The 55,173-nt window shown below is 72.5% G+C and carries 55 protein-coding genes, 1 tRNA gene and 2 pseudogenes (1 of these 58 only partly in view); 21 read left to right on the top strand and 37 right to left on the bottom strand.

The window, feature by feature from the left end:
* Positions 1-350, top strand: partial view of a putative glycolipid-binding domain-containing protein gene (locus ACIBR0_RS21305; protein WP_357038568.1) — the 3' portion only. 271 nt of this gene lie to the left of the window's left edge; the window shows 350 of its 621 coding nt (coding positions 272-621); its start codon lies off the left edge, out of view; it ends in the stop codon at positions 348-350.
* A gap of 13 nt (positions 351-363) precedes the next feature.
* Here the strand turns inward: ACIBR0_RS21305 and ACIBR0_RS21300 are convergent, their stop codons facing one another.
* From ACIBR0_RS21300 to ACIBR0_RS21290, 3 genes are all read right to left on the bottom strand, one after another.
* Positions 364-1,455, bottom strand: a complete 1,092-nt coding sequence (locus ACIBR0_RS21300) for a PLP-dependent cysteine synthase family protein (RefSeq protein WP_396718182.1) — start codon at positions 1,453-1,455, stop codon at positions 364-366.
* Positions 1,456-1,477: 22 nt separating this feature from the next.
* Complete coding sequence (locus ACIBR0_RS21295; RefSeq protein WP_396718179.1) at positions 1,478-2,371, bottom strand: SDR family NAD(P)-dependent oxidoreductase; 894 nt, start codon at positions 2,369-2,371, stop codon at positions 1,478-1,480.
* Between the two features lie 124 nt (positions 2,372-2,495).
* A complete protein-coding gene (locus ACIBR0_RS21290) occupies positions 2,496-2,954 on the bottom strand; it encodes an Lrp/AsnC family transcriptional regulator (protein ID WP_357034501.1) in 459 nt (152 codons plus the stop codon).
* A 268-nt stretch (positions 2,955-3,222) separates the two neighbouring features.
* Here ACIBR0_RS21290 and ACIBR0_RS21285 point away from each other — a divergent pair, with 268 nt between their 5' ends.
* On the top strand, positions 3,223-3,489 hold the full coding sequence (locus tag ACIBR0_RS21285; protein WP_357034504.1) for a BldC family transcriptional regulator: 267 nt from the start codon (positions 3,223-3,225) through the stop codon (positions 3,487-3,489).
* 30 nt (positions 3,490-3,519) lie between these two features.
* Here ACIBR0_RS21285 and ACIBR0_RS21280 read toward each other — a convergent pair whose 3' ends face one another.
* Complete coding sequence (locus tag ACIBR0_RS21280; protein ID WP_396718175.1) at positions 3,520-4,182, bottom strand: UbiX family flavin prenyltransferase; 663 nt, start codon at positions 4,180-4,182, stop codon at positions 3,520-3,522.
* Between the two features lie 190 nt (positions 4,183-4,372).
* On the opposite strand from ACIBR0_RS21280, the gene ACIBR0_RS21275 reads away from it, so the two are divergent.
* The gene (locus ACIBR0_RS21275; RefSeq protein ID WP_396718173.1) at positions 4,373-5,356 is read left to right on the top strand and encodes a terpene synthase; all 984 of its coding nucleotides are present in this window, start codon (positions 4,373-4,375) and stop codon (positions 5,354-5,356) included.
* Here ACIBR0_RS21275 and mqnP read toward each other — a convergent pair.
* The 3 genes from mqnP to ACIBR0_RS21260 all read right to left on the bottom strand — a co-directional run bounded on the left by mqnP (position 5,340) and on the right by ACIBR0_RS21260 (position 8,412).
* Entirely contained in the window at positions 5,340-6,242 is a 903-nt protein-coding gene (mqnP, locus tag ACIBR0_RS21270) for a menaquinone biosynthesis prenyltransferase MqnP (protein ID WP_396718171.1), read from the bottom strand. The two genes, ACIBR0_RS21275 and mqnP, sit on opposite strands and share 17 nt — an antisense overlap.
* Complete coding sequence (locus ACIBR0_RS21265; protein ID WP_396718169.1) at positions 6,242-7,702, bottom strand: menaquinone biosynthesis decarboxylase; 1,461 nt, start codon at positions 7,700-7,702, stop codon at positions 6,242-6,244. The genes mqnP and ACIBR0_RS21265 overlap by 1 nt, the downstream gene beginning before the upstream one ends.
* 155 nt (positions 7,703-7,857) lie before the next feature.
* The gene (locus tag ACIBR0_RS21260; RefSeq protein WP_396718166.1) at positions 7,858-8,412 is read right to left on the bottom strand and encodes a carboxymuconolactone decarboxylase family protein; all 555 of its coding nucleotides are present in this window, start codon (positions 8,410-8,412) and stop codon (positions 7,858-7,860) included.
* A gap of 85 nt (positions 8,413-8,497) precedes the next feature.
* Between ACIBR0_RS21260 and ACIBR0_RS21255 the strand changes: the two genes are divergently transcribed.
* Positions 8,498-8,974 (top strand): MarR family winged helix-turn-helix transcriptional regulator, encoded by a 477-nt coding sequence (locus tag ACIBR0_RS21255; protein ID WP_396718163.1) that lies wholly within the window; start codon positions 8,498-8,500, stop codon positions 8,972-8,974.
* Between the two features lie 23 nt (positions 8,975-8,997).
* On the opposite strand, the gene ccsB is transcribed toward ACIBR0_RS21255, so the two are convergent.
* From ccsB to hemL, 6 genes are read right to left on the bottom strand one after another with little or no spacing between them, the layout of a single operon-like run.
* On the bottom strand, positions 8,998-9,975 hold the full coding sequence (gene ccsB, locus ACIBR0_RS21250) for a c-type cytochrome biogenesis protein CcsB (RefSeq protein WP_396718161.1): 978 nt from the start codon (positions 9,973-9,975) through the stop codon (positions 8,998-9,000).
* A complete protein-coding gene (locus ACIBR0_RS21245; protein ID WP_396718159.1) occupies positions 9,975-11,633 on the bottom strand; it encodes a cytochrome c biogenesis protein ResB in 1,659 nt (552 codons plus the stop codon). The genes ccsB and ACIBR0_RS21245 overlap by 1 nt, the downstream gene beginning before the upstream one ends.
* A complete protein-coding gene (locus ACIBR0_RS21240) occupies positions 11,633-12,502 on the bottom strand; it encodes a cytochrome c biogenesis CcdA family protein (protein ID WP_396718156.1) in 870 nt (289 codons plus the stop codon). The genes ACIBR0_RS21245 and ACIBR0_RS21240 overlap by 1 nt, the downstream gene beginning before the upstream one ends.
* Positions 12,502-13,074 carry a TlpA family protein disulfide reductase gene (locus ACIBR0_RS21235; protein WP_396718154.1) on the bottom strand — a complete coding sequence of 191 codons (573 nt, stop codon included), beginning with the start codon at positions 13,072-13,074 and terminating at the stop codon, positions 12,502-12,504. Before ACIBR0_RS21235 ends, ACIBR0_RS21240 begins: the two co-directional genes overlap by 1 nt.
* Before the next feature lies 1 nt (position 13,075).
* The gene (locus ACIBR0_RS21230; protein ID WP_396718151.1) at positions 13,076-13,723 is read right to left on the bottom strand and encodes a histidine phosphatase family protein; all 648 of its coding nucleotides are present in this window, start codon (positions 13,721-13,723) and stop codon (positions 13,076-13,078) included.
* Between the two features lie 6 nt (positions 13,724-13,729).
* Positions 13,730-15,067, bottom strand: coding sequence for a glutamate-1-semialdehyde 2,1-aminomutase (gene hemL, locus ACIBR0_RS21225; protein ID WP_396718148.1), 1,338 nt, complete (start codon positions 15,065-15,067; stop codon positions 13,730-13,732).
* 155 nt (positions 15,068-15,222) lie between these two features.
* On the opposite strand from hemL, the gene ACIBR0_RS21220 reads away from it, so the two are divergent.
* Positions 15,223-15,558: an STAS domain-containing protein gene (locus tag ACIBR0_RS21220; RefSeq protein WP_396718145.1), complete on the top strand. Its 336-nt coding sequence runs from the start codon at positions 15,223-15,225 to the stop codon at positions 15,556-15,558.
* A 7-nt stretch (positions 15,559-15,565) separates the two neighbouring features.
* Here the strand turns inward: ACIBR0_RS21220 and ACIBR0_RS21215 are convergent, their stop codons facing one another.
* Positions 15,566-16,123: a two-component system response regulator gene (locus ACIBR0_RS21215; protein WP_396718142.1), complete on the bottom strand. Its 558-nt coding sequence runs from the start codon at positions 16,121-16,123 to the stop codon at positions 15,566-15,568.
* Positions 16,120-20,490, bottom strand: a complete 4,371-nt coding sequence (locus ACIBR0_RS21210; protein WP_396718140.1) for a HAMP domain-containing protein — start codon at positions 20,488-20,490, stop codon at positions 16,120-16,122. Before ACIBR0_RS21210 ends, ACIBR0_RS21215 begins: the two co-directional genes overlap by 4 nt.
* A gap of 174 nt (positions 20,491-20,664) precedes the next feature.
* On the opposite strand from ACIBR0_RS21210, the gene ACIBR0_RS21205 reads away from it, so the two are divergent.
* Complete coding sequence (locus ACIBR0_RS21205) at positions 20,665-22,734, top strand: SpoIIE family protein phosphatase (protein WP_396718137.1); 2,070 nt, start codon at positions 20,665-20,667, stop codon at positions 22,732-22,734.
* Between the two features lie 43 nt (positions 22,735-22,777).
* Here ACIBR0_RS21205 and ACIBR0_RS21200 read toward each other — a convergent pair whose 3' ends face one another.
* A complete protein-coding gene (locus ACIBR0_RS21200) occupies positions 22,778-24,127 on the bottom strand; it encodes an FAD-binding oxidoreductase (protein ID WP_396718135.1) in 1,350 nt (449 codons plus the stop codon).
* Between the two features lie 91 nt (positions 24,128-24,218).
* Between ACIBR0_RS21200 and ACIBR0_RS21195 the strand changes: the two genes are divergently transcribed.
* Positions 24,219-26,312, top strand: coding sequence for a S9 family peptidase (locus ACIBR0_RS21195; protein WP_396718133.1), 2,094 nt, complete (start codon positions 24,219-24,221; stop codon positions 26,310-26,312).
* An 88-nt stretch (positions 26,313-26,400) separates the two neighbouring features.
* On the opposite strand, the gene ACIBR0_RS21190 is transcribed toward ACIBR0_RS21195, so the two are convergent.
* From ACIBR0_RS21190 to ACIBR0_RS21175, 4 genes are all read right to left on the bottom strand, one after another.
* Positions 26,401-27,927: an FtsX-like permease family protein gene (locus tag ACIBR0_RS21190; RefSeq protein WP_396718131.1), complete on the bottom strand. Its 1,527-nt coding sequence runs from the start codon at positions 27,925-27,927 to the stop codon at positions 26,401-26,403.
* A complete protein-coding gene (locus ACIBR0_RS21185; RefSeq protein ID WP_357030854.1) occupies positions 27,924-28,625 on the bottom strand; it encodes an ABC transporter ATP-binding protein in 702 nt (233 codons plus the stop codon). Before ACIBR0_RS21185 ends, ACIBR0_RS21190 begins: the two co-directional genes overlap by 4 nt.
* Positions 28,622-29,158 carry a PadR family transcriptional regulator gene (locus ACIBR0_RS21180; protein WP_396718128.1) on the bottom strand — a complete coding sequence of 179 codons (537 nt, stop codon included), beginning with the start codon at positions 29,156-29,158 and terminating at the stop codon, positions 28,622-28,624. The genes ACIBR0_RS21185 and ACIBR0_RS21180 overlap by 4 nt, the downstream gene beginning before the upstream one ends.
* 87 nt (positions 29,159-29,245) lie before the next feature.
* The gene (locus ACIBR0_RS21175) at positions 29,246-30,190 is read right to left on the bottom strand and encodes a threonine/serine dehydratase (RefSeq protein ID WP_396718126.1); all 945 of its coding nucleotides are present in this window, start codon (positions 30,188-30,190) and stop codon (positions 29,246-29,248) included.
* A 163-nt stretch (positions 30,191-30,353) separates the two neighbouring features.
* Between ACIBR0_RS21175 and ACIBR0_RS21170 the strand changes: the two genes are divergently transcribed.
* The gene (locus ACIBR0_RS21170) at positions 30,354-30,536 is read left to right on the top strand and encodes a hypothetical protein (protein ID WP_396718123.1); all 183 of its coding nucleotides are present in this window, start codon (positions 30,354-30,356) and stop codon (positions 30,534-30,536) included.
* A 57-nt stretch (positions 30,537-30,593) separates the two neighbouring features.
* On the opposite strand, the gene ACIBR0_RS21165 is transcribed toward ACIBR0_RS21170, so the two are convergent.
* The 3 genes and pseudogenes from ACIBR0_RS21165 to ACIBR0_RS21155 form a co-directional block, all read right to left on the bottom strand.
* Positions 30,594-32,726 (bottom strand): bifunctional polysaccharide deacetylase/glycosyltransferase family 2 protein, encoded by a 2,133-nt coding sequence (locus tag ACIBR0_RS21165; protein WP_396718122.1) that lies wholly within the window; start codon positions 32,724-32,726, stop codon positions 30,594-30,596.
* Between the two features lie 2 nt (positions 32,727-32,728).
* A complete protein-coding gene (locus ACIBR0_RS21160) occupies positions 32,729-33,160 on the bottom strand; it encodes a hypothetical protein (RefSeq protein ID WP_396718338.1) in 432 nt (143 codons plus the stop codon).
* Positions 33,161-33,227: 67 nt separating this feature from the next.
* A pseudogene (locus tag ACIBR0_RS21155) lies at positions 33,228-33,581 on the bottom strand (maleylpyruvate isomerase N-terminal domain-containing protein); the annotation flags it as partial.
* A gap of 55 nt (positions 33,582-33,636) precedes the next feature.
* Here ACIBR0_RS21155 and ACIBR0_RS21150 point away from each other — a divergent pair.
* Together ACIBR0_RS21150 and ACIBR0_RS21145 are read left to right on the top strand one after the other, a co-directional pair.
* Complete coding sequence (locus tag ACIBR0_RS21150; protein ID WP_396718119.1) at positions 33,637-34,149, top strand: DUF6597 domain-containing transcriptional factor; 513 nt, start codon at positions 33,637-33,639, stop codon at positions 34,147-34,149.
* Positions 34,089-34,493 carry a helix-turn-helix domain-containing protein gene (locus ACIBR0_RS21145; protein WP_396718117.1) on the top strand — a complete coding sequence of 135 codons (405 nt, stop codon included), beginning with the start codon at positions 34,089-34,091 and terminating at the stop codon, positions 34,491-34,493. Before ACIBR0_RS21150 ends, ACIBR0_RS21145 begins: the two co-directional genes overlap by 61 nt.
* A gap of 60 nt (positions 34,494-34,553) precedes the next feature.
* Here ACIBR0_RS21145 and ACIBR0_RS21140 read toward each other — a convergent pair whose 3' ends face one another.
* From ACIBR0_RS21140 to ACIBR0_RS21115, 6 genes are read right to left on the bottom strand one after another with little or no spacing between them, the layout of a single operon-like run.
* A complete protein-coding gene (locus ACIBR0_RS21140) occupies positions 34,554-36,092 on the bottom strand; it encodes a SpoIIE family protein phosphatase (protein ID WP_396718115.1) in 1,539 nt (512 codons plus the stop codon).
* A gap of 2 nt (positions 36,093-36,094) precedes the next feature.
* Positions 36,095-37,453, bottom strand: coding sequence for an ATP-binding protein (locus ACIBR0_RS21135; protein ID WP_396718113.1), 1,359 nt, complete (start codon positions 37,451-37,453; stop codon positions 36,095-36,097).
* On the bottom strand, positions 37,450-38,463 hold the full coding sequence (locus ACIBR0_RS21130; protein ID WP_396718110.1) for a SpoIIE family protein phosphatase: 1,014 nt from the start codon (positions 38,461-38,463) through the stop codon (positions 37,450-37,452). The genes ACIBR0_RS21135 and ACIBR0_RS21130 overlap by 4 nt, the downstream gene beginning before the upstream one ends.
* Positions 38,460-38,879 carry an ATP-binding protein gene (locus tag ACIBR0_RS21125; RefSeq protein ID WP_357030880.1) on the bottom strand — a complete coding sequence of 140 codons (420 nt, stop codon included), beginning with the start codon at positions 38,877-38,879 and terminating at the stop codon, positions 38,460-38,462. The genes ACIBR0_RS21130 and ACIBR0_RS21125 overlap by 4 nt, the downstream gene beginning before the upstream one ends.
* The gene (locus ACIBR0_RS21120) at positions 38,876-39,283 is read right to left on the bottom strand and encodes an STAS domain-containing protein (RefSeq protein WP_357030883.1); all 408 of its coding nucleotides are present in this window, start codon (positions 39,281-39,283) and stop codon (positions 38,876-38,878) included. Before ACIBR0_RS21120 ends, ACIBR0_RS21125 begins: the two co-directional genes overlap by 4 nt.
* Positions 39,283-40,143 (bottom strand): STAS domain-containing protein, encoded by an 861-nt coding sequence (locus ACIBR0_RS21115; protein ID WP_396718107.1) that lies wholly within the window; start codon positions 40,141-40,143, stop codon positions 39,283-39,285. The genes ACIBR0_RS21120 and ACIBR0_RS21115 overlap by 1 nt, the downstream gene beginning before the upstream one ends.
* 165 nt (positions 40,144-40,308) lie before the next feature.
* Between ACIBR0_RS21115 and ACIBR0_RS21110 the strand changes: the two genes are divergently transcribed.
* Positions 40,309-40,665: an STAS domain-containing protein gene (locus ACIBR0_RS21110; protein WP_357030889.1), complete on the top strand. Its 357-nt coding sequence runs from the start codon at positions 40,309-40,311 to the stop codon at positions 40,663-40,665.
* A gap of 9 nt (positions 40,666-40,674) precedes the next feature.
* On the opposite strand, the gene ACIBR0_RS21105 is transcribed toward ACIBR0_RS21110, so the two are convergent.
* On the bottom strand, positions 40,675-41,976 hold the full coding sequence (locus ACIBR0_RS21105) for a CynX/NimT family MFS transporter (protein ID WP_396718330.1): 1,302 nt from the start codon (positions 41,974-41,976) through the stop codon (positions 40,675-40,677).
* A 104-nt stretch (positions 41,977-42,080) separates the two neighbouring features.
* Between ACIBR0_RS21105 and ACIBR0_RS21100 the strand changes: the two genes are divergently transcribed.
* The 4 genes from ACIBR0_RS21100 (at position 42,081) to ACIBR0_RS21085 (ending at position 44,003) form a co-directional block, all read left to right on the top strand.
* The gene (locus ACIBR0_RS21100; RefSeq protein ID WP_396718104.1) at positions 42,081-42,764 is read left to right on the top strand and encodes a FadR/GntR family transcriptional regulator; all 684 of its coding nucleotides are present in this window, start codon (positions 42,081-42,083) and stop codon (positions 42,762-42,764) included.
* Positions 42,765-42,803: 39 nt separating this feature from the next.
* Complete coding sequence (mscL, locus tag ACIBR0_RS21095) at positions 42,804-43,274, top strand: large conductance mechanosensitive channel protein MscL (protein WP_396718101.1); 471 nt, start codon at positions 42,804-42,806, stop codon at positions 43,272-43,274.
* Positions 43,275-43,356: 82 nt separating this feature from the next.
* Positions 43,357-43,611, top strand: a complete 255-nt coding sequence (locus ACIBR0_RS21090) for a hypothetical protein (protein ID WP_396718098.1) — start codon at positions 43,357-43,359, stop codon at positions 43,609-43,611.
* A 29-nt stretch (positions 43,612-43,640) separates the two neighbouring features.
* A complete protein-coding gene (locus ACIBR0_RS21085; RefSeq protein ID WP_396718096.1) occupies positions 43,641-44,003 on the top strand; it encodes a hypothetical protein in 363 nt (120 codons plus the stop codon).
* Between the two features lie 58 nt (positions 44,004-44,061).
* On the opposite strand, the gene ACIBR0_RS21080 is transcribed toward ACIBR0_RS21085, so the two are convergent.
* Positions 44,062-45,330 carry a benzoate/H(+) symporter BenE family transporter gene (locus ACIBR0_RS21080; RefSeq protein ID WP_396718093.1) on the bottom strand — a complete coding sequence of 423 codons (1,269 nt, stop codon included), beginning with the start codon at positions 45,328-45,330 and terminating at the stop codon, positions 44,062-44,064.
* Between the two features lie 66 nt (positions 45,331-45,396).
* Between ACIBR0_RS21080 and ACIBR0_RS21075 the strand changes: the two genes are divergently transcribed.
* The 4 genes from ACIBR0_RS21075 (at position 45,397) to ACIBR0_RS21060 (ending at position 49,300) form a co-directional block, all read left to right on the top strand.
* Positions 45,397-45,966: a helix-turn-helix domain-containing protein gene (locus tag ACIBR0_RS21075; protein ID WP_396718091.1), complete on the top strand. Its 570-nt coding sequence runs from the start codon at positions 45,397-45,399 to the stop codon at positions 45,964-45,966.
* Positions 45,967-46,065: 99 nt separating this feature from the next.
* Entirely contained in the window at positions 46,066-46,785 is a 720-nt protein-coding gene (locus ACIBR0_RS21070) for a PP2C family protein-serine/threonine phosphatase (protein WP_396718088.1), read from the top strand.
* Between the two features lie 91 nt (positions 46,786-46,876).
* Positions 46,877-48,076 carry an enhanced intracellular survival protein Eis gene (gene eis, locus ACIBR0_RS21065; protein ID WP_396718085.1) on the top strand — a complete coding sequence of 400 codons (1,200 nt, stop codon included), beginning with the start codon at positions 46,877-46,879 and terminating at the stop codon, positions 48,074-48,076.
* A gap of 30 nt (positions 48,077-48,106) precedes the next feature.
* The gene (locus tag ACIBR0_RS21060) at positions 48,107-49,300 is read left to right on the top strand and encodes a hypothetical protein (protein WP_396718328.1); all 1,194 of its coding nucleotides are present in this window, start codon (positions 48,107-48,109) and stop codon (positions 49,298-49,300) included.
* Positions 49,301-49,302: 2 nt separating this feature from the next.
* Here ACIBR0_RS21060 and ACIBR0_RS21055 read toward each other — a convergent pair whose 3' ends face one another.
* From ACIBR0_RS21055 to ACIBR0_RS21045, 3 genes are all read right to left on the bottom strand, one after another.
* Positions 49,303-50,361 carry an NAD-dependent epimerase/dehydratase family protein gene (locus tag ACIBR0_RS21055; RefSeq protein WP_396718082.1) on the bottom strand — a complete coding sequence of 353 codons (1,059 nt, stop codon included), beginning with the start codon at positions 50,359-50,361 and terminating at the stop codon, positions 49,303-49,305.
* Between the two features lie 40 nt (positions 50,362-50,401).
* The gene (locus tag ACIBR0_RS21050; protein ID WP_396718079.1) at positions 50,402-50,701 is read right to left on the bottom strand and encodes a hypothetical protein; all 300 of its coding nucleotides are present in this window, start codon (positions 50,699-50,701) and stop codon (positions 50,402-50,404) included.
* 159 nt (positions 50,702-50,860) lie between these two features.
* Positions 50,861-51,538 (bottom strand): esterase/lipase family protein, encoded by a 678-nt coding sequence (locus ACIBR0_RS21045; RefSeq protein ID WP_396718077.1) that lies wholly within the window; start codon positions 51,536-51,538, stop codon positions 50,861-50,863.
* A gap of 449 nt (positions 51,539-51,987) precedes the next feature.
* On the opposite strand from ACIBR0_RS21045, the gene ACIBR0_RS21040 reads away from it, so the two are divergent.
* Positions 51,988-52,062: transfer RNA gene (locus tag ACIBR0_RS21040), tRNA-Lys, on the top strand.
* 62 nt (positions 52,063-52,124) lie between these two features.
* On the opposite strand, the gene ACIBR0_RS21035 is transcribed toward ACIBR0_RS21040, so the two are convergent.
* Complete coding sequence (locus tag ACIBR0_RS21035) at positions 52,125-52,490, bottom strand: tyrosine-type recombinase/integrase (protein WP_396718325.1); 366 nt, start codon at positions 52,488-52,490, stop codon at positions 52,125-52,127.
* 244 nt (positions 52,491-52,734) lie between these two features.
* Entirely contained in the window at positions 52,735-53,541 is an 807-nt protein-coding gene (locus ACIBR0_RS21030) for a toll/interleukin-1 receptor domain-containing protein (protein WP_396718074.1), read from the bottom strand.
* A 234-nt stretch (positions 53,542-53,775) separates the two neighbouring features.
* Here ACIBR0_RS21030 and ACIBR0_RS21025 point away from each other — a divergent pair, with 234 nt between their 5' ends.
* On the top strand, positions 53,776-54,171 hold the full coding sequence (locus tag ACIBR0_RS21025; protein ID WP_396718071.1) for a hypothetical protein: 396 nt from the start codon (positions 53,776-53,778) through the stop codon (positions 54,169-54,171).
* A 290-nt stretch (positions 54,172-54,461) separates the two neighbouring features.
* Here the strand turns inward: ACIBR0_RS21025 and ACIBR0_RS21020 are convergent.
* Positions 54,462-55,016 (bottom strand): annotated as a pseudogene (locus ACIBR0_RS21020) (site-specific integrase); the annotation flags it as partial.
* Between the last annotated feature and the right edge of the window lie 157 nt (positions 55,017-55,173).

The raw sequence follows: 55,173 nt of genomic DNA, 5'->3' as shown, positions 1-55,173 counted from the left end.
ACCTGGACGCGGCGCTGGCCGCCGCGGGGCACCCGCCGGTCGGCCTGCCTGGCACCGACGACCCGGACCGGCTGGCCGATGCGCGCGACGCGGACCTGGGCGGGTCACCGCTGTTCAACACCCTGCCGGTACGGCGGCTCCGGCTGGCCGACGAACCGGCCGACACGGCGCACCGGATCATGGTCGCCTGGGTGCTGGTGCCGAGCCTGGTGGTCGTCGCGGCGGAGCAGGTCTACTCGGGAAAGGGTCCGGGGCGGATCCGGTTCGCCAGCGACACCTTCGCCGCGGACATCGACGTGGACGCCGACGGCTACGTCCGGCACTACCCGGGTCTGGCCGAGCGCGCCTGACCGGGACGGGCCCTCAGGCCGGCCAGGCGCCGCTGGTCAGGAAACGTTCGATGGTGGCCAGGTGCGGTTCCAGGTCGAATCCCTGGGCGGCCACCCAGTCGTCGGAGTAGTACGTGTCGGCGTACCGGTCGCCGGCGTCGCAGATCAGAGTGACCACCGAACCGCTCCGGCCCTCGGCGAGCATCCCGGCGATCAGGCCGAACGCGCCCCACAGGTTGGTGCCGGTCGAACCGCCGACGCGCCGGCCGAGGACCGCCGAGCCGGCCCGCATCGCGGCCAGCGAGGCGGCGTCGGGGACCTGCACCATGCGGTCCACGACCGACGGCAGGAACGAGGGCTCGACGCTGGGCCGGCCGATCCCCTCGATCCGGGAGCCGCGGCCGGTGCGGACCGACCAGTCGGCGGCCAGCCAGGCGGGGTAGAACGCCGAGTTCTCCGGGTCGACCACGCAGAGTTTGGTGGCCAGCCGCCGGTAGCGGGCGTACCGGCCGATGGTGGCGCTGGTGCCGCCGGTGCCGGCACCGACCACGACCCAGGCCGGTACGGGGTGCCGCTCCAGGGCCAACTGCGCGTAGATCGACTCGGCGATGTTGTTGTTGCCCCGCCAGTCGGTGGCCCGCTCGGCGTACGTGAACTGGTCCATGTAGTGCCCGCCGGTGTCCTCGGCCAGCCAGCGCGCCTCGACGATCACCTTCGCCGGGTCGTCCACCAGGTGACAGCGGCCGCCCTGGAACTCGATCTGGGCGATCTTCTCGGGCGAGGTCGACGCCGGCATCACCGCGATGAAGGGCAGCCCCAGCATCCGGGCGAAGTACGCCTCGGAGACGGCGGTGGACCCGGAGGATGCCTCCACGATCGTGGTCGCCGGCCCGATCCAGCCGTTGCAGAGCCCGTACAGGAAGAGCGAGCGGGCCAGGCGGTGCTTGAGCGACCCGGTGAGGTGCACCGACTCGTCCTTGAGGTAGAGGTCGATGCCCCACTCCCGCGGCAGCGGGAAGGGCAGCAGGTGGGTGTCGGCGGACCGGTTCGCGTCCGCCTCGACAGTGGCGATCGCCTCGGTCACCCACCGCCGGCTGGCCTCGTCGCACCGGTCGAGATGAGTCACGCCGGAAACCTAGCAAGCAGGCTCAGCGCTGGTCGGCACCGGTCCGCCGGCGCTGGCGGCGCTGCCCGGCGCGACCGGCGGCGAGGATGAGCGGGGCGAGCCGCAGCGCCACCCCGGGCAGCGCGTCGAACAGGCGGACCTGGGCGCCGCGCCAGCGCGGCACGCTGACCACCGGGCGCGGCCGGCGGGCGAGTCGGGCGGCCCGGCGGGCCACCCGCTCCGGGTCGAGCAGCGTACCGGTGAAGGACGCGGCGGCCCCTGGGTCGTCGAGCCGGTCGTGCAGCATCGGCGTCCAGATCCCGTCCGGGCACAGGCACGACACGTGTACGCCCCGGTGCCCGGCCAACCGCAGGTCGGCCAGCGTGCCGATGCTGAACGCGACGAGGGCGTGCTTGCTGGCCGCGTACACGGTCTCGCCGGGTGCGGCCACCAGACCGGCCAGCGAGACGACGTTGAGCACGTGCCCGTGGCCCTGCGCCCGCATCAGGGCCAGCGCCGCCAGGGTGCCGTTCATCGCGCCGAGGGCGTTGACCTCGACCACCCGGGACCGGGTGGCGGCGTCCTGCTCCCACGACGGGCCGGTGACGAGGATGCCGGCGTTGTTCACCCAGAGGCCGAGTCCGCCCCGGCCGGCCGCCTCGGCGGCGGTCTCGGCGCAGGCGGCCTCGTCGCGCACGTCCAGGGCGCGGGACCAGCCGCCGAGCGGTGCCGCGGCGGCGGCCACGGCATCGCCGTCGAGGTCGGTGAGGAGCACCCTCCACCCGTCGGCGTGCAGTGCGGCGGCGATCGCGCGGCCGAGCCCACCGGCGGCCCCGGTGACGACCGCCGCACCGCCGCCGGGCCCGGGTCGGGGAGCCGGTGCGGGTCTCGGTCCGGGCGCTTGTCCGGGGATCGGCGCGGCCGCCGGGGTGGTCATCGGCGCAGGCTACCGCCGGGGCACGCCCGTCCGCCACACCTGCGTCGGTGGTCTCACCGGTGGGGCAGCTCGACAGCGTACGGCGAAAGGTTGGTCGGTCGCGGCGGACGGACCCGCCGGCGGCTCAGGCGGGCGGGGACCCCACCGGCTGGGGGCGGTTCTCCCACTTGGTCGACAGGGCGATGCTGGTACGGGTGGAGGCGACGCCCGGGGTCCGGTTGAGCCGCATGATCAGCTGCTCCAGCTCCGCGATGGTGCCGACGCGGGCCTTGAGCAGGAACGACTCGACGCCGGCCATGAAGTAGCAGGACTCGATCTCGGGGATCGCCCGGAACCCCTCCAGGACGTCGTCGGTGTCCGCGCCGGAGTCCTCGACGATGCCGATCAGGGCGGTGACGCCGAGGCCGATGGTCTCCGGCTCCACCTCCGCCCGGTAGGCCCGGATGACGCCGCTGGACTCCAACTTCCCGACACGTTCGTGCACGGCCGGTGCGGAGAGGCCCACCTGCCGGGCCAGTTCGGCGTAGGAGAGGCGGGCGTTGCCGCGTAGCAGCTCAACGAGGCTCAGGTCGATCGCGTCCACGGACTGTAGACACTAGTCGTCCGGGCGTAACGCCGGACGCCCGGCACCCGTTGAGCATCACAGTAGGTCACAGTTCACTTACGCCCAGTCAGGGAGCGTCGCACCGATACCATTTCCTAACTTCCCACTCAGTGCGTTTTTCGCGTTTGGCGGACAGGCCAGGTCGCTGGTGCTGTAATTGCCATACGTCCCTCATGACGGCTCTGGGCTCGCACCGGCCGGGGGCAGTGTGTTCAGCCGGGGGCTTCGTCGACGCGAGGAGGGGGCTGTGGACACTGGAGATCGCCTGCTGACACCGGGTGAGGTCGCCGCACTGTTTCGGGTTGACCCGAAGACTGTGACCCGGTGGGCAGCGGCGGGCCGGATAGGCAGCATCCGGACTCCAGGCGGGCATCGCCGGTTTCGGGAATCCGAGGTGCGGGCTCTGCTTGAGGGGGAGGGCATGCTGGACGAGGCGGAGGACATGGGCAAGCCGCGCAACGCCGGCCCCGCCGCCTCGACCGGGCCGGGTCCGGCCAACGCCGGCATGTACTGAGAAGATGCTGATCGGCGCGCGGACCGGACGTCAGGTCCGGTCCGCGTTTCCGCCCGATTCGTTTCGACCACGGGCCGCGCCGAGTTCACCAGCCCACCGTGTGAAAAGCGTGTGTGGCACGCCGAGGGCGTCGAGCACCTTCCCGGCGACGAAGTCCACGAGTTGTGCGGCGGTCGCCGCCGCTCCCGCGCCGTAGAAGCCCGGACTGGCCGGCAGCACCACCGCGCCGGCGTCGTGCAACGCGATCAGGTGCTCCAGGTGGCTGCGGGTCACCGGCGTCTCGCGGGGCACCACCACGACCGGCCGGCGCTCCTTGAGGTTGACCTCGGCGGCGCGCTGTAACAGGTCCTTGGACAGACCGATCGCGATCCCGGCGCAGGCGGCCGTGCTCGCCGGCACCACGACCATGCCGCGGACCCGGTAGGAGCCGCTGCTCGGCCCCGCCGCGAGGTCACCGGCCGGCCAGTAGCGCACGTCCGCGCCGGTCAGGTCCCGGTCCAGCCACGCGGCGAGGTCCTCGGCCCAGTGCGCGTCCCGGAACGCGCGGCCGGTCTCGTCGAGGACGGTGAGCCGGGCGGCCCGGGACACGACCAGGTCCACCGGCTCCCCGGCGTCGAGGAGCGCCCGTACGACCGCCGCCGCGTACGGCGTGCCGGAGGCTCCGCTGACACCGACCACCCATGGTTCGCGCATGTCGTCAAGCCTGCCTGGTCGCCACCGGCCACCGGCGCCCACCCCCCGGATGCCTTCCGACGGGTATGTGCCCGCCTGGGTGATTACTCCGCGGTAGCCCCGATGTCCGCCGGGTACTCCTGTCCCCTGTGGACCTGACATGCTGCCGGGGGCGAATTGCCCGGACAGACATCCCATGCGGGAGGAATCCGTGACCACCGGCGAGGTACTCCGGTCCCTGCGTGCCGAGTGTCCGATCCCGTCCCGGCTGTCCCCGTACGCCGAGCGGGTGCAGAGGTGGCTGGACGGCGAACTGCTGCCGAGCCTGGACCTGCCCCTGAGCGCGGCAGCGCACCAGCGGCTGGAACGAGCCCGCTTCGCCCAGTACGCGGCCCGGCTGTACCCCGACGCGACCGAGGGCGACCTGCGGGTGATCACCGCCCTTTTCACCTGGTTCTTCCTGGTGGACGACCTCTGCGACAGGCCCGACCGGCTCACTCCGGACGATGTTCGTGCGCTGCGTACCGAGGTGGTGATCCTGCTCCGGGGAGGGGCCCGACTCCGGCACACCGGCCTCACCGGCCCGCTGCGGCGGCTGCTGGTGCGGGCCTGGCGCGAGCCGCGCCGCCGGATGCCCGCACGGTGGCGGAACCGCTTCGCCGACGCGGTCGCCCACCACCTCGACGGCACGTGGCGGGAGGCGGCGGGGAAGGCCGCCGGTCGCCGTCCCGACGTGGCCGGGTACGTGGAACTGCGGCGGGCCACCTCCGCGGCGTACGTGTCGTACCCGCTGGTGGAGTTCGTGACCGGACGTCCGCTGCCCGACCCGGTCTACCACCACCCGCTGCTGACCCGGGTCGCCGACACCGGCAACGACCTGCTCTCCTGGTACAACGACCTGGCGTCACTGGAACGGGACCGGGTCACCTCGGGCGGGCACAACCTGGTACTGGCGATCGCCGCCGAGGAACGGGTGCCCCTGGAGGTCGCCGTCGACCTCGCGGCGGACCGCTGGCGCGAGTCGATGCGCCGCTTCGTGGCCCTACGCGCGGCCGTGCCGTCGTTCGGGCCGGCGCTGGACGAGGCGGTCACCGACCATCTCGACGTGGTCGCCAACGCCGTCCGCGGCACCGTCGACTGGACCCTGGAGAGCGCCCGCTACGCGGACGCCCACCCCGTCAGGGCCGCAGGTTGAGGCGGAGCACCAGGTCGAGCAGGGCGAAGGCGAACAGCGCGATGCCGACGAACCCGTTGGCCGTGAAGAACGCCCGGTTGACCTTGCTCAGGTCGGTGGGGCTGACCACGACGTGCTGGTAGCCGAAGGCGACGGCGGTGAGCGCCAGCCCGATCCACCACGGCCAGCCGAAGCCGACCAGCGCGCCGAACCAGACGAACAGCGCGAACGTCACCACGTGCGCCACGGTGGAGGCGTGCAGCGCGAAGCGCAGCCCATACCGGGCGGGAACGCTGTGCACACCGATCTCCCGGTCGACCTCGGCGTCCTGGCAGGCGTAGATCAGGTCGAAGCCGCCGATCCACAGGCCGACCGCCGCGCCGAGCAACCACGCCGGCCACGAGCCGCCCAGGGTGCCGGTGACGCCGAGCCACGCGCCGACCGGACCGACCGCCTGGGCGACCGCGAGGATCGCGTGCGGCCAGTTCGTGAACCGCTTGCCGTACGGGTAGACGACCAGCGGGACCACCGCGAGCGGCGCGAGCACCAGGCAGAGCGGGTTGAGCAGGGCGGCGGCACCCAGGAACACCACGAGCGCGACGGCCGCGCCGGTCCAGGCCGTCCGGACGCTCACCGCCCCGGTCACCAGTTCCCGGTTGGCCGTACGCGGGTTGCGCGCGTCGATCCGCCGGTCCAGGATCCGGTTGGCGGCCATCGCGAACGTCCGCGCCCCGACCATGGCGACGGTGATCAGCAGCAGATCGAGCCAGCGCACCCGGCCCCCGTTGACCTCCATCGCGGTCAGCGCGGACAGGTACGCGAAGGGCAGCGCGAACACGGAATGCTCGATCGCGACGAGCTTGAGGAAGGGTTTGACGCGACCGGGCCGCTCCAGCACAGCCGTCATCAGAGCCCGTACTCCTTCCAGCGCTTGTCAACCAGGGAGACCACCTCGGGGCTCATGCTCATCTCCTCCGGCCAGCCCCGCGTGTAGCCCTCCGTCGGCAGCTTGCGGGTGGCGTCGACGCCCGCCTTGCCGCCCCAGAACTGCTGGTACGACGAGTGGTCCAGGTGGTCCACCGGGCCCTCGGTGAGCAGCAGGTCCCGGGCGTAGTCGACGTTGCCGAAGGCGCGGAAGGCGACCTCGTTGTAGTCGTGCACGTCGCAGTCCTCGTCGACGATCACGATCAGCTTGGTCAGCGACATCAGGTGCGCGCCCCAGATCGCGTTCATGACCTTCTGGGCGTGCTTCGGGTAGCGCTTGCGGATCGAGACGATCGCGCAGTTGTGGAAGACGCCGGCGGCCGGCAGGTCGTAGTCGACGATGTCCGGGATCAGCAGCTTGAGCAGCGGCTGGAAGATCCGCTCGGTGGCCTTGCCGAGGCCGTGGTCCTCCTGCGGCGGCTTCGAGGTGACGATCGAGTGGTAGACCGGCTTGCGCTGCATCGTCATCGCCTCGATGTGCAGCACCGGGAACGGCTCCACCGGTGTGTAGTAGCCGGTGTGGTCGCCGAACGGGCCCTCGGGCAGCCGCTCGCCCGGCTCCAGGTACCCCTCCAGCACGACCTGGGCGTGCGCCGGCACCTGCAACGGCACCGTCAGGCAGTCGACCATCTCGACCCGCTCGCCGCGCAGGAAGCCGGCGAACAGGTACTCGTCGATGTCACCGGGCAGTGGCGCGCTCGCCGCGTACGACACGACGGGGTCGCAGCCGATCGCGACCGCGACGGGCAGGCGCTGGCCGAGCCGCTCGGCGACCGCGTGGTGGGCGGTGGAGTCCTTGTGGATCTGCCAGTGCATGCCGAGGGTGTTGCGGCCGTGCTGCTGGAGGCGGTAGAGGCCGAGGTTGCGCTTCCCGGTCTCCGGGTGCTTGGTGTGGGTCAGCCCGTAGTTGTGGAAGATCCCGCCGTCACCCGGCCAGACCTGGAGGCCGGGGAGCTTGTTCAGGTCGACGTCGTCGCCCCGGTAGACCACCTCCTGGCAGGGGGCGGTCTTCACCTTGCGCGGCGGCACCGACTTGAGCTGCATGACCTTGCCCAGGCCCTCGCGGATGCCGGACCAGCCGACCGGCAGCTCCGGCTTGACCAGCGCGCCGATCCGGTCGCCGATCTCGTCCAGCGCCTCGACGCCGAGCGCCATCGCCATCCGCTTCTCGGTGCCGAACAGGTTGATCGCGACCGGCATCTCGCCCCGGGTGGGGCGCTCGAAGAGCAGCGCCGGCCCGCCCTCGCGGACCGTCCGGGTGACGATCTCGCTGATCTCCAGCGTGGGATCGACCGGGACGGTCACCCGCCGCAGCTCACCCGCCCGCTCCAGCGCCGCGAGGAAGTCCTTGAGATCGGTGTACGGGAAGCCACGAGCCGCCATGCCTGCCAGTCTCCCGCACCGCTCACGCCGATGCCCAAGCCGGGGGTGTGATGTAAGGAAGGGCCCCCTGTTAACGGCTCCGGTAGAGGAAGGGCCCCTTCTTAACACCTGTCCCGCCGACACCGGCCGAGCTGAGCGGCACCGGCCGTTCCAGGTCAGGCGGCCGGCTTCCAGGCGTACGGCGCCAGGGGTGGGTCGAGGGGCGCCCGGGTGAGTCGGTTGGCGAAGGTCGAGATGGTGTACGTGCCGACGCCGAGGACCACGTCGAGGGCCGCCCGGGGTTCGTGACCCGCGTCGAGGAAGGCACGCAGCTCCGCCTCGGGCACCGCACCGGCGTGGTCGAGGACGGCGAGGGTGAACCGTCGCAGCGCCTCCAGGCGGGCGTCGGGCAGGGTCCCACCGTCGCGCAGGGCAAGGGTCAACGTCTCGTCCGCGCCCAGCCGAACCAGGGTGGCGGTGTGCATGGCCACGCAGAGGTGGCAGCCGTTACGGGTGGCGACGGTCAGCACGACGACCTCCCGCTGGACCGGGTCGAGGCTGCTCGCCTCGAAGCTGGCGTTGGCGGCGAGGAACCCCGCGAGCAGTTCCGGGGAGCCGGCCATCAGGCCGACGGCGGCGGGCAGCCGACCGAACTTCCGGGCGACGGCGTCGAGGGTCGGCCGGGCGGCGGCGGGGGCGGTGTCACGGGTGTACGGAGTGAAGACGGGCATGGCACGGCCTGCTTTCCGGTGCGATGAACGGCATCGCGTACGATCGTCAACGTGGTTGTCGAAATAGTAAACCAGGTTGTCGACCGTGGCAACGACTGAACCGGAGCGGCCCGGCTTCCTGCTGCCGCTGCTGCTGCTCGCCGGCTTCCGTACGCTCATCGACGACCTGCACGAGGAACTGGCCCGACAGGGGCATCCGGATCTGCGACCCCTGCACGGCTTCGTGCTCCAGGCCGTCGGGCCTGACGGCACCACAGCCACAGATCTGGGCCAGCGGCTCGGCATCTCCAAGCAGGCCGCCGGCAAGACCGTGGACCGCCTGGTCGCCCTCGACTACATCGAACGCGTCGACGACCCGCGCGACGCCCGACGCAGACTGGTCCGGCTGACCCCCCGCGGGCTCGACGGGCTACGCCGCTCGGCAGCGGTCTTCGACCAGCTTCGACGGCGCTGGGTGGAGGCGCTCGGCCCGGACCGGGTCACCGCCATGGAGGACGACCTGCGGGCGGTAACCCCCGCCGACTTCTTCCGCCTCGACGTACCCGGCTGGTTCGGCGGCTGACCGACAGGTTCCCACAGAACCCGTCAGTCCAGGCCGCCGTACGAGTGCAGGCCCTCGAAGAAGATATTCACGCCGAACAGGTTCATCAGCACGGTGAGGAAGCCGAGCACCGCGAGCCACGTGGCCACGTTCCGCTTCACGCTCGGGGTGGCCCGGGCGTGCAGGTAACCGGCGTACACCACCCAGGAGATGAACGCCCACGTCTCCTTCGGGTCCCAGCCCCACGGCCGACCCCACGCCGCCTCGGCCCAGATCGCGCCGGCGATCACCGCGAAGGTGAAGATCGGGAACGCGAAGGCGTGCAGCACGAACGTCAGCCGCTCCAGCGCCGCCGCCTCCGGCATCCGCTTCGCGAGGGTGTACGGGAAGCTGCGCCGGCCCTGCTCCCAGCCGGCGCGCATCAGGTACGCCACGGCGGGCACCACGCCGAGCAGGAAGATGCCGGAGCTGAACACGATCGTCGAGACGTGGACGATGAACCAGTACGAGTTGAGCGCCGGCACCAGCGGCACGATCGGCGTGTAGAGCACCAGCTCGGCGGTGGCCAGCAGCAGCACCATCACCAGGGTGAGGAACAGCCCGAGGCGACGCAGCGACGGGCGCTTCCACAGCACCGCGAGCCAGCCGGCGACCCCGATGAACGAGACCGTCAGCACGAACTCGTACATGTTGCCCCAGGGCATGCGGTCGGCGGCGAGGCCGCGGGTGACCAGGGCGGCGAGGTGCAGCAGGGCGGCCACGGCGGTGGCGCCGAGGGCGATCCGGCCGGCCAGCCGGGCCCGCGCCGCGGTGCGCTCGGCGGCGGTCGGCGTACCCGTGGCGGGGCGCGGTGCCGTCGTCCCGCCGGTCGCGCCGACACCGGCGCCGACCAGTTCCCGGGCGGGCACGGCGACCGCGCGGGCACGGGCGTTGCCGAGCGCGTACTCGACGGCGTGGCTGATCATCGCGATCAGGTACGCGAGGATCGCGAACGTCACCAGCTGGTCGGAGAGTGCGGACATCACTCGGCTCCTTCTCGCGCTCCGGCCCGGTCGTCGTCGCGACCGGCCCCGGCCCGCTGGTCCCGCTCCCCCGCACCGCCGACGGCGGCGACGAGGGACGCGAACTCGTCGGCGAACCCGGGATGGTCGGTGCGCGGCAGGCCACCGGCCTCGACCAAACTACTACCGTTCGTCGGAGATCCACCCACGGGGTCGGCCATCCCCACCCGGAAGAAGACCCGGCGGCGGCGGCCGAAGAGCGAGCCCATCAGGCCGACCAACAGGAGGCCGGAGCTGACCAGCAGCAGCGTCGAGCCGGGGTCGTACCGCACCGAGAGCACGATGTACGGCTCGGTCCCGAGGAACTCGACCGTCGTGCCGTCGTCCAGGGTCCAGCTCTCGCCCTTGCGCAGCAGCTTGGCGCCGACCTCCTTGACCTTGCCGGCGCGGACCTGCCGCTGATCGAGCTCGTACACGCTGCCGGGGATGCCGGCGTCCAGGCCCAGGTTCCCCCGGTAGGCGACGAGGTTGAGTGCCGGGTTCCGCTCGGTCGGGTACTCCGACCGGACGAACGGGCCCTCCTGTGGGGCGGTCGGCAGGTAGAGGCCGGTGAAGGCCATCTGGAGGTTCGGATCCCGCCGGCCGGTGGCCGGGTCGACGTTGGCGTCCGGGAAGTCGGCCAGACCCTCGCCGGTCAACCCCACGTCGCCGGTGCTGAGGAACGGCTTGGTGCTGGTCTGGCTCTGCCCGAACCGGTCGGTGTAGCGGATCACCGGGGCGTACCCGTGGCCGAGCAGGTAGACGTTCGCACCGTCCAGGCGCAGCGGCGAGTTGACCGAGAAGTCGGCCTGCCGCGCCTCGCCGGTCTCCAGGTTCGTCGTGGTGACCATGGCGTTGAAGAACTCCGGCTGGCCGTTGGACTCCAGGAACCGCGCCTCGAAGTCGTCCAGCCGGACGCAGAACGGCGGCAGGTCGACGTCGTCGACGCGGGGACCGAACTTCGTCTCGGCGTACTGCTGCTGAGTGTTGCAGAACCCGTTGTCCGGCCCGGCGACCAGCAGCTTGTTGCCGCTCCACCCGTACCAGGAGCCGAGCGCGACACCCACCAGCACCAGGACCAGCGAGGAGTGAAAGAGCAGGTTGCCGGTCTCCTTCAGGTAGCCCTTCTCGGCGGAGACCTCGTCGCCGCGGACGACCACCCGCCAGCGCCGCCGGCGCAGCGCCTCGGCGATCGCGCCCGCTCCGCCGGCCGGGGCGGCGAAGACGGCATGCTGCGGCAGCCGGTCCAGCCGCTTCGGTGCGACCGGCGGCTTCGACCGCAGCGCGCGGACGTGGTCCCGCAACCGGGGTGTGATGCAACCGATCAGCGAGGTGAACAGCAGCACGTAGATCGCGGAGAACCACACCGAGCCGAACGCCTCGAAGGCGCCGATCCGGTCCAGCACGGGGGCCAGATCGGGGTGCGCGACGAAGTAGTCCCGCACGTCCTCCGGGTTGACGCCACGCTGGGGCAGCACCGAGCCGGGGATCGCGGCGACCGCCAGCAGGAAGAGCAGGACCAGCGCCGTACGCATGCTGGTGAGCTGTCGCCACGAGTTGCGCAGCAGGGCCAGCAGCCGGTTGGGCCGACGCCGGGGTGCCTCGGCCGGCGTCGCCGGCCGCTCGTCCACGACGGTCATCAGATGCTCACCTCGCCCACCCCGACGGTGGTCTGCAACCAGATCACGATGTTGGTCCACCCGCCGGTGACCAGCGCGAGGCCGATCAGGATCAGCAGCGCGCCGCCGATCCGGGTGACCCACCGGCTGTTGCGCCGGACGGCGCGGAAGACCCCGAGCAGGCGCTGGAAGCCCAGCCCGAAGACGACGAACGGTATCCCCAGCCCGAGGCAGTACGCCACGGCGAGCACCACGGCCCGGTCCGTCTGACCGCTGGTGGTGGCCATGCCGACCACCGCGGCGAGGGTCGGGCCGGTGCACGGCACCCAACTGAGCGCGAAGACCGCGCCCAGGACCGGTGCGCCGAGCAGGCCGGCGGCCGGCAGCCGCTGGATCCGGAACTCCCGCTGCAGCCCGGGGATCAGGCCGAGGTAGCCGAGACCGAGCACCACGATCAGCGTGCCGATGACCACCTCGAGGGTGCGCTCGTGCTGGAAGAAGACCTTGCCGAAGCTGGTGAAGAGGATGGCGGTGGCGGTGAAGACGACGGTGAAGCCGGCGATGAACAGCAGCGTCCCGGCCAGCACCCGGCCCTTCACGGCGGCGACCCCGGCGCGGGCGGTCCGTTCCCGCACCGCCACGCCAGCGCCGCTGCCACCCGAGGTGTTAAGCGGGGGCCCTGCCTCTACACCAGGCGTTAACGGGGGGCCCTTCCTTTCACCTCGGCCTTCGAGGTCGGCGCCGGCCAGACCGGTGACGTACGACAGGTAGCCCGGCATCAGCGGCAGGACGCACGGGGACAGGAAGCTGACCAGGCCGGCCAGCGCCGCCGCGCCGATGGCCAGCAGCAGCGGGCCGGACTGGGCGAGGGTGCCGAAGGTCTCACCCATCAGCGTTGGCCGGTCGGCGCGGACGACTCTGCGGCGATCCGCTCGACGATGGGCTGGAGGCCCTCCTGGGTGACCGCGGCCCGGATCACCGCGGCGATCCGGCCCTCCCGGTCGAGGATCACGGTGGCCGGGATGGTGTTCGGCGGGATGTCCAGGGCGAGCGCCAGGCGGCTCGGCGGGTCGAACAGGCTCGGGTAGGTGACCCGGCCCTCCTCGAACGCCTTCGCCTTGTCCCGCTGGTCCTGCACGTTGATGCCCAGGAAGGTCACGCCGGAGCCCTTGGTGGCCTGGTACGTGTTCTCCAGGTCGTCCGCCTCGGCCCGGCACGGGTTGCACCAGGAGCCCCAGAAGTTGACCACGACGACCCGGCCCCGGTCCCGCGCGACGTCGTAGCTGCCGCCGGTGAGCAGCTCACCGGCGAGCTTCGGGGCGGCGGACCGCTGGCCGGGGGCACACTCGACGATGCCGTCCCGGGTGGCGCAGGTCTCCTCGGCGCTCTTCGAGGAGCAGGCGGCCAGCGACACCGCGGCGACGGCGGTGAGCAGACCGGCGGTCCACCTCCGGGCGTTCATGTCAGGCCCCCTTGGCCGTCCGGGCGGTCGGCGACATCGCGATCAGGTGCGCGGCCGGCTCGGAGTAACCGATGCCGACCACCTTGGCGCCGTCGAAGTGGAACGAGGTGAGGCTGGCCAGGCCGCACTGCCGCCTGCGCGGGTCGTGCCAGAGCCGTTTGCGCTCGACGTACCGGCGCAGGGTCCAGATCGGCAGCTGGTGCGAGACCAGCACCGCCTCGCGCCCCTCGGCGGCCACCCGGGCGGCGTGCAGGGCGGCGAACATCCGCTCCGCGATCGCGCGGTACGCCTCGCCCCAGGACGGCGTCATCGGGTCGCGCAGCACCCACCAGTTACGGGGGTCGCGGAACGACCCGTCCCCGGGAGAGACCTTCTTGCCCTCGAACCAGTTGGCGCTCTCGATCAGCCGCTCGTCCACCCCGACCGGCAGCCCGAACTGGGCCGCGATCGGTTCGGCGGTCTGCTGGGCGCGCTCCAGCGGACTGGCCACCACGTGCACGACCTCCCGCTCGGCCAGCCCCTGCGCGGCGGCCTTGGCCATCTGCACGCCCAGCTCGGAGAGGCGGAAGCCGGGCAGCCGCCCGTACAGGATCTGGTCCGGGTTGTACACCTCGCCGTGCCGCAGCACGTGGACCACAGTCTTGCTCACCGTTTGCTACCCCCCGTGACCCGCTGCTGCCGCCGCGTTCGCCGCCGACGGCAGCGCCGCGGCGATCTGCTCCAGAGCGGCGTCGTCGATCGCCGCCGACACGAACCACGACTCGAACGCGCTCGGCGGCAGGTAGACGCCGGCGGCGAGCATCGCGTGGAAGAACGCCTTGAACGCGGGCACCTGCTGGGTGCGGGCGCTGTCGTAGTCGACCACGTCGGCGTCGGTGAAGAAGATCGAGAACATGTTGCCCGCGTACGACAGCCGGTGCGGGACCCCGGCGGCGGCCAGCGCGTCCGCGGCGAGCTTGCCCACGACGGCGGCCGTGGAGTCCAGCTTGCGGTACAGCGCGTCGTCGGCCAGCCGCAGCGTGGCCAGGCCGGCGGCGCAGGCGAGCGGGTTACCGGAGAGGGTGCCGGCCTGGTAGACCGGGCCGGCGGGGGCCAGTCGCGCCATGACCTCCGCGCGCCCGCCGAACGCCGCGGCGGGCAGGCCACCACCCATGACCTTGCCGTACGTCCACAGGTCGGCATCCGAGGCGTCGAGGCCGTGCCACCCGGCGCGGGAGACCCGGAACCCGGTCATCACCTCGTCGACGATGAGCAGCGCGCCGTGCGCGTGGGCGATCGCGGCGAGCCGCTGGTTGAAGTCGTCGCGGGGCGCGACCACGCCCATGTTGCCGACGGCGGCCTCGGTGATGACCACCGCGATGTGCTGCCCCTCGGCCGCGAAGGCGGCCTCCACGGCGGCGATGTCGTTGTACGGCAGGACGATGGTGTCGCCGGCCGCCGCGCCCGTCACGCCGGGCGAGTCGGGCAGGCCGAGGGTCGCCACGCCGGAGCCGGCGGCGGCGAGCAGCGCGTCGGAGTGCCCGTGGTAGCAGCCGGAGAACTTGACGATCTTCGCGCGGCCGGTGAAGCCCCGGGCCAGCCGGATCGCCGACATGGTCGCCTCGGTGCCCGAGTTGACCAGGCGGACCTGCTCGACCGGCGTACGGTCGACGATCTCGGCGGCCAGTTCGACCTCACCGGGCGTCGGCGTGCCGAAGCTGGTGCCTTTCGTGGCGGCCTCGCGGACGGCCTCCACGACCTCCGGATGGGCGTGGCCGAGGATCAGCGGCCCCCAGGAGCAGACCAGGTCGACGTAGCGCCGGCCGTCCGCGTCGTACATCCAGGGGCCCTCCCCCCGGACCATGAAGCGCGGCGTGCCACCGACGGCACGGAACGCGCGCACAGGGGAGTTCACCCCGCCCGGCACGATGGCCTGGGCGCGGTCGAACAGGGCCTCGGAGGCCGGCGCGTCGGCGGGGTAGCGGCCGGATCCGGCGGGAAACATATCGGTCACGATGCCGCCATTGTGTCAGCGCCGGACGGCGAATCGGCAGGCACCCCGCAGGGGGCGTTACCAGTCTCACGCCGAGACCCGCGGGGGCCGTGGCCGGGGTGCCCGGCAGATCGCCTCGACAGGCCCGCGTCACGAGATCGCGCTAGGCTGACCGGGTGGATCGTGCCGAACTGTCCATCACCGTGCACCGGACCGGGGACGAAGCCGTGCTTCGCCTCGCTGGTGAGATCGACATGCTCACGGCCGCCCAGCTGTCGACGATCGTCAACGAGATCCTGGCCGAGCCACCCCCGCGGATCGTGCTCGACCTCGGTGGGATCACCTTCTGCGACTCCCAGGGCCTGGGCACGCTCGTCGTGCTGAGCCGGAAGGCCAGTCACGCGCAGAGCCTGCTGATCCTCACCAACGTCGGCGACTTTCTGCTCCGCGTCCTGGACATCACCGGCCTGCGCTCGGCCCTGATGGTCCGCAACGAGTCCCCCACCAGCTGACACCCGCTCAGGGCGTGCTGCCCCAGCGGGCTTGTTCGAGGAGTTCCACGGCGCGGTCCCGCGCATCCGGGTCGTCCTCGGAGCGCAGCAGCGCGGTGGCCTCGTCGACCGCGTCGGTCAGCACCCGCCACTGGGCATCGCGCTCCCGGACCAGGTCGGACTGGGCGGCGAGCTGCCGGCTCTTGACCCACAGCTCGACGAAGACCGAGACCTTCGCGCGCAGCACCCACGGGTCGAACGGCTTGGTGAGGTAGTCGACCGCCCCCACCGCGTAGCCACGGAGCGCAAGCTGCGCGTCCCGGTCGGCGGCGGTGAGGAAGATGATCGGCACGTGCCGCGTACGCTCCCGGCGCTTGATGTGACTGGCGGTCTCGAAACCGTCCATGTCCGGCATCTGGGCGTCGAGCAGGATCACCGCGAAGTCGTCGACCAGGAGCTGCTTCAGCGCCGCCTCGCCGCTCTCGACCGCCACCGACTGCACCGGCAGGCCCTGGAGGATCGCCTCCAGGGCCATCAGGTTCTCCCGTCGGTCGTCCACCAGCAGCGCCTTGGCCATCTGGGTCACGAACTCTCCTCGGTCCGGCCGCCGCTGATCCAGGACGCCATCAGCTCGATCAGCTCGTCCAGGTCCACCGGCTTGGTGATGTAGTCACTACCCCCGGCCGCCAGCGCCGACTCACGGTCGCCCGGCATGGCCTTCGCGGTCAGGAAGACGATCGGCAGGTCCGCGAAGCGGTGGTTGCGCCGGATCTGCCGTGTCGTCTCGTACCCGTCCTGGTCGGGCATCATGGCGTCCATCAGCACGATGTCCACCTCCGGATGCTCGGCCAGCAGGCGGACACCGTCCGCCCCGTTGTCCGAGTACAGCACGGTCATCCCGTGCAGTTCCAATGCGCTGGTGAGCGCGAACACGTTCCGGACGTCGTCGTCCACGATCAGCACCGTCGCGCCGTCCAGCCGGCGGGTGGCCGGCGCCTCCGCCCGCTGCGGCAGCAGCTCCATCGGCGGCATCAGCAACGACGAGGGCAGGCCGGCCCGCTGCGGGGACGGCGGCGCCGGCGCCACCACCGCGTCCGGGGCCAGGACGTCGGGTACGAAGAGGGTGAACGTCGAGCCCTGCCCGGGCGCCGACGAGACGGTGATCGACCCACCGAGCAGCCGGGCCAGGTCGCGGCTGATCGACAGGCCCAGCCCGGTGCCGCCGAAGCGGCGGCTGGTGGTGCCGTCGGCCTGCTGGAACGCCTCGAAGATGATCGACAGCTTGTCGTCGGAGACGCCGATGCCGGTGTCGATCACGGTGAACGCGATCACCTGCCGGGCGTTGGTGAGCGCCGGCACGTCGAACACCGCGTTCTCCGGGGCCGGGGCGATCCGCAGGGTCACCGCGCCGTTGTCGGTGAACTTCACCGCGTTGGAGAGCAGGTTGCGCAGAATCTGCTGGAGGCGCTGGGCGTCGGTCACCAGCGCCGGCGGCAGGTCCTTGCTCACGCGTACCTGGAAGTCCAGGCCCTTCTCCTCGGCCTGCGGCGCGAACGCCTGCTCGACGTAGCTGCGGATCTCGGCGAACCGGATCTCGGTCGGCTCGACGTCCATCCGACCGGCCTCGATCTTGGACAGGTCCAGGATGTCGTCGATCAGCGACAACAGGTCGGAGCCGGCGCTGTGGATCGTGCGGGCGAACTCGGTCTGCTTCGGCGTGAGGTTCCGCTCCGAGTTCTCCGCCAGCAGCCGGGCCAGCAGCAGCAGGGAGTTCAGCGGCGTACGCAGCTCGTGGCTCATGTTGGCCAGGAACTCCGACTTGTACGCCGATGCCCGGGTGAGCTGCTGCGCCTTCTCCTCCAGGCCGAGCCGGGCCAGCTCGATCTCCCGGTTCTTCGTCTCGATGTTGCCCTTCTGCTCGGACAGCAGGGTGGCCTTCTCCTCCAGCTCGGCGTTGGTGCGCTGCAACTCCGCCGACTGTTCCTGCAGCTCGTGGGCGAGCCGCTGCGACTGGGCGAGCAGCTCCTCCGTACGCCGGTTGGCCTGGATGGTGTTGACCGCGATGCCGATGGTGAGCACCAGCCGCTCCAGGAAGGACAGGTGCAGCTCGGAGAAGGTCTTGACGCTGGCGAACTCGATCACGCCCAGCAGCTCGCCCTCGAAGAGGACCGGCAGCACGACCAGGTCGGACGGGGGCGTGTCGGCGAGGCCGGAACGCAGCGTCAGGCGGCCGTCCGGCGCGGCGCCGACCCGGATCGTGCGCCGGGACAGCGCGGTCTGCCCGACCAGCCCCTCCCCCGGGCCGAACGTGACGTCGTGCCCGCGGGCCACGTACCCGTACGAGGAGGTCAGCCGCAGCCGGACACTGCCCTCGGAGTTGTCCGCCAGGAAGAACGCGCCGAGCTGCGCGTCGACCAGCGGGGTGACCTCCATCATGATCATCCGGCAGACCTCGCCCAGGTCCCGCTGGCCCTGAAGCAGACCGCCGATGCGGGCCAGGTTGGAGTCCAGCCAGCCCTGCTCGGCGTTCTTCTTGGTCGTCTCCCGGAGGGTGACGATCATCTGGTTGATGTTGTCCTTCAGCTCGGCGACCTCGCCCTGCGCCTTGACCGCGATCCGCTGGGTCAGGTCGCCCCGGGTCACCGAGGTGGACACCTGGGAGATCGCCCGCAGCTGGGTGGTCAGCGTCGACGCGAGCTGGTTGACGTTCTCGGTCAGGTCGCGCCAGGTGCCGGAGACGCCCTTCACCTGCGCCTGACCACCCAGCTTGCCCTCGATGCCGACCTCGCGGGCCACCCGGGTGACCTCGTCGGCGAACGACGACAACTGGTCCACCATCGTGTTGACCGTCGACTTCAGCTCCAGGATCTCGCCCTGCGCGTCCACGGTGATCTTCTGCGACAGGTCGCCCTTCGCCACGGCGGTGGTGACCGACGCGATGTTCCGCACCTGACTGGTCAGGTTCGACGCCATCGAGTTCACGTTGTCGGTCAGGTCCCGCCACGTGCCGGAAACGCCCTTCACCTGCGCCTGACCACCCAGCTTGCCCTCGGTGCCCACCTCACGCGCCACCCGCGTCACCTCGTCGGCGAACGACGACAACTGGTCCACCATCGTGTTCACCGTCGACTTCAACTCCAGGATCTCGCCCTGCGCGTCGACGGTGATCTTCTGGCTCAGGTCACCCTTGGCGACCGCGGTGGACACCTGGGCGATATTGCGGACCTGGGCGGTCAGGTTCGACGCCATGGAGTTCACGTTGTCGGTCAGGTCACGCCAGGTGCCGGCGACGCCGCGTACCTGGGCCTGGCCGCCGAGCTTGCCCTCGGTGCCCACCTCGCGGGCCACCCGGGTCACCTCGTCGGCGAACGACGACAGCTGGTCCACCATCGTGTTGACCGTCGACTTCAGCTCCAGGATCTCGCCCCGGGCGTCCACGGTGATCTTCTGCGACAGGTCGCCCTTCGCCACGGCGGTGGTGACCGACGCGATGTTCCGCACCTGACTGGTCAGGTTCGACGCCATCGAGTTCACGTTGTCGGTCAGGTCCTGCCAGGTGCCGGAAACGCCCTTCACCTGCGCCTGACCACCCAGCTTGCCCTCGGTGCCCACCTCACGCGCCACCCGCGTCACCTCGTCGGCGAACGACGACAACTGGTCCACCATCGTGTTGACGGTGTTCTTCAGCTCCAGGATCTCGCCCTGCGCGTCGACCGTGATCTTCTGGGACAGGTCGCCCCGCGCGACGGCCGTCGACACCTGGGAGATGTTGCGGACCTGGCTGGTCAGGTTGCCGGCGAGCTGGTTGACGTTCTCCGTCAGGTCCCGCCAGGTGCCGGAGACACCGCGGACCTGGGCCTGACCGCCCAGCTTGCCCTCGATGCCCACCTCACGCGCCACGCGGGTCACCTCGTCGGCGAACGACGACAGCTGGTCCACCATCGTGTTGACGGTGTCCTTCAGCTCCAGGATCTCGCCCTGCGCGGCCACCGTGATCTTCTGGCTGAGGTCACCCCGGGCGACCGCGGTGGAGACCTGGGCGATGTTGCGGACCTGGGCGGTCAGGTTCGACGCCATCGAGTTGACGCTGTCGGTCAGGTCCTTCCAGGTGCCGGCCACGTTCGGCACATCGGCCTGCCCGCCCAGCTTCCCCTCGGTGCCCACCTCACGCGCCACCCGCGTCACCTGCTCGGCGAAGAGCCGCAGCGTGTCGGTGAGCGAGTTCATCGTGTCGGCCAGCTCGGCGACCTCGCCGCGGGCGCCGACCGTGATCTTCTGCGACAGGTCGCCCTGCGCCACCGCCGTCGCCACCTGCGAGATCGACCGCACCTGGCCGGTCAGGTTCGACGCCATGGTGTTCACCGAGTCGGTGAGGTCCTTCCAGGTGCCGGCGACGCCACGGACGTCGGCCTGGCCACCCAGCTTGCCCTCCGTGCCCACCTCGCGGGCCACCCGGGTCACCTCGTTCGAGAACGACGACAGCTGGTCGACCATCGTGTTCACCGTGCGGCCGATGCGCAGGTACTCACCGCGCAGCGGGCGCCCGTCGATCTCCAGCGCCATGTGCTGCGACAGGTCACCGTCAGCCACCGCCACGATCACCCGGGCGATCTCCGTGGTCGGCCGGCCGAGGTCGTCGATCAGCGAGTTGACCGCCCGCTGACCCTCCGCCCACGAACCGTCCAGCCCCTCGTCGTCCAGGCGCTCGGTGAGCCGGCCGTCCCGGCCGACGATGCGGCTGATCCGGCGCAGGTCGAGGTACTGCCGCTCCTGGAGCGAGACCACCTCGTTGAAGGCGTCGGCCACCTCGCCGGCCCGGCCCGCCCGCCGGGGCAACCGGACCTTGAGGTCGCCACGGCGCACCCGCCGCAGCGCCTCGGTCAGCTCGACGAGGACCGCCTCGTGGTCGGGCGCGGACTGGTCGGCCGTCGCCGACTGTTTCGCCGTGGTCATCATCCCTCGCTCAGGGGTCGGGGGCCGCCGGCCCGTGTCGGCACGCCGGCCACCCCATATTGTGCCCGCCACCTCGGACGCGCCAGGTCGGCGCGCGGTCGGGTCGTTATCCGGTGACGGGCGGGTCGCGGGTCCGGCTTGGCACCCGAGGGGACCGAGGTGGAGGATACGGGGGTGTCAGCGGAGACCGGGCCCGTGTCGACCGGGGGCCGAGACGAGCACGTCCGGCGGGTCCGACTCCCCGCCGACCGACGCACGCCCGCCGCCGCCCGCGCCGTCGTCCGGTCCGTCCTCACCGAGGCCCACCTCGACGATCTGGCCAACGAGGCGCTGCTGCTGACCACCGAACTCTCCACCAACGCGGTGGAACACGCCCGCACCGAACTGGACATCGAGGTCGTCGCGGACGGGATCGGCCTCACCGTGACGGTGTCGGACTTCGCGAGCGGGCCGGTGGAGGAGCTGATCGTCGGGGTCCGCAACGACGCCACCGACATCGGCGAGGTCTCCGAACGCGGCCGGGGCCTGCTGCTGGTCGACCACTTCGCCAGCCGCTGGGGCACCACGTACCTGCCCACCGGGAAGGGCGTCTGGTTCCGCCTGGACCGGCCCGGCGCCGCCGGAAACGGCCCCGTCCCGCGCCCGGAGGCGGCGTCCGCGGTGACCGACCCCACAGGCAGCGACAGCTCCGCGCCGAGCGCCGGCGCGATGAGCGAGCTGATGCAGACCACCCCCGATCCGTACGCCGAGGACCCGCTGCCCGACTTCGCGACCAGCCTGCTGACCCGGGTCGCCGAGATGGTCGGCGCGGCCGGGGGCGTGGTCCATCTGGACCGGGGCGAGGGGCAGGGCCGCCAGGTGCTCGCCCGGTACGGCCGCCAGTCCCGCCCCGGCACCGAACTGCTTCGGGTCCCGCTCACCGTGCACCGTCCCTACTCCGGGGAGCTGGAGCTGGACGCGGCACCCTCCGCGTACGCCCGGCCGCTGGCCGTCCTGACGGCCGAGCGGCTCTCCCTGCACCTGGAGAACGACCGGCTGCGCCGGGCGGACGTCCGGCGTCAGGCGTGGCTGACGTTCCTCGCCGAGGCCAGCGAACTGCTCGCGCAGTCCCTCGACGTCGAGCTGACGATGGCGCTGATCCCCCAGCTCGTGGTGCCCCGGCTCGGGCAGTGGTGCGCGGTGCACACCACCGACGAGTGGGGCCGGCTGCGGCTCGCGGCGGCCAGCCACGCCGACGAGTCGATGCTGCCGCAGCTGGACGCGGTGCTCCGGGACACCGGGCCGGACTCGGTCCAGGCGCGGCTGCGCGAGGCGTCCCGCAACGGCACCCAGACCCCGCTGGGGGCGCCCATGGAGGGCTTCGCGGTCCCGCTGATCGCCCGGGGCCAGCGCCTCGGCACGCTGGCCGTCGGCCGGCACCAGCGGCACCGGCACGACCCGGACGAGGTCGCCGTCCTGGAGGACGTGGCCCGCCGGGCGGCCCTGGCCATCGAGAACGCGCGGATCCACGCCGAACGCCGCCGCGTCGCGCACACCCTCCAGCAGTCGCTGCTGCCGCCGGTGCTGCCGGTGGTGGAGGGCATCGGCTTCGCCGCCGAGTACGTGCCGACGGGCGACGACGCCGACGTGGGCGGCGACTTCTACGACGTGCTGCCGCTGCCCGACGGGCGGTGGCTGGTGGTCATCGGCGACGTCTCCGGCAAGGGTGTGCAGGCCGCTGCGGTCACCGGCCTGGTCCGCGACGTCATTCGGGTGCTGGTCGGTGACGGCAAGCCGCTGCCCGAGGCGCTGGCCCGGCTCAACGAGACGCTGTGCGAGCGGGGCGGCGGCCGGTACTGCACGCTCGCGCTGGCAGCCGTCCGGCCCGGGGACGGCGACCAGCTCGACGTCTCGCTGCACCTCGCCGGCCACGACCGTCCGGTGCTGCTGCGCTCCGGCGGCGGCGCGGACTTCATCGGGACCGGCGGCACCGCGCTGGGCCTGCTCGACTCCATCGCCTCGCCGACAGCCGAGTTCCCGCTCGACCCGGGCGACGCGCTGATCTTCTACACCGACGGGGTCACCGAACGCCGGCGCGGCCGGGAACTCTTCGGCACCGACCGGCTGCGCGAGGCCGCCGCCCCGCTGGCCGGGTACTCCGCCGACGTGATCGCGGCCCGGCTCCGGTCGACCGCGATCGGCTTCTCGCCGGAGACCCCCCGCGACGACATCGCCATCCTCGTCCTGCGCAACGACGCCGCCTGACGCCCCGACCGGCCCCGCCGACGGTGGCGGGACGGAGCGGCGGTCAGAGGCCGCCGGGGAGGCGGCCGGGGGCGAGGCGGTGGTGCGGGTCGAGGTGTTCCTTCACGGCCCGCAGCCGGGCCAACCCGGACACGTCTCCCCAGAGGTCGACGGCCTGGCGGACCGGCTCCGGTGCGGAGACGACCACGCACCGGCCCTGTCGGGCGAGGAGCACGCTCCGGACGGCGGTGAGGATCGAGGCGACCCGGTCGGGGGACATCGCGCCGGGCAGGGCCGCGTGCACGACGCCCAGACCGGCGGCGCCGCGCAGGGGGACGGGACCGCCGGCCGCGTCGCGCAGCGCGTACACCGCCGCGTGCAGGTCGGTGATCGGCACCTCGATGCGCAGCGCCGTGTCGCCCGGGGCGAAGGGGTAGCGCCGCCACCACGGCGGCGCGGAGTGGGCGGCGGTCGTGCCGGCGCCGAGGAGCGACACCAGCCGGTCGGCCCGCTCGGCGACGTCCGCCGGCCCGCCCTCCAGCAGGACGACCAGGGCCCTGGCACCGGCCGGGCCGGTCGTGGCGCGGCCCGTCATCGACGGGTGCCGGGCCATCGACTCGGCCCGGCCGTCCCGCTGCGGCCGGGGTCCCGCGCCGGCCGGCAGGTCCAGCTCGACCGCCGCCGGGTCGAGGCGGGCGGCGAGCACCGTACGCACCAGGTCGTGCACCTCCAGCGGCGTCCACACCGGCCGGGTGACCCAGATGCGGCTGGCCGGCACGGCCTGCACGCGCAGGGAAGCCGACACCAGCACACCGAGTGCTCCCTGCGAGCCGCAGAGCACCCGCGCCCGTTCCAGCCCCTCGGCGCCACCACCGGCGTCGACCAGCTCACCGTCGGCCTCCAGGTAGCGCAGGCCGGCGAGCTGGTCGCACGGGGTGCCGTGGCGGTGCCGCAGCGGGCCGGCCTCGCCGGCGGCGAGCACCCCGCCCAGGGTGGCACCGGGTGAGGGCGCGTCCAGCGCGAGCCGCCGGCCGGTGCGCTCCAGGGTCGCCTGCACGGCACGCAGCGGGGTGCCGGCACCGACCTCCACGGTCGCGCCGGCCACCGACCGGTGGCCGATCCCGGCGAGCCGGCCCGTGTCGAGCATGATGTCGACCCGCTGCGGGGCGGCACCCCAGTCGATCTTCGTGCCGGCTCCCCGGGGCACCACCGTCAGGTCGTGGCGTGCGGCGAGGCGCAGCACCTCGGCGGCGGCGTGCGGGCCGCCCGGAACGGCGACCCAGCGGGCGGGGCGACCGGCCACCTCGTCGGCCGGGCCGGCCATGCGGGCGAAGGGCGGCCCGCAGATCTCCGTCAGCCGCCGGGTGATGTCCAGTGCGCCGGGCCGATCGGTGTAGCTCGCTGCTGCCGCCATGGCGGTCATCGTACACATGTTCGAAAGACCTGGCGGCGGGTTGCCGGACGAGCCCGCGCGGCGGGCGGCGCTCGGCCGGTAACGTGGCGCCGTGACCACCGAGACCCCGCCCGTGGCCAAGCGGGTGCCGAGCGAGCGCACCCACCACGGTGACACCGTCGTCGACGAGTACGCCTGGCTGTCCGTCAAGGACGATCCGGAGACGATCGCCCACCTGACCACCGAGAACGCGTACACCGAGGCCCGGACGGCGCACCTCGCCGGGCTGCGCGGAGAGCTGTTCGAGGAGATCCGCCAGCGCACCCAGGAGACCGACCTGACGGTGCCCGCCCGCAAGGGCGGCTGGTGGTACTACACCCGCACGGTCGAGGGCCAGCAGTACGGGGTGCACTGCCGCCGGGCCGTCCGCGACGGCGAGACCGAGCCCCCGGTCAGCGTCGACGGTGCCCCGCTCGACGGCGAGGAGGTGCTGCTCGACGGCAATCTGCTCGCCGAGGGGCACGACTTCTTCGCGCTCGGCGCGTTCGACGTCAGCCCCGACGGGCGCTGGCTCGCGTACTCGACGGACTTCTCCGGCGACGAGCGCTTCACGCTGCGGGTGAAGGACCTGAGCACCGGCGAGCTGCTCCCCGACGAGGTGCCCGACACCTTCTACGGCACCGCCTGGTCCGCCGACGCGTCAGTGCTGTTCTACGTGACCGTGGACGAGGCGTGGCGACCCAACCGGGTCTGGCGGCACACGCTGGGCACCCCGTCGGGCGAGGACGTGGTGGTCCACCAGGAGGACGACGAACGGTTCTGGGTGGGCGTCGAGCTGACCCGCTCGGAGAAGTTCGTCCTCATCGACATCCACAGCAAGATCACCAGCGAGGTGCTGGTGATCCCGGCCGGCAACCCGACCGGCGCCCCGGCGTCCGTGGCGGCCCGCCGGCAGGGCGTGGAGTACACGGTGGAGCACCACGGGCACCGGTTCCTCATCCTGCACAACGACGGTGCGGAGGACTTCGCGCTCGCGTACACGTCGGCGGACGCGCCCGGCGACTGGGTCCCGCTGATCGAGCACTCACCGGGCACCCGGCTCGAGGCGGTGGACGCCTTCGCCGACCACCTCGTGGTGTCGCTGCGCAGCAACGGGCTGACCGGGCTGCGGGTGCTGCCGATCGGCGGGGGCGACGCGTACGACATCGACTTCCCGGAGCCGCTCTACAGCGTCGGCCTGGGCGCCAATCCCGAGTACCGCACCGGGCAGATCCGACTGGGCTACACGTCGCTGGTCACGCCGGACTCCGTCTACGACTACGACCTGGTGACCCGGCGGATGACGCTGCGGCGGCGCAAGCCGGTGCAGCCGGGGCCGGACGGACGGCCGTACGACCCGGCGGAGTACGAGCAGCACCGCGACTGGGCGCTCGCCGACGACGGCACCCGGGTGCCGATCTCGCTGGTGTGCCGCGCCGGCACGCCACGCGACGGCTCCGCGCCCTGCGTGATCTACGGCTACGGCTCGTACGAGGCGAGCATGGACCCGTGGTTCTCGGTCGCCCGGCTGTCCCTGCTGGACCGGGGCGTCGTCTTCGCCGTGGCACACATCCGGGGCGGCGGCGAGCTGGGCCGGCGCTGGTACGACCAGGGCAAGCTGCTGGCCAAGAAGAACACGTTCACCGACTTCGTGGCCTGCGCCCGCCACCTCGTCAAGGCCGGCTGGACGGCGAGCGACCGGCTGGTCGCCCGGGGCGCCTCGGCCGGCGGCCTGCTGATGGGCGCGGTGGCCAACATCGCGCCGGACGCCTTCAGCGGCGTCGTCGCGCAGGTGCCGTTCGTGGACGCGCTCACCTCGATCCTCGACCCGTCACTGCCGCTGACCGTCACCGAGTGGGAGGAGTGGGGCAACCCCCTCGACGACCCCGAGGTGTACGCGTACATGAAGTCCTACACCCCGTACGAGAACGTGCGCGCCGTGGACTACCCGGCGATCCTCGCGGTGACCAGCCTGAACGACACCCGGGTGCTGTACCACGAGCCGGCGAAGTGGATCGCCCGTCTGCGGGAGGTCGCCCCGCGGGGCGACTACCTGCTCAAGACGGAGATGGGCGCCGGCCACGGCGGCCCGAGCGGCCGCTACGACTCGTGGCGCGAGGAGGCGTTCGTCAACGCCTGGATCCTGGACCGCCTCGGCCGCGCCTGACGGACCGCAAGGGCGGGCCTGGCCCGGCGCACGACGCCGGGGCGCGGGAGGACCACTTCCGCGCCCCGGCGTGACGGGAGCCCCTCCGTCAGGTCGCGCGCAGTTCCTCGACCGCCGTACCGGGCCGCAGGAAGAGCAGGCCGACCGCGACGGTGACCAGCACCGCCGCGAGGGCGCCGGCCCCGAGCCAGGCCACGTGTTCCAGGGGTACGTCCGGCGTGCGGCTGACGAGCGGCTCCACCTCGACCCGGATGTACTGCGCCCGGGTCGCCGGGTCGTTGCAGAGTTGCTCCGCCGCGTCACAGAACTCCACGGTCCCCCCACCGCTGGTCGGCGTGCCGAAGAGGCCGCGGGCCAGCAGCAGGCCGACCGTGAGCGCGAGGGCGACCGCCGGCACCGCCGGGGCCAGCGCCTGCCAGGCGATCGACCGCCCGATGGTGGCGGCGGGCACCCCGGTCGCCACCAGGGCCGCGTACGCCCGCCGCCGGGCGGTGACCCCCTCGACCAAGGCGACGACCAGCCCGCCGGCTGCCACCACCATGGCCACCGCGACCGCGAGGTCGACGAGGTCCATCGTGCTCAGGTAGAAGTCGTCGGTGCCGCCCAGCCCGCCCCCGCCCCGCTGCTCCAGCTCCCCCGCGGCCTCGAAGTAGGCCCGCAGGCCCGCCGCCCCGGCACCGAGGAGCACCGCTGCCAGCAGAGCGGCGAAGGTACGGCTGCCCGCCCAGGGGTCGGAGGTCAAGCGGGCGGCCGCGAGCAGCGTGGCCGGGCGGCGTGCCCACCGGCGCAGCAGCCGCCCGGTGACGTACGAGATCCAGCCGGTGCCGACGACGACGCCGACGAGAGCGGCGAGCCCGCCGCCCGTCAGCAGGGCGGGGGTCAGCCACTCGGGCGGCTGGGTGTCGCGAGTCGCGTACCAGCGGTTGATCGGCCCGATGGCGGCGAAGGCAACCAGCCCGAGCCCGATCAGGACGCCGGCCCAGGGGCGGGGGCCGCGTTCGCGCCGCTGCTTGCGGACCACGCCGAGCGGGCCGACGGTCACCCGGCGCAGCATGAGCGCGGTGGCGAGGCCCGCCACGACGGGCAGCCCGAGCAGTACCGCGGCGAAGGCTCCGGGAGCGGGCAGTACGTCGGTGGGGAGGGCCAGCCGGCCTTGCCCGTCGGGGGTGTCGAACGCCTCGCGGACGCCGAAGTAGATCGCCGTGCCGCCGGCCGTGCCCAGCAGGGCCGCGAGGCCGGTCTCCCCGACGGCGAGCCGAGTGACCTGCCCGGGGGTGGCGCCGGCGAGCCGCAGCGCGGCGAGGCGGCGATCACGGGCCGGGGCGCCGAGCCGGGCGCACTGGCCGGCCAGCGCCAACACCGGGACGGTGAGCAGCAGCAACGCGAAGGCGGTGCCGCCGCGCAGCCCCGGCTCGACGAGCAACTGGCTGGCGTACTGGTCGGACCAGCGCACGTCCCCCTCGTCGACCGGGGGTGGCGTGGGGATGGCCAGGACGGTCAGCGCGGCCAGGCCGGCAAGGGCGGCCAGCGCGGCGCTGAGGGCGGTGAGCACCACGCGAACGGTGTCGGTGGCGGTGCCCGCCACGGCGAGCCGCAGCAGGGTCGACGGCCTCACCGGTGGCCACCCGCGAGCGGCACGTCCAACCCGAGGCCATCGTGGTCGACCACGCCGTCGCGCAGCACCACCTCCCGGTCGGCGTACGCGGCGATGCGCGGCTCGTGGGTGACGAGCACGATGCTGGTGCCCTGCTCCCGGACGAGCCGGACGAGGCGGGTGAGCACCTGCTCACCGGTGAGCGTGTCCAACGCCCCGGTCGGCTCGTCCGCGAACAGCACCCGCGGCTCGGTGACCAACGCCCGGGCGGTCGCACAGCGTTGCTGCTGCCCGCCGGACATCTCCCCGGGCCGGGTGTCGGCCAGGTCGGCCACCCCGAGCCGGTCCAGCCAGCCGAGCGCCGCCGTCCGCGCCTCTCGCCGCCCCGTGCCGGCGAGGAGCAGGGGAAGGGCGACGTTCTCCGCCGCGGTCAGCTCGGCGACGAGCTGGCCGAACTGGAACAGCACCCCGAAGGTGCTGCGTCGCAGCCTGGACCGGGCCGCCTCGGACCAGGTGTCGATGCGCTCGCCACGCCAGAGCACCTCGCCCGCGTCGGGGCGCAGGATGCCAGCGAGGCAGTGCAGCAGCGTGGACTTGCCGCAGCCGCTGGGGCCGGTGACCGCGACGATCTCGCCCTCGGCGACGTCGAGGTTGACGCCGCGCAGCGCGGGGGTCGGGCCGTAGGAGCGGACCACGCCCCGGGCCTGCAGGTAGGTCACGAGTGCACCTCCCGGTGCCAGTCGGCGACCCGGTCCAGGGTGGTGTGGAGCCACCGTAGATCCGCGTCGAGGTGAGCAATGGCGTAGTCGGCCGCCACGACGTCGTCGAGGCTGGCCGAGGGTGCCGTCTTGGCGGCCGTCAGCTCACGCAGGCGCACGGTGTGCGCCTGCCGTTGGGCGGCCAGGTAGGAGCGGGCCCCGGCGACATCGTCCACCAGCAGCGCCACGGCGATCTTGGCGAAAAGCGTGCTGGAGACGTACGGCATCGGTGCCTCGACCTCGGCGAGCCACCGGTCCAACGCGGCCCGCCCCGCGTCGGTCAGCACGTACGCCGTGCGATCGGGGCCGCCCTCGCGTTCCTGACCGGCTGCCACGACCAGACCGTCGCGTTGCAGCCGGCCGAGGGTGGCGTAGACCTGCCCGAACGCCAGCGGACGGGCCCTGGGCAGGCGCTCGTCGTGGGCGCGTTTCAGCTCGTAGCCGTGCCTGGTACCAGCCGCGAGCAGCCCGAGCAGCACGTGCGGGGTGGACACGCGCCCACTATTCACTCGGCGAATAGTGGCTGTCAAGGAGCCGCGCACGGACGGGCCCTCGTCCGGCACGAGGGCCCGTCCCTACCCTCACGGCACCAGCACCGACGCCAGCACCGCCGGGTCGACGTTGCCGCCGGTGACCACCGCGACCGTACGCCCGGTGGGAATCTCGGCGGCGCGGAACAGCCGGGCGGCCACCGCCACCGCGGCGCTCGGCTCGACGACCAGCCGGGCGTCGCGGACGAGCCGGCCCATCGCGGCGCGGATCTCCTCCTCGGTGACCGTGACGATGCCGTCGAGACGCTTGCGCAGGTGGGCGAGGGTCAGCTCGGACGGCGGCAGGCGCAGCCCGTCGGCCATCGTCCGGTAGGTCCGCTCCTCACCCCACACCACCACCGATCCGGCGGCGAGCGAGTCCCGGGCGTCGGCGGCCAACTCCGGCTCCACGCCGATCACCGTCGCCTCCGGCCGCAGCGCCCGGACCGCGGTGGCGATGCCGGAGGAGAGCCCGCCGCCGCCCACCGGCACCAGCACCACGTCCACGTCGGGCAGGTCCTCGATGATCTCCAACCCGATCGTGCCCTGCCCGGCCACGATGCGCCGGTCGTCGAACGGCGGCACCAGCACCGCACCGGTCGTCGCCGCGATCCGTTCCGCCTCCGGGACACGTCGCGGCGGCGGCACGAGCAGCACCTCCACGCCGAGCGCGCGGATCCGGTCGACCTTCACCGCCGGGGCACCCTCGGGCACCACGATCCGGCACGGCACGCCGGCCGCCCGGGCCGCGTACGCCAGCGCCAGGCCGTGGTTGCCCGACGAGTGCGTGACCACACCGCGCGCCCGCTCCGCCGGGGTCAGCCGGGCGACCGCGTGGGTCGCGCCGCGCAGCTTGAACGACCCCACCGGCTGCAGGCTCTCCGGCTTGAGCCACAGGTCCGCGTCCCACCCGGTCCGCAGCAGCGGCGTACGCAGGACGGTGCCCGCGATGTCGACGGCGGCGGCACGGACGTCGGCGATCGAGACCAGCTCCATTGCCCCATCCTGCCCGCCCCGGCGCCCCCACCGGGGGAAGGAAGGGCCCCTTGTTAACGCCTGCGGTAGAGGAAGGGCCCCTTCTTAACAGCTGCGCGTTCCGGCCCTCCGCCACCCACAGAACACCGTCGTCGGCCGGGCCGGGGTCACCTAGACTGCCCGGGTGGCGGGGGACGGCGACGAGGACCGGACGGCGGACGTACCCCGGTCGAGCCTGCGGGCCGCGGCGGGCGACCGGCGCGTCTGGGCGATCCTCGCGGTGGTCGCGGCCCTGCTGGTGTGCTGCTGCTCCGCCGCGGCCGGGACGCTCCTCGCGGTGGCCGGCGGCCTCTTCACCGCGAACTGATCACGCGAACTGATCGCCGGCAGGCGTTAAGAAGGGGCCCTTCCTCTACCCCAGGCGTTAATAAGGTGCCCTTCCTTGCACGCCGATCAGGGCGGCGGCCTCGCCGGTACGCACCATCCGCTGCCAGCGCAGCCGGTTCCCGACCAGCGCGGTGACCACCGACTGCACCACCACCAGGTACATCAACTGGCGGTAGACGAGCTGCTGGAACGGCAGGCTCCACAGGGGGCCGTACCGTTCCCGGTCCAGGCGCAGCGCGTACGCGGCGGTCAGCCCCTGGAGCAGCAGCAGACCGGCCCACGCCAGCACGAGGTTCGACCAGGGCAGGAAGAGCAGCCCGTACACGGCGTAGACGTCCACCGCCGGGGCTGCCAGCGGCAGGACGATCTGGAAAACCGTCAGGTACGGCAGCCCCCGCCGGCCGAGCTTGCCGCCGGCGCCCGGCTCGCGCAGCGCGTGCCGGTGCTTCCACATCGCCTGCATCGTGCCGTAGCACCAGCGGTACCGCTGCCGCCACAGCTGGCGCAGCGTCGACGGAGCCTCGGTCCAGGCGATCGCCGACTCCTCGTACACCACCCGCCAGCCGGCCCGCAGCACCTTCATCGTCAGGTCGGTGTCCTCGGCGAGGGTGTCGGAGGGCACCCCGCCGACGGCGAGCAGCACCTCCCGGCGGAACGCGCCGATCGCGCCCGGGATGGTCGGCATGCACTCCAGCACGTCGTACATCCGGCGGTCCAGGTTGAAGCCGATGACGTACTCCAGGTGCTGCCAACGGCCGAGCAGCCGGCGCCGGTTGGCGACCTTCGTGTTGCCGGAGATCGCGCCCACGGTCGGGTCGGCGAAGCCCTGGACCAGCCGGTGCACGGTGTCCGGCTGGAAGACGGTGTCGCCGTCGACGAGCACCAGCAGGTTCGCCCGGGCGGCCCGGATGCCGGTGTTCAGGGCGGCCGGCTTGCCGGCGTTCGCCTGCCGGATCACCCGCACGCCGCGCAGCCGCATCCGTTCCACGATGTCGGCGGTGCCGTCGGAGGAGCCGTCGTCCACCACGATGACCTCCAGCGCCGGGTACGCGCTGGCCACCAGGGAGCGGACGGTCGCGGCGATGTTGGCCGCCTCGTTGTACGCGGGCACGATCACCGACACCGGTTCGCCGACCGCCGGTCGTGGGGGGCCCGGCCGGCGAACCCGGCGGACGTGCCGTTGGGCGCACACCACCTGGACGGCCAGCCGGGCCACGCCGAGCACCAGCGCGATCCCGAGCAGCAGGTCCATCCCGCCGGCGGTCCAGCGGGCGCCGGTCTGGGTCCAGCGCAGGGCGGTGCCGCTGGCCCGGCTGCCCACGCTCGCCTTCACCATGGACGCCGGGGCGTCCACGCCCTCGGAGACGGTGGTGAACCGGTAGCCCTGCCGGGTGAGGTCGGGCAGCATCCGGTCCAGCGCGGCGACCGTCTCGGACCGGTCACCGCCGCCGTCGTGCAGGAGGACCACGGCGCCCCGCCCCCGGGCCGGGGTGGCGGCCTTGACGATGGCGTCCACTCCCGGCCGCTGCCAGTCCTTGGTGTCCAGGTCGCTCAGTACGGTGACGTGGCCGGTGCCGGCGGCGGCGACCAGCGCCGCGTACTGGGTGCCGGTCAGCTCGCCGGGCCGGGACGAGTACGGCGGACGCAGCAGGGTGACCTCCCACCCGGTGGCTCCGGCGATCGCCTTGCGGGTGAGCGACAGCTCCACGTCGCGGCGCCACGCCGGGGCGGTGCCCAGGTCGGCGTGGGTGTAGGTGTGCGAGCCGAGTTCGTGTCCCTCGGCGAGGATCCGCCGCGTCAGCTCGGGATTCTCGTTGACGCGGGAGCCGACCACGAAGAAGGTGGCGCGGGCGCCGTGCCGGCGCAGCACGTCGAGGACCTGCGGCGTCCACTCGGGGTCGGGTCCGTCGTCGAAGGTGAGGGCGATGGTCCGGTCCGGCACGGCGCGGCTCACCGGTTCGTCCCGGTCCAGCCGCAGCACGGGCCCGCCGGTGTTCACCTGTCGTGGCACTCCGGTGGCCGCGGCGTCGGCGTCGTGCCGCTGACCCGAGCCGCCGCCCAACCCGGACACCAGCCCGTTCAGGCTGAGCGCCGCGAGCAGCAGGAACAGCGCGAGCACGAGCAGGACCCAGTGCGCCCGAGGATCCCGCCGCGCGATGTGGCGCGCCACCGTCACCGAGGTTTGCCGGGGGACCGGCTCGGCTTCGCGGTGCTGCGCCGGTCGTCGCCCTGACCGGGAGGCTCGGACGAGGTCGGCTGGCCGGCGGCGGGGGTGCCCGGGGGTGCGGTGGTGGCGGTCGTGGCGGCGCTGCGGCTGGACGTGGGCAACGGCACCGCGGTGCTGGTCACCGGTGCGGGGCTCTGGACCGCCGGGGACCCTCCGCCGAGCTCACCGCCGTCGTCCACCTCGGCCTCGATCGGCGCCCGGTTCTCCGACCAGCCGGGCAGCGAAACAGACGAGTCCATGAAGAGGCCGGCGGCGATCAGGCCGAGGCTGACGAGCAGACCGAAGCCCATCGCGGTCCCGGCGATGACGGTCAGCCGACGTCGCTGCCCCGTCCCGTCGACGAATACCGGCGGCGGTCCGCCCGGCTCGTTGTGCATCTGCTGAAACTCCCGCTGCCATGCGCGCGCCGGACACGGGCCGGCGTGGACCCGTCGGCCGGGCCCCCGGTTCCAACAGCGCCGCCCGTCGGCGCCGCGTTACGCGGCAAAGGGGGGCTTCAGCCGGCGGTCGGGGACCAGACCGGGTCCCGGCCCTCCAGAGCGGCCGGGTCGGACCAGGGTCCACGAGACGACGGATCTCGACCTCGAACCGGTCCCGCCAGCCGTCGACGAGGTGGTCGGGCTTCTCCGCCCACTCGACGGGCCGCCTCGCCGCCAACTCTTGGAAGTTGACCACCACCTCGTACAGGTGGTTCAGCAGGTCGCGTACCGCGAAGTCCCGGCAGGGCGTCGGCAGGTCGAGCTGGTCGTCGGCGATGCCGCGGACCACGGCGACGGTACGCGGGGCCGCGGCCGCCATCAGATGGCTGGTGTGTGTGGCCATAGGGCCGGCGTATGAAGGCGGTCTTGAAGAAATGCGACAGCCACGCACGGACAACCGGGGCATCCTCGACCCGGCCCGGCTGCGCCGCCGCGTCCGCTTCCGCCGACACCTGCCCGCGGCGGTGCTGCGCCGGCACGTGGAGCACTACTGGCTGGTCGACTGGGACCTGAGCGAACCGTTCACGCAGCACGTCGTACCGCATCCGGCGGTCAACGTGGTTTTCGAGCGCGACGGTGACGGTCCGGTGCGGGCCGAGGTGGCCGGCGTCGGCCTGGAACTCTCCTCCGTCACCCTGGCCGGCGTCGGCACGGTGAGCGGGGTGCAGTTCCGGCCGGGCGGCTTCCGGCCGTTCTGGCCGGGTCCGTGGCCGAGCTGGCCGGCCGGCGGCTGCCGTTCGCGGCGCTCGCCGGCCGCTGGCCGCCGGCCACGGCCGCAGCGTCCGCCGGTGCCGGCGTCGCGGCGGCGGACGCCGGCCCGCCGCCGGTGGCCGGCACCTGCGACGGTACGGACACCGCGCGCTGCCGTGCCCTGGACGCCCTGCTGACGAGCTGGGGACCGTCGGCGGACCCGGTCGACGACGAGGTGGTCGCGCTGGTCGAGGCGATCCGCACCGACCGGACCGTGCTGCGGGTCGACGACTTCGCCCGCCGGTACGGCCTGTCCACCCGGCGGCTGCAACGCCTCTTCCTGACGCACGTGGGGGTCGGCCCGAAGTGGGTGATCCGTCGGTACCGGCTGCACGAGGCGATCGAGCGGGCCGCCGACGGGCCGCCGGACTGGGCCACGCTCGCCGCCGACCTCGGCTACAGCGACCAGGCCCACCTGGTCCGCGACTTCACGGCCGCCGCCGGCGTCTCCCCCGCCGCGTACGCCCGCACGGCCGGCTGACGTGTTAAAAAGGGCCCCTTCTACAACGCCAGGCGTTAAGAAGGGGCCCTTCCTTACAGGTCAGCGGCGGCGGAGGGCGACCACGGCGACGTCGTCCTGGATCTCGGGCGGGGCCAGCTCGACCAGCAGGCGCTCGCAGAACCGGTCCAGGTCCTGGTCGACCCGGGCGGCGACGGCCGCCAGGGCGGACAGCCCGTCGTCGATGGTGGTGTCCCGCCGCTCGATCAGCCCGTCGGTGTAGAAGACCAGCGTCGCTCCGGGCGGCAGCACGAACTCCAGGTCCGGCGGGCGCGGGGCGCGGACCCCGAGCAGTGGGGCGGACTGCTGCACGAACTCCACCTTGCCGTCCAGGCTGAGCGCCGGCGGCAGGTGGCCGGCGCTGGCCATCCGCACCCGACCGCTGGGCGGGTGCACCAGCAGGACGCAGATGGTGGCCAGCTCGGTGGGGAGCAGTGTCCGCATCAGCTCGTTCACCCGGTGCAGGATCTCGCCCGGCTGGTGCCCCTCCACCGCGTACGCGCGCACCGCGTGCCGCAGCTCGGCCATGACGGTCGCCGCGTGCAGCGAGTGGCCGGCCACGTCGCCGATCGCCAGCAGCAGGTGCCCGTCGAGCATCACCAGCTCGTAGAAGTCCCCGCCCACCTCGGTCTGGGCGCTGGCCGGCTCGTAGCGCACCGCCAGGTCCAGCCCGGCGACGGTGGGGATCCGGCGGGGCAGCAGGCTGCGCTGGAGGGTGACCGCGATCCGGTGCTCCTCGTCGAAGGAGCGCTGCGCCTCCACCGCCGCCGCGACCGCCTGGGCGAGCTGCACCAGCACCGGGTTGCGGTCGGTCTGGGTGTGGGTGGGTACGACGACGTACAGCGGTGCGCGGTCCTCGCGCAGCCGGGCGGCGGCGACGGTCACCGTGTCGTCGGCCGGCCAGTCGACCAGGCCCCAGGCGGCCGGATCCTGCACGCGGACCGTCGACCCGGTGGGCACCCCGGTGTCGTCGACGACCCACGGGACGATCCTGGCCGGCGTGTCCGGGCCGGCGGTCACACCCGCGATGCAGTCGCCGTCGAAGGTCTCGGCCACCACGGCGGCGGGGCACTTGAAGATCTTCGCCGCCCCTTCGGCCGCCCCCTCCAGCAGCCGGGCGAAGCTTGGTGCCGCGTGCACCGCCACGGTGGTGTCGGCGAGCCCGGTGAGCCGCTCGACGAGCAGTTCGGCGCGCTGTCGGGCGCGGTAGTACCGCAGCACCGCCGATGCGGTGGCCACGAGTTCCTCGGGCTCGATCGGCTCCGCGAGGTACGCGTCCGCGCCCCGGGTCAGCCCCTGCGCCCGGTCCACCACGTCCACCGCGTGCGCCGACACGTGGATGACCGGCATCGCCGGGTGGGCCGTCTTGATCCGCTCGCAGACCTCGAACCCGCTGAGGTCGGGCAGCCGGACGTCGAGGACCACCAGGTCGATCGGATCCACACCGACCCGGGCCAGCGCCTCGCCGCCGGTCTCCGCCTCCAGCACCGTGAAGCCGGCCCGGGAGAGCCAGCTGACCAGCAGGTAGCGCTTGGTGCGACTGTCGTCGACCACGAGCACGGTCGCCCGACCGCCCTCCACGGTCAGGCTCCGTCCACGGGCAGGGAGACGGTGAACGTGCTGCCCCGGCCGGGCTCGCTGGCCAGGTCGAGGGTGCCGCCGAGCAGCGTCACCAGCCGTCGCGCGTACGGCAGGCCGAGGCCGGTGCCGCCGACCCGGGTCTTGCCGGGGACCTGGTAGAACTCCTCGAAGATCCGCTCGTGCAGCTCCGCCGGGATGCCGGGGCCGGTGTCGGAGACGGTGAGCTGCCACCGGTCGCCCCGGCGCTCCGCCCGCAGCCGGACCTCGCCGCGCTCGGTGAACTTCAACCCGTTGTGCAGCAGGTTGCGCAGCACCTGGGCGAGCAGCACCTCGTCGGTACGCAGGACGGCCGGCGCCGGCGGCTCCTCCACCACCAGCTCCACCTCGGGCCGGGTGGCCAACGCGCGCAGGGTGCCCCGCAACTGCCCGAAGACGGGCCGCAGGTCCACCTCGGTCCAGTCCGGCTCGATCCGCCCGGACTCGGCCTTCGCCAGGTCGAGCAGTTCGTTGACCAGCGCGAGCAGGTCGGCCGCCGAGGAGCGGATCAGCCCGACCTGGCGGGCCTGCTCGGCGGTGAGCGGGTCGGAGGAGGAGTCGGCGAGCAGGCGGCCCAGCCCGATGATCGCGGTGACCGGGGCCCGCAGCTCGTGGCTGACGTTGGCGAGGAACCGGCTCTTGGACTCGCTGGCCGCGCGGAGCTGGGCGGACTTCTCGTCCAGCTCGCCGTAGAGGGCGACCACACCGCGGTTGGTCTCCTCCAGCTCCTCGGTGAGCTGGTTGTAGAGCGCCATGACGCCCCGGTTGGTCTCGGCCAGCTCCTCGTTCAGCACGGCCAGCTCGTCGCGCTGGCTGCGTACCTCGTCGAGGGCGGCGATGAGCTGCTGGTTCTGGGCGGTCAGCTCGTCGAGGGCGCTGCCCGGCGCGCTCTCCCCGAGGGCGGCACGCAGCTCGGCGAGACGCTCCGGGGTCAGCGCCTGCGCGGTGACCGGGACACGTCGGGACATCCTCACGACCGTATCCCCCTTCCCCACCACCATGTCCAGCCTGTCCACGAGTCGTGCCACCGCCCCGGACTGCGGCTCGTACCGTCCCCCCGGAAGGGGACCGACCGGGGCGAGGTCGATCCGGAGGTGCTGCCTACCGTCATCGGCGTCGGCGGTCACCGCGAACGTCACGTCCGCCCCGCCGACGGCGCGCAGCAGGTCCCGGGCGACCTCGCTGAGCGCGGTCGCGATGCGGACCTGGTCCTGGTGTTCCAGCCCGACGGCGGCGGCCACCTCCCGGCCGCGCTGCCGGACCACGAAGATGTCGTGCTCGACCCGCAACGCCATCGCCAGCAGCGGCATCGCGGACGTGGTCATGACGCCGCCCGGGCGACCAGGACGCAGGCATCGTCGCGGCGGAGGCCGGCGTCGCGCAGCAGGGTCGCGGCCACGACCAGGGGGGACCGGTCGGTCAGGCCCGGGTACTCGTCGAGTTGCCAGCGGTCGACCACCCCGTCACTGTGCATGACGAGGAGGGCGTCCGAGCCGAAGGGGTAGTCGTACTCGCGTACCGACGGCCGCTGGTGCCCGGCGATGCCGGGCAGCGACACCAGGCCCTTGCGGCGGCCCTCGCGGTCGACGACCGCGCCGGAGATGTTGCCGACGCCGGCGTAGCGCAGCAGGCCGGTGGCCGGGTCGGGCTCGGCGACGGCGAGCGCCGCGCCGCGCGTGTGCGACATGGCCCGGTGCAGGTGCCCGACCACGGTGGCCGGGGACGCGGCCGGCGCCCGCCGGAACGCGTCCAGGGCGGCGTCGGTGGCGGCGGCGGCGAGCGAGCCGTGCCCGAGGCCGTCGCAGACCAGCAGCTGTCGCCGCCCCTCGGCGGTCCGCCAGGCGTAGCCGTCCCCGCTGACCGTCTCCCCGGTGATCGGCCGGGTCAGCGCGCCGACCCACGACTGCTCGGGGGCGGCCCGCGGCCAGACCTGGACGGCGAGGACGGTGCCCTTCCCCGGCCGGGAGTACCCGTCGAACCAGCTGGCCTGGCGGGTGATCGCCCCGAGGCCGATGCCGAGTGTGCCGGTGGTGGAGTGCCCGTCGCGGGAGGAGACGGTCAGGTCGGCCATCCCCGGGCCCGAGTCGATGGCGACCAGTTCCACCCCGGCCTCCGCCTCCCGGCGGACCGGGCGGAGCAGCAGCACGCCGTCATCGGCGTGCTTGACCAGGTTGCTGGTGAGTTCGGCGGCGACGATCGCCAGGTCGGCGGTGCGGGCGTCGCCGAGCCCGAGCTGGGCGCCGAGCCGCTCGGCGGCGCGGCGGACGGCGCTGGCCGTGCTGCCGGCCTCGACGCGGAACCAGATTCCGCGGTCCGGGACCGGGTCGGTGTTCATCGGGACCACTTGGTGACCGTGATGCGGGTTCCCTCACCCACTACGGTCCAGATGTCGAACTCGTCGACGAGCCGGCGGGCGCCGCTGAGCCCGAGGCCGAGCCCTCCGCCGGTGGTGTAGCCGTCGGTCAGGGCCAGGTCCAGGTCGACGATGCCGGGGCCGGAGTCGGCGAAGACGATCCGTACGCCGCGCCGCCGCCCGTTGTCGACGGTGGTCACCTCGACGGTGCCACCCCCGCCGTACACCAGGGTGTTGCGGGCCAGTTCGCTCGCCGCGGTGACCAGCTTGGTCTGGTCGACGAGGGAGAGCCGGACGGCGACCGCGACGGTACGCACCAGCTGCCGGACCCGCACCACGTCCTCGTCGCTGCGGATCGCCTGCGCCTGCGGCTGGCCCAGGTCGACGCCGGTGGTCACGGCGTCGCCGTCTCGGCGTCCGGTTCGTCGTCGAGCTCCTCGTGCTCGTCGGCGCGGGCCGCCGCGATGAGTTCCATGCCCCGCTCGACGTTCAGCGCGGTACGGATGCCGTTGAGCGACAGGCCCAGCTCGACCAGCGTGATGGCGACGGCGGGGCGCATGCCGACGACCACCGTCTCGGCGTCCAGCACCTTGGAGATGGACGCGATGGTGGAGAGCATCCGGCCGACGAACGAGTCGACGATGTCCAGGGCGGTGATGTCGATGATGACGCCGTGGCAGCCGGTGTCGACGATCCGCTCGGCCAGGTCCTCCTGGAGCTGGAGAGCGGTCTGGTCGGACATGTCGACCTGGATGGAGACGAGCAGGATGTCGCCGATCTTGAGGATCGGCACCCGGTCCATCAGCGCTCCCGGCGCGTCGTGCGGCGGGCGGTCTCCACGCCGGTGAGGCGGAGGACTTGCCGCAGGGCGTCGGCGAGGCTGGCCTTGGTGGCGATGTCGCCGAACTCGATGCCGAGGGCCACGATCGTCTGCGCGATCTGCGGCCGGATGCCGGAGATGATGCAGTCGGCGCCCATCAGCCGGGCGGCCACGACGGTCTTGAGGATGTGCTGGGCGACCTGGGTGTCGACCGCCGGCACGCCGGTGATGTCGATGATCGCGTACGGGGAGCTGGTGTCGACGAGGGTCTGCAGCAGCCGCTCCATCACGACCTGGGCGCGGGCCGAGTCGAGGGTGCCGACCAGGGGGACGGCGACCACGCCCTCCCAGAGCTTCACGACCGGGGTGGAGAGTTCGAGAAGCTGCTCCGCCTGGTCGGCGATGAGGCTCTCCCGGGTCCGGACGTAGGTCTCGAAGGTGAAGAGGCCCATCTGGTCGACGAAGCTGGAGTAGGCGACGTAGTCGCGCAGGGTGCCCACCCCGCTGTCCGCCTCCATCAGCTCCAGCAGCACGTCCTTGAGGGCGAAGACGCTGGTGGCGGTCTCGGTGGCGGAGAAGCCCTGCCGGGCGCGGCCCCGCGACAGGTCGGCGAGGACCGCGCGCAGCTCGCCGGCATTCTCACCGTCGAGGTGCAGCAGGCCCTGCTCGGCGGTGGTGACCATGCCGCGGTGCAGGTCCTCCACCTGGCGGCGGAGTTCCGCCTGGCTGAGACGTCCCCGCAGGGACGCCCCGGCAATCTCGGTCCACCGGGACAGGACCCGGTCCGTGTGGCTGGTCAGCAAGGCCGCCAGTCGACCGCTCTCATCGGCGCTCAGCGCCATGTCAGACCCCCTCGACCTGGAACCGGGCGGACTCTATCACCGGGTGCCGGAGAACTACTTGCCACGTGGCAAAGGAATGATGACGCACACCGGATACCACCTCCCGTTCTGCGTACCACCTCCATCGTGGGATACCGTTTCACCGATAACTTGGAGGTCTGGCGAATGTCCTTGACGGTGCACACGGAACAGCGCGGCGACGTCGTCGTCGTGTCGGTCGCAGGCGAGCTGGACATGGCGACCGCACCGCAGTTGCAGGACCAGATCACCGACCTGCTGGACAAGGGTCGGAGTCGGCTGGTCTTCGACCTGGCGGACGTCTCGTTCTGCGACTCGACCGGCCTGTCCGTCTTCGTCCGCGCCAAGAACAGCTGCGACGAGGCCGGGGGCGTGGTGCGGCTGGCCGCACCCCAGCGTGGGGTGCTGCGCATCCTGGAGGTCAGCGGCCTGGTCGAGGTGCTGCACACCTACCCGACGGTCGAGCAGGCCGTCGCGGGTGAACCCACACCGGCCTCTTCCTGATCTCCCCCCTCACCGCCCGTCCTCGATGTACCGGGGGCGGGCGATGACCATGCCCGCTCCGGTCTGCACCGCCAGGGCCACCAGCAGGAACCCGATCGGCGCGGTCCAGCCTCCGGTCGCCTCGTAGAGCACCCCGACCAGCAGCGGCCCGAGGGCCGCGATGACGTACCCGGTGCTCTGCGCGAACGCCGACAGCGCGACGGTCCCGTCCGCCGTGCGGGCGCGCAGTCCGATGGTGGTGAGGATCAGCGGGAACGCGCCCTGTCCGACCGCCAGCAGGGCCACCCAGAGCAGCGCGCCGTCGTGGGGCGCCAGCGCCAGGCCCAGGTAGGCGAGGGTGGACGCGGTGGTGAGCCCGAGCACCAGCGGACGCAGCGTGCGCAGCCGGCCGGCCAGCGTCGGCATGAGCAGCGCGATCGGCACGCCGAGCGCGGTCACCCCGGCGAGCAGCAGACCGGCCGTCTCGGGCCGGTAGCCGGCGTCCCGGAAGAGCTGGGCCAACCAGCCCATGATCGCGTACCCGCTGAGCGACTGCGCGCCGAAGTACACCGCCATGGCCCAGCCGAGCCGGGTCCGCCCGGGTCGGATCCGCGCCCGCGGAGTGGCGGCGGCCGTCCGGGGCGCCCGCCGCGCCGCGGCCCGGGCCCGGAGCGCCAGCGGCACCCACGGGAGTACGGCCACCGCGGCCAGCCCGGCCCAGACCCCGAGCCCGGCCCGCCAGGACCCGAAGGCGTGGGCGATCGGCACGGCCGAGGCGGCGGCCACCGTCGTGCCCACGGTCAGTGCCATCGTGTACGCCCCGGTGACGAGCCCGGTGCGGTGCGGGAAGTGCTGCTTGACCAGCATCGGCAGCAGGATGTTCGCCACCGCGATACCGGCGAGCGCCAGCGCGCTGGTGAGCACGAAGACGAGCGGGGAGTCGGTGAGGACCCGCAGCACCTGCCCGACGGCCAGGGCGAGCATGGCGACCACCAGCACCCGGGCCGGCGCGAACCGGCGGACCAGCCACGGGGTGAGCGCGCCCAGCCCGGCGAACGCGATGGTGGGCAGCGTGGTGACGAACCCGGCCATCGTCGCGGAGAGCCCGAGACCGCCCCGCACCTCGTCGAGCAGGGCACCGAGGCTGGTCACCGCGGCCCGCAGGTTCACCGCCACCAACAGCATCCCGACCAGCACCAGCAACGCACCCGCACCCGCGCCCGCACCCGCGCCCGCACCCGCACCCGCGCCCGCACCCGCACCCGCGCCCGCGCCCGCAGTTTCAGGGAAAGAGTGGCCATTCGGACGCCGATGGCCACTCTTTCCCTGAATCTGCCCGTCAGGCACGGTGGGGGTGGCGGTTCCGGTGGGTGGTGGCGGGGTCATGGAGTCGAACCTACAATCATGGGATGAATTTCCGGCAGGGGTTGTAACCAGTGCCACCGACGACTGATTCCGCACCCGTGCCCCCGCGTGGGCAGCGGGTGCGGGAGACGATCGCCCAGCTCCGGCAGCGGATCCTCGGCGGCGAGTGGCCGGTGGGTGGGCGCATCCCCACCGAGCCGCAACTGGTCGCCGCCCTCGGCGTGGGCCGCAACACCGTCCGCGAGGCGGTCCGCGCCCTCGTGCACGCCGGGGTGCTGGAGTGCCGGCAGGGCTCCGGGACGTACGTGGTGTCGACCGACGAGCTGGCCCCCGTGGTGGCCCGCCGGCTCACCGACGACCGGATGACCGAGGTCGTCGAGGTGCGGCGCGCCTTCGAGGTGGAGGCCGCCCGACTGGCCGCGCTGCGGCGTACGGCCGAGGACCTGGCGGCGCTCGACGCGGCGCTCGCCGACCGGGAGGCCGCGTGGCGCGGAGGCCGGGTCGACGAGTTCGTCGAGGCCGACGCCGCGCTGCACACGGCGGTGGTCGCCGCCGCGCACAACGGCATGCTCGCCGACCTGTACGCCTCGGTCGGCACCGCCCTGCGCAGCACGGTGGCGCAGGCCATGGGCGGCGCGCTGGAGCCCGAGCGCCACGTCGACCACTCCCGGCTGGTGGACGCGATCCGGGCCGGCGATCCGGAGCGCGCGGCGATCGAGGCCGGCGCTTTTCTAGAGCCCTCTCCCAGGGCATAGGTTGTGCCGGACGGAAAACCGGACACCTCGGGAGTACGGATGCTCAAGGGCTTCAAAGACTTCATCATGCGCGGGAACGTCGTCGACCTGGCGGTCGGTGTCGTCATCGGTGCCGCGTTCACCGGCGTGGTCACCCAGCTCACCAAGTCGTTCCTGGAACCGCTGGTCCGGGTGATGATCGTGCTGATCACGGGTAACAAGAACGGGCTCAGCGGGTCCACGCCGAAGTTCCGGGAGATCCCGTTCGACTGGGTGGCCTTCGTGAACGCGCTGATCGCGTTCCTGCTCACGGCTCTGGCGCTGTACTTCCTGGTCATCTACCCGATGAACCGGCTGGCCGAGCGGCGCAAGCGCGGCGAGGAGCCGCCGCCCTCCGCGCCGAGCGAGGAGGTCAAGCTGCTCACCGAGATCCGGGACGCGCTCGTCGCCGCCGGCCACTCCACCCCTGGTCAGCAGCGCGGCGCCCTGGACGACGTGCTCGGCCGGCAGGAACCGCCCAGGAAGTACTGAACCCGGCACACGCACAACGGCCCTCGCGGGAATCCCGCGGGGGCCGCACTTTTTCGTACGCGTGTTCGATAGAGTCCCCGCCATGGAGCAGCGGAAGCACTGGTGGAACGGGAAATGGGGACGACTGGCGCGGCGGGACGTGTTCCTCCGCACCGACGCCGACCGGTGGTACGTCGAGCAGCGGGCGGGCGGCTCGGAGGGCGTGTCCCAGTTCTACGAGTACGACAGCGCGGACGAGGCCGAGGAGACGGTCCGGGCGTTGCTCCAGGGCACCGACACGTGGCGTGAGCTGTCCCCGCGCCCACCGTCCGGCTGGTCGAACCCCTCGGGCGTTTAGGCACGCGGCGGGTCGGGAACCGCGACCACATGAGCCAGCAGCACACCGCCGTTTCCCGGGTGACCACCGGCATGCCGGTGGTCGACTCGACCGGCGCCGGGATCGGCACGGTGGATCTCGTGCAGCGGGGTGACCCGAACGCGGTGACCGTGCAGGCGCCGACCGCCGACCCGGGCAGCAGCCTGGACGAGCTGATCGAGTCGACCGCCGTGGGGGAACCGGACGTACCCGCCGACCTGGCGGCCCGGCTGCTGCACGGGGGCTACCTGAAGGTCTCCACCGAGCTGGTGCCCACCGGCGCGGTCTACGTGCCGGCCGACCGCATCGCCGCCGTGGACAACGCTCAGGTCCACCTCGACGTCCCCCTGAGCGCTCTCCCCGCCGAGGAGTGACGGCTCTAAGATCGCGCTACATCCGTGAAGTAGTGGCCTCCGCGTGCCCGGGAGGCCACTACTTCCCTGTTCGAGCGTGATCCCCACCCGGCACAGCCGCCGTAGGCGGCGTAGGCGGCGCGGCGGGCGCGGCCGGCACAGCCGCCGGCGCGGGCGGCGCGGGCGGCGCGGGTGTGGCGCGGCCGCGGAGGAGCAGGAGCAGCAGCCCGCCGGCGACCAGGCCCCAGAAGGCCCCGCCGACGCCGAGCAGGGTCACCCCGGACGCGGTGACCACGAAGGTCACCACGGCGGCCTCGCGCGCGTCGGGCTCGGCGAGCGCGGAGGTGAGCGCGGTGGCCAATGCGCCGAGCAGGGCCAGCCCGGCGACCGCCTCGATCAGGACGGGCGGGGCGAGCGCGACCAGCGCGGTGGCCACCCCGGCACCGAGGCCGAGCAGGGCGAGCCCGAGGCCGGCGGTGACCGAGGCGATCCAGCGGCGGTCCGGGTCCGGGTGGGCGTCCGGTCCGGCGGCCAGCGCGGCGGTGATCGCGGCCAGGTTGACCGCGTGCCCACCGGCGGGTGCGGCGAGCACGCTGGCCAGCCCGGTGGCCCGCAGGGCGGCGCCGAACGGCGGCCGGTAGCCGTAGCCGACCAGCACCGCCGTCCCCGGCACGTTCTGCGCGGCCATGGTGACCAGGAACAGCGGCAGCGCCAGGCCGACCAGCGCGGACGCCTCCCAGGCGGGGGTGGTCAGGGCGAACGCCGGCCGCAGTCCCACGTCGCGGAGGCCGCCGGCGGGGGTGGTCACCGCGATGGCCACCACCGCGACGGCGAGCGCACCCGGCACCGCCCACCGCCGCGCGAACCGGTGCAGCAGCAGCCAGGCGACCACCACGGGCACGGCCAGCCGGGGCACGTCGACGAGGGCCCGGACCGGCGCGGTGCACAGCGGCAGCAGGACACCGGCGAGCATCGCCCCGGCGATGGGCTTCGGGATGGCCGCGACCGCCCGGCCGAGCGGGGGCACGAGTCCGGCGGCGACGATCAGCAGGCCGGCGACGAGGAACGCCCCGACGGCGACGGGCCAACCGCCGGGTACCGCGCCGGTGGCGACCAGCAGCGCCGCACCCGGGGTGGACCAGGCGACGCTCATCGGCAGCCGGTACCGCAGGCCCAGCCAGACGGCGACGGCACCGGACGCCACGCAGAGCGCCAGCAGTCCGGAGGCCGCCTGCGCGTCGGTGGCGCCGACGGCGCGGAGGCCGGCGAGCACGACGGTGAAGGAACTCGCGAAGCCGACCAGCGCCGTGACCACGCCGGCCAGCAACGGTTGGATACGCCCGACCATCCCGTCTCCCCCGGTCCACGCCACCGTTCCGTTTACGGAACGGCCGTCGTGTAGCACCATAGCCGTGTGCCGCAGCCGCCACCAAGCCGTCGTACCGACGCCTCCGAGCCGTCGCCGCGCGGACCCGGCGCGGTCGGGCGGCGGGTACGCGCCCTGCGCGAGGACCGCGGCCTGTCGTTGTCCGCGCTGGCGCGGCTCGCGGGCGTCGGCAAGGCCACCCTCTCGGGCCTGGAGAACGGCACCCGCAACCCCACGCTGGAGACCCTCTACGCGATCACCGCGCAGCTCGGCGTGCCGCTGGCCGCCGTGCTCTCCGGCCCGTCCGAGGAGCCGACGGTACGCGGCGCGGCGGTCCACGCCACGCTGCTGGAGGTCTTCGAGGACGCCGACGCCACGTACGAGCTGTACCGGATGCTGGTCACGCCGGGACCGGGACAGCTCTCCCCGGCGCACCAACCCGGCGTCACCGAACATGTCACCGTGTTCGCCGGCGTGCTGCGGGCCGGCCCGGTCGACGCGCCACTGACCGCCACCGCCGGTGAGCACCTGCGTTGGACCTCGGACGTGCCGCACCGGTACGCCGCCGTGGGCGACGACGACGTTCACGCCAGCCTGCTGATCCGCTACCCACGGTGACCGTCCGCGACGGGTCCGGCACAGTGGACGACATTGTTCGGCAACCTGGTCGGTGGTGTGGAGAGACGCGGGCGGGGTGTTCTTGGCAAGCTTGTCCCCATGACGCTCATCCTCCGCTCGGCCATCCTCAACGACATCGGCCTGGTCCGGACCAACAACGAGGATTCCGCCCTCGCCGGTGACCGTCTCGTCGCGGTCGCGGACGGCATGGGTGGGCTGCCCGCGGGGGAGGTGGCCAGCGAGATCGTCATCCGCATCCTGGACGAGCTGACCCCGCCGACCGGCCCGGACGAGGCCGCCGACGCGTTGCGCGCGGTGGTCAGCACCGCCAACCAGCGCATCTCGGCCGCCATCACCGTCGACCCGGCCCGCGAGGGCATGGGCACGACGCTGACCGCCGCCCTCCTCGCCGGGGACACGCTGGTGCTGGCCCAGGTCGGGGACTCCCGCTGCTACCTGCTGCGGGACGGGGAGCTGACCCAGCTCACCCGGGACGACACCTTCGTCCAGGCGCTGGTCGACCAGGGCGCGCTGTCGCCGGAGCAGGCTCGGCACCACCCCCAGCGGTCCCTGGTGACCCGGGCGGTGCAGGGAGTGGACGCGCCACCCGCCGTCGGGGTGCTCACCGTCGTGGCCGGGGACCGGCTCCTGCTGTGCAGCGACGGGCTCTCCGACTACGTCGAGCACGACGCGATCGGGCAGACCCTGACCCACTACGGCGACCGGCAGCTCTGCGGCGAGCAACTGGTCAAGCTCGCCCACCAGGCCGGCGCCCCGGACAACGTCACCGTGGTGGTCTCGGACGTCACCGAGGTCTGATCCGCCGACGGCACCTGCGGCACCTTCCCATCGGGTGAGCACGGGCCCCAACCCGGTTGCGGGCGACGGCGGGCCGGGTTGGGATGAACGGATGACCATCCGCCGGGTGCACGCCGAGGAACGCCTCACCACCAGCTACCCGCTCCAGGCGTACGCCTTCGAGTCGTCGCCGATCAGCGCGACCCGGGCGGACGAGTTCCGCGCGTACCTGCCCTACAACGGGGGCAACCGGACCCTGGTCGTCCAGGAAGGTGGTGAGACACGGGCTGCCGCGTCGGCGATCCCGATGCGGCAGAACCTCCGCGGCCGGGTGCAGACGATGGCGGGCGTCGCCGGTGTCGCCACCCACCCCCTCGCCCGCCGGCAGGGGCACGTCCGCACCCTGCTGCGGCAACTCCTCGACGAGATGCGCGACGAGGGTCACCCGCTGACCGCGCTGTGGCCGTTCCGGCCGTCGTTCTACGAGCGCTTCGGCTACGTCGGGCTGCCCATGGCACGTACCGCCACGTTCCCCGTCGCGGACCTGGCCCCGCTGCTCCGGGCCGAGCTGCCGGGCGAGGTGGTCTGGGAGCGCATCGGCACCGGCTACCCGACCTGGCGCGGGTTCACCGAGCGCTGCCTGCGCGAGCGGCACGGCTTCGCGCTCTTCCCCGACTACCGGGCGGTCGCCCTGCGCGACCGGGACGAGCGCTGGCTGCTGACCGCGCGCTGCGGCGGCACGGTGACCGGGGCCGTGACGTACCGGATCGACGACCACGGCGGCACGCTGGTCGCCGACGATCTGCTGGTCACCGACCCGTACGCGCGGACGCTGCTGTTGCAGTTCCTCGCCCGCCACATCGACCAGGTCGCCACGGTCCGGGTGCAGCTCCCGGTCGACGAGCTGCCGGAGCTGTGGCTCACCGACCTCGACGTGCGCGTGGAGGCCCGGGTCGCCCGCCCCGGTTCCTCGGCGCCCATGGCCCGGCTGCTCTCGATGGACGCGCTGGCCGGCCTGCCCGTCGGGCCGGGGCGGGTGCGCGTGGAGCTGACCGGTGACCGTTGGCTCGCCGGCTCGTACCTGCTGGACGGCACCACCGGCATGCTGGAACTGGTGACCGGGCCGGCCGCCACCGCCGGCGCCCCGCCGGCCGCCACACTGACCGCGGCCGGGCTGTCCGCCCTGGCGTACGGGGTGCTGGACCCGGTGGAGGTCTCCCTGCGCGGGCTCGGCGACGTGCCGGTCGACGCGGGGGCGGAGTTGCGGCGCCTCTTCCCGCGCCACCTGCCGTACCTGTTCGCCGACTTCTGACCACCCGGCCCCTACCATCACCGGGTGCACCTGAAGTCCGCCGCCGTCCTGGCCGCCCTGACCGTCGCCGTCACGGCGCTGCCCGCCTGCGGCGCGTCCGAGCCGACCACCGCACCGGCACCGGCCGCCCGTACGTCCGGCGCCGCCGACACGCCGGCCACGGCCGACCCCACGGACGCCCCGGCGGCCCGTGCCGGCCTCGGCGGGCCGGGCCGGAGTGCCAGCCCGAAGCCCCCGGTCGGCGCGGCACCGAAGGCCGGCAACCCGAACGGCGGCGCCACCGTGCCGGCCGAGGCCCGCGCGGTGGAGACGTCGAAGCCGACCCGGACCATCGGCACCGGCACCCCGGCGAGCTGCACCTCCGAGGCGGTCGTCAAGGCCGTGGCGGCCGGCGGCATCATCACCTTCGACTGTGGACCGGCACCGGTCACCATCGCGATGAAGGCCACCGCCAAGGTCCGCAACGCCAACGGCCCGAAGGTCGTGCTGGACGGCGGCGGCCGGGTGACGCTGAGCGGCCAGGGGCAGCGCCGGATCCTCTACATGAACACCTGCGACGGGGCGCAGGGCTGGACCACCTCGCACTGCCAGAACCAGGACCACCCGCAGCTCACCGTGCAGAACCTGACGTTCGTCGAGGGCAACTCGACCGGCGAGAAGGCCGAGGGCGGCGGCGGTGGCGCGATCTTCGTGCGGGGCGGCCGGTTCAAGGTGGTCAACTCGACGTTCGCCCGCAACCGCTGCGACCGTATCGGCCCGGACCTGGGTGGCGCGGCCGTGCGGGTGCTGAGCCAGTACGAGAACAAGCCGGTGTACGTCGTGAACAGCACCTTCACCGGCGGCTCCTGCTCCAACGGCGGCGCGTTGAGCAGCATCGGTGTCTCCTGGGTGGTGCTGAACAGCGTCCTGCGCGACAACGAGGCGATCGGCACCGGCGCGAACCCGGCGAAGGCCGGCACGCCGGGCGGCGGCAGCGGCGGCGCGATCTACTGCGACGGCAACGAGTTCACCGTGCGGCTCGCCGGCACGATCATCGAGAACAACGACGCCAACGAGGGCGGCGGCGCGGTCTTCTTCGTCAGCAACAACCGCACCGGCACGATGACGATCGAGAGGTCCACGCTCCGGCGCAACCCGAGCGGACAGTTCGAGACCCGGGGCTACCCCGGCATCTTCTTCCTCGGCGCCCGCAACCCCACCGTCTCCGGCTCGACGCTGCGCTGACCTCAGTACGGGTTGCCGTGGCCCGGGAAGGGCGTGGTGGCCCGCAGGCCGCCGGCCATCGGCGGGGTCGGGGTGTCGGCACCGTGCGCCATGCCGGCGAACAGCTCCTTCAGCGCGGCCAGGGCGTTCACGCGCGGCTGCCACCCCAGCTCGGTCTCGGCCCGCTCGCTGGACATCAGCGGCGCGTTCAGGGCCAGCTGCACCCAGCCGGCGTCGATCGGCTGCAGCCGGGCGTGCCAGGTCAGCGCGGCGGCGGTCCGCAGCACCGGGCCGGCCACCGGCACCGTCCAGCCGTGGAAGTGCCGGGCCACCAGCTCCGGGGTCAGCACCGGGTCCGCGGCCAGGTTGAAGGCGCCGCGTGCGTCACCCAGGACCGCCCGGGCGTACGCGTCGGCGACGTCGTCGGTGTGCACCGCCTGCATGCGCAGCCGCGGGTTGGTCGGCACGAGCGGGATCCGGCCGAAGCGGAGCAGCTTCACGGGCACGAACGGGCCGAGGAAGTACCGGGTGATCTCGGTGGCCGCCGCCCGCTGGAAGTTCAGACCAGGGCGCATCCGTACCACCCGCACCTCCGGGTGCTCCCGCTCGGCGAGGTCGAGCATCGCTTCCACCTCGGCCTTGTCCCGGCTGTACGACGAGCCGTGCACCCCGGTCGCCGGCCACCGCTCGCTCACCGGGTGGTCCTTCGGGCCGGGCGCGTACGTGCCGACCGACGACGCGTACACCAGGGCGGGCACCTTCGCCCGGACCACCGCGTCGATCACCGCGCGGCTGCCCCCGACGTTGGTGCGGTGCAGTACGCGCTGGTCGTGGCTGGGCTGGATCTGCCAGGCCAGGTGCACGACCGCGTCGGCCCCGGCGAAGACCTCGGTGAGCTGGTCGGCCGCCCCGGGCTTACCGATGTCGCAGGAGTGCCACTCCACCTGGTCGTACGGCTCACCGGCGTCCGGGCCGGGCAGCCTCCGCGCCACCCCGGCCAGGTCGACTCCCCGTTCCCGGCGCAGCCGCCGCAACAGGGCGGTACCGGCGTTGCCGCTCGCTCCCACGACCACGATCCGCATGCCCGACCCGTACCCGGTCAGGCGTCCTCCAAGCCCGCCGTCACGGTCGGGGTGCGTTCCGGACCCAGCGCTTCTCCCCCGGACGCCGCCCGCTCGTCGCGGCGAGGCAGCGGGGACAGATCCAGCCCACCGGGTCGGCCTCGGTGAGCACGTCGGTGCCCGTGTAGTCGAACCGCACGTGCGGGAAGCGGCGCAGCCGGGTACGGCTCAGCGGCAGCCCGCACACGGTCTGGTTCTGCCCGGGCAGCCAGGCGTGCACCTCGCCGCCGGGTTCGCGTACGCCGTCGGGCCCGGTCTCCTCGCTCGACGCCGCCACGGCCGGGGTACTGCTCGTCCTCATGCCCGAACGGTTCCCCGAGCCGGCGCGGCCATGCCTGCCCGCGTCAGATGCGCACCCGGGCGACCGGCGGGCCCGGGCCCCGGGCCCGCCGGTCGAGGCCGGCGACGACCACCGGCGCCGGTTCGCGGGACCGGCGCCGGTGGCCACAACCGACGGGGATCAGGGGTTCACGAAGTCGCGTACCCCGGCGTAGACGGTGGCGTCGGTCTGCAGGCTCATGTGCCCGATGCAGGCGGTCCGGGTGTTCTTCGCCCCGGACAGCACCGTGCTGTCGGTCGGGTTGATGACCCCGTCGCACCTGGACCACCAGGTCCCGTAGGTGGGGGTGCCCGGGGTCTCGTCGGTGGCGTTCAGGTTGGCGAGGAAGGTCGAGCCGATCCGCATCTCGACGCAGGCGGTGCTGAAGCAGGTGTTCGCTGAGGAGGTGCCGTGGTTCGGGCCGCCGAGGGACACCCAGCGGTCCACCTTCGTCGACGCGATGTTCTTCAGGTAGTAGCGGGAGGAGAGCCCGCCCATCGAGTGGGTGACGATGTCGACCTTGCTGGCTCCGGTGTTGGCGAGCAGCGTCTCGACCTCCTGCCGGACGATCTCCGCAGTGGTGGCGTTCGACTGACTGGTGTTGTACGAGAACGCGCGCAGGTGGCTGGCGGGCCAGCCGTTGGCCTGAAACCGGCTGATCATCGTGTTCCAGGTCGAGGCGCTGCTGTTCCAACCGTGGACGAAGAGGATCGGGTCGCTCGACGGCGTGTACGACGCCGCCTGGGCGGGGACGGGAACGGCGAGGGTCGCGGCGGCGACCGCGATGGCCAGCAGGCATCGCCGGACAACTGAGGTCATGGGGGGATTCCTTCTTGACGGGGCGTTGGCGCACGGCGCCGACGACGGACGCGGCCGTTCGGCCGGGGGGTGGCCCGTATGTCGGTGTCTTTCAGGGTGGGCAGATGTTACGTACGGGTAGCCTTCTGATGTCAATGCATCGATCTGCAGGGCATGCGGTGCGCGCTGATCCCTCCGGCCACCGGGTAGAGGGTCAGGTCACCGGGTCGGAGGCGTCGGCGATCCGGCGCAGCTACCTGACGACCACCCGCACGGGTGCCAACCCGGCAAAAGGAGCCCGGGGCGAAGGGCCAGCGGTCCGGCCCTCGAGGTTCCCGGTCCAGCCGGGCACCCAGATGATCGAGCGGGGCTCTGCTCCGAGGCGGGGCGCCCTCACGGCGTCACCTCACTCGCCCAGCCCAGCGGACCTCAACCCGGAGGCGGGTGATCGGGTAACCTGATGGCCCAGCGGGCCGCTAGCTCAATGGCAGAGCTGTGGACTTTTAATCCATAGGTTCAGGGTTCGAGTCCCTGGCGGCCCACCATTCACCGCTTCTGAGCTGCGAAGATCTCGGTCGAAGATCATCGGGCACAACCAGGGCACAACTCAGGCATGATCTTGGTCGGGATGCCGCGGCGGTTTGCCGTCTGCCTGTCGCAGGAGGCTGCCGACCAGGCCGCGTGGCCGGTCCTTCTTCGGCAGCCAGTGCACGTAGGTCTCCAGCGTGATCCGCAGGTTGGCGTGCCTGAGTGCCTTCTGCACCTCCTGAGGCTCGACGCCGTTGCTCATGAGCGTGGTGGCGAAGAAGTGCCGCAGGGAGTGGAAGGTGCCTTCCTTCGGCCACCCGGCGGCCTCACGCCAGCCCGCCCACAGTTCGGACCAGTAGGTGTCGGTCAGCAGCTTTCCGCGTTCTGAGGTCAAGGCGGCCCGCGTCGCGGGCCGCTCGCGCCGCCGAACCTGGGCCGGGCCGATGGCCCGCCGCCGCGCCTGTGGCCTTCGGCCGCCAGCGCGACGGTGATAGCCCGCCGGCGGCGCGACATACGAAGAAGCCCCGGGCCGTCATGATCGATGACGGTTCCGGGGCTCCAAGTTGGTCGAGACACAGGCAGTGCCTCCGGCGGGGCGCTCGGGCGCTCTGGGATGGCTTGGGGTTAACGGTCGACATCGAGCGGGTAGGCGCGATGGCGAGCTATATCAAGCCCGAAAATGCGAGTCGCTATTTCGGACCTGGTTCTCGCCTCATCGGCACCTTATCGGCTCCGTGGTCATGGCGGATTCGGTCGACAGCTCTCCGTGCCTCTTCGAATCGAGCCGTTAATTCTGCTAATTTCCTCTCGGCCTGACGACGAGCGATGTGTTCAGTTTCGGCCATGGCGATTGCCTCGGAGTGAGCCTGTTGAACGACGTCAAGGTGCTGTCTTAAGCTCGCCATCTCCGAGAGAGTCGAGTCCCGCTCCTCCGAGTCACGCTCGATTTTGCGCACTCTTGTCACCAACTCGGAAAGCATGTCCTCCGAGGTTCGCTGAGGCTCCCCAAGAGGTGTCGTTGCGGTCATTGCCTGCGCTATCGCAGTTTCAAGTATCGGCCACATCCCGCTAAGGATCTCGTCAATGCTCTCCCGCGATCTCGGGTTCTCCGCAAGATCGCTCAGTTCGTACACGAGGCGTCGTATGCCATCTTGGTCGAGTCTTCGTGCCTGAAACACTTGCAGCGGCGAGGTGATATCCGAGGGCTCAAGGTCTAAGCACAACGGTACGACGCGGGCGTGTTCTAGGCGTTTCGCGAGCGCGCCGGCCTCAAACATCAGCCACGGGGCTGACTGGTTTGCGCGGGTTACGCATACGATGCCGAAGTCTGTGTCTTCAAGTGAGCGGGCAAGCGTATCATTCCATCTTGTACCGCTTTGTATTTCTTCGTCTGATACCCAGGGTTCGACATGTTGGGCGACGGCACCGAGCCACCGGTGTAACGCTCGGGCAATCTGACGGCTCTGCTCGCCGCTCCATGAGATGAAGATCTTCAACTTGCTCCCTCCTCCTGTCTGCAGCGGAGAGCGTACCGACGAGGGCCGCTCCACTGTGGTGTCCTCGCAGGGGCCGCAGGAAGGATTGTCGAGTACAGGCCGAAGGCGGCAAGCGCGGGCAAGCGCCAGCAGGATGCGTGCTGACCGGTAGGGCCGGCCGGAAGTAGTTCTTACCCGCAGTCAAGGGTGCCAGGATCTTCACGTCCTGCGTTCACATCGGTACTCTTCGCACTCATGGCGTCTCGCGGCAAGTCGAACCTCTGGAGATATTGGGGCTACGGCGTCCTGGCGGTGCTCCTCCTGTCCCTTGCCGGTACCGGGTTCGGTCCCGGCATCTATGCGGTTCTCGTTGGCCTCTTGATCATCTTCGTCCTCTTTCAGGCGCCGGTGTACTGCGGCGCGATCAATCGGAAGCGTGGTGGCGGCGTTGAGTTCTGCCGCAACAACTCAAGCGGCCTGGTCCTGGGTTGCCGCCTTCGACAGCACAAGTGGCAGAAGTTCGGGCGCGACTGGTGGTCCCTCGGCTGGCGCGAGAAGACCAAGGGGATCTGGACCGGAGCCTCGGCAAAGCTCGCGACTGTCAGTGGGCTCGTCGGCACCGTGACCGGGATCATCGGGGTCTTCAAGTAGGTGCCCGCCTGCCATGCAGGGGTGGCAGGCGGGCAATGTCCGTCAAGATCGTCGGGCACAACGCGGGCACAAATAACGCCTGCAAGGACTGTCAATCGCTGTAAGGCAACGCAAGACTTCGCCCAGGTCAGCAAGCCGATCCGCCCGATTGCGGATGATCGAGACTCCGCCAGAAGGACTCAGGGTTCGAGTCCCTGGCGGCCCACTTCTCCGCAGTTCAGTGGCCCTTCGTGTGGCCTTTGGAGCCGCGATCTTGGCCCGTACAGCAGCGAAGTACAGCAGTAGCGCCCTTACTGATCCAGTGAGCTGCCGAGCCGCTTGAGGGCGTCGAGGGTGGCCGCCGAGGACACCACCGTGTAGATCTCCATGGTGATGGCGAACTGCGCGTGCCGGAGGATCTGCATCGCCACCCGGGGGTGCACGTCCAGGTCGGCCAAGAGTGAAGCGCAGGTCCGCCGGGCGTCTCGGACGGTGATTCGCCGAACCCCAGCCGCGTCGCAACGTCGGTCCCAGAAGCGGTTGAAGTTGCGTGGCTCGACCGGCCGGCCGTACCGGCTGGTGAAGATCAGGCCGGAGGGCTGCCAGGCCGGGCCGGCGGCGTCCCGGGCGGCGGTCTGTGCGGCGCGGCGGCGGTTGAGCGCGACGGTGCAGATGTCCGGCAGCGGCAGGGTGGCGTCCGAGGCGGCCGTCTTCGTCTCCCGGTGCAGCAGCTCGGCACCGACCCGCTGGAGCTGCCGGTCGATGGTCAACTCCCCCGCGTCGAGGTCGACGTCGGCCCAGGTGAGCCCCAACATCTCGCCCCTGCGCAGGCCGAGCACCAGGACCAGGACGTACGCCGCATAGAGACGGGATGGCGAGGATTACCGACGCTGGCTTCAGATGAACATCATTTGGCGGAGCTGACACCCTAAGGGACGTCTCGTAACTCGGGGCAGCTCGGGCGAGGTGATCCGGGAGATCCGTGATCGATGGCTGCGGTGTGTTGCTGGATGAACTCGACGC

Origin of the sequence: Micromonospora sp. NPDC049497 (assembly GCF_044465805.1) — a bacterium.
Lineage (GTDB): Bacteria > Actinomycetota > Actinomycetes > Mycobacteriales > Micromonosporaceae > Micromonospora.
This window is presented reverse-complemented; position numbering and strand designations above follow the sequence as displayed.

Bases quoted from the DNA above. Each gene is read 5' to 3' on its own strand.
- ACIBR0_RS21135 (WP_396718113.1), bottom strand. From the start codon at position 37,453: ATGACCACGTCCGCGATGCCGCTGCTGGCGATGGCGTTGCGGGTCGAG.
- ACIBR0_RS21055 (WP_396718082.1), bottom strand. From the start codon at position 50,361: ATGCGGATCGTGGTCGTGGGAGCGAGCGGCAACGCCGGTACCGCCCTG.
- mscL (WP_396718101.1), top strand. From the start codon at position 42,804: ATGCTCAAGGGCTTCAAAGACTTCATCATGCGCGGGAACGTCGTCGAC.
- ACIBR0_RS21200 (WP_396718135.1), bottom strand. From the start codon at position 24,127: ATGGCGGCAGCAGCGAGCTACACCGATCGGCCCGGCGCACTGGACATC.
- ACIBR0_RS21160 (WP_396718338.1), bottom strand. From the start codon at position 33,160: ATGCACAACGAGCCGGGCGGACCGCCGCCGGTATTCGTCGACGGGACG.
- ACIBR0_RS21110 (WP_357030889.1), top strand. From the start codon at position 40,309: ATGTCCTTGACGGTGCACACGGAACAGCGCGGCGACGTCGTCGTCGTG.
- ccsB (WP_396718161.1), bottom strand. From the start codon at position 9,975: ATGTCCGCACTCTCCGACCAGCTGGTGACGTTCGCGATCCTCGCGTAC.
- ACIBR0_RS21080 (WP_396718093.1), bottom strand. From the start codon at position 45,330: ATGGTCGGGCGTATCCAACCGTTGCTGGCCGGCGTGGTCACGGCGCTG.
- ACIBR0_RS21150 (WP_396718119.1), top strand. From the start codon at position 33,637: ATGCGACAGCCACGCACGGACAACCGGGGCATCCTCGACCCGGCCCGG.
- ACIBR0_RS21240 (WP_396718156.1), bottom strand. From the start codon at position 12,502: ATGGGTGAGACCTTCGGCACCCTCGCCCAGTCCGGCCCGCTGCTGCTG.
- ACIBR0_RS21120 (WP_357030883.1), bottom strand. From the start codon at position 39,283: ATGGACCGGGTGCCGATCCTCAAGATCGGCGACATCCTGCTCGTCTCC.
- ACIBR0_RS21070 (WP_396718088.1), top strand. From the start codon at position 46,066: ATGACGCTCATCCTCCGCTCGGCCATCCTCAACGACATCGGCCTGGTC.
- ACIBR0_RS21130 (WP_396718110.1), bottom strand. From the start codon at position 38,463: ATGAACACCGACCCGGTCCCGGACCGCGGAATCTGGTTCCGCGTCGAG.
- eis (WP_396718085.1), top strand. From the start codon at position 46,877: ATGACCATCCGCCGGGTGCACGCCGAGGAACGCCTCACCACCAGCTAC.
- ACIBR0_RS21175 (WP_396718126.1), bottom strand. From the start codon at position 30,190: ATGGAGCTGGTCTCGATCGCCGACGTCCGTGCCGCCGCCGTCGACATC.
- ACIBR0_RS21090 (WP_396718098.1), top strand. From the start codon at position 43,357: ATGGAGCAGCGGAAGCACTGGTGGAACGGGAAATGGGGACGACTGGCG.
- ACIBR0_RS21115 (WP_396718107.1), bottom strand. From the start codon at position 40,143: ATGGCGCTGAGCGCCGATGAGAGCGGTCGACTGGCGGCCTTGCTGACC.
- ACIBR0_RS21260 (WP_396718166.1), bottom strand. From the start codon at position 8,412: ATGCCCGTCTTCACTCCGTACACCCGTGACACCGCCCCCGCCGCCGCC.
- ACIBR0_RS21050 (WP_396718079.1), bottom strand. From the start codon at position 50,701: ATGAGGACGAGCAGTACCCCGGCCGTGGCGGCGTCGAGCGAGGAGACC.
- ACIBR0_RS21245 (WP_396718159.1), bottom strand. From the start codon at position 11,633: ATGACCGTCGTGGACGAGCGGCCGGCGACGCCGGCCGAGGCACCCCGG.
- mqnP (WP_396718171.1), bottom strand. From the start codon at position 6,242: ATGACGGCTGTGCTGGAGCGGCCCGGTCGCGTCAAACCCTTCCTCAAG.
- ACIBR0_RS21295 (WP_396718179.1), bottom strand. From the start codon at position 2,371: ATGACCACCCCGGCGGCCGCGCCGATCCCCGGACAAGCGCCCGGACCG.
- ACIBR0_RS21025 (WP_396718071.1), top strand. From the start codon at position 53,776: ATGGCGTCTCGCGGCAAGTCGAACCTCTGGAGATATTGGGGCTACGGC.
- ACIBR0_RS21085 (WP_396718096.1), top strand. From the start codon at position 43,641: ATGAGCCAGCAGCACACCGCCGTTTCCCGGGTGACCACCGGCATGCCG.
- ACIBR0_RS21045 (WP_396718077.1), bottom strand. From the start codon at position 51,538: ATGACCTCAGTTGTCCGGCGATGCCTGCTGGCCATCGCGGTCGCCGCC.
- ACIBR0_RS21235 (WP_396718154.1), bottom strand. From the start codon at position 13,074: ATGAACGCCCGGAGGTGGACCGCCGGTCTGCTCACCGCCGTCGCCGCG.
- ACIBR0_RS21280 (WP_396718175.1), bottom strand. From the start codon at position 4,182: ATGCGCGAACCATGGGTGGTCGGTGTCAGCGGAGCCTCCGGCACGCCG.
- ACIBR0_RS21265 (WP_396718169.1), bottom strand. From the start codon at position 7,702: ATGGCGGCTCGTGGCTTCCCGTACACCGATCTCAAGGACTTCCTCGCG.
- ACIBR0_RS21210 (WP_396718140.1), bottom strand. From the start codon at position 20,490: ATGACCACGGCGAAACAGTCGGCGACGGCCGACCAGTCCGCGCCCGAC.